At 45.4% G+C, this 57,671-nt stretch carries 57 protein-coding genes (2 of these 57 cut by a window edge); 46 read left to right on the top strand and 11 right to left on the bottom strand.

The window, feature by feature from the left end:
- Together efeB and bslm_RS18815 are read left to right on the top strand one after the other, a co-directional pair.
- On the top strand, window positions 1–677 hold the 3' portion of the coding sequence (gene efeB / locus bslm_RS18820) for an iron uptake transporter deferrochelatase/peroxidase subunit (RefSeq protein WP_029318658.1). Its footprint begins 574 nt before the window's first position; only the last 677 of its 1,251 coding nucleotides appear in the window; its start codon lies beyond the left edge, outside the window; it ends in the stop codon at window positions 675–677.
- Window positions 678–959: 282 nt separating this feature from the next.
- Window positions 960–1,580 (top strand): DsbA family oxidoreductase, encoded by a 621-nt coding sequence (locus bslm_RS18815; protein WP_046381419.1) that lies wholly within the window; start codon window positions 960–962, stop codon window positions 1,578–1,580.
- A gap of 12 nt (window positions 1,581–1,592) precedes the next feature.
- On the opposite strand, the gene bslm_RS18810 is transcribed toward bslm_RS18815, so the two are convergent.
- The 3 genes from bslm_RS18810 to slrA all read right to left on the bottom strand — a co-directional run bounded on the left by bslm_RS18810 (window position 1,593) and on the right by slrA (window position 4,000).
- Window positions 1,593–3,134 (bottom strand): solute symporter family protein, encoded by a 1,542-nt coding sequence (locus bslm_RS18810; RefSeq protein ID WP_038429827.1) that lies wholly within the window; start codon window positions 3,132–3,134, stop codon window positions 1,593–1,595.
- Window positions 3,131–3,439 (bottom strand): DUF485 domain-containing protein, encoded by a 309-nt coding sequence (locus bslm_RS18805; protein WP_003227392.1) that lies wholly within the window; start codon window positions 3,437–3,439, stop codon window positions 3,131–3,133. The genes bslm_RS18810 and bslm_RS18805 overlap by 4 nt, the downstream gene beginning before the upstream one ends.
- Before the next feature lie 402 nt (window positions 3,440–3,841).
- Entirely contained in the window at window positions 3,842–4,000 is a 159-nt protein-coding gene (slrA, locus tag bslm_RS18800) for a transcriptional regulator SlrA (protein WP_003243648.1), read from the bottom strand.
- A 354-nt stretch (window positions 4,001–4,354) separates the two neighbouring features.
- Here slrA and slrC point away from each other — a divergent pair, with 354 nt between their 5' ends.
- From slrC to galT, 4 genes are all read left to right on the top strand, one after another.
- The gene (slrC, locus tag bslm_RS18795) at window positions 4,355–5,026 is read left to right on the top strand and encodes a transcriptional regulator SlrC (RefSeq protein ID WP_014478350.1); all 672 of its coding nucleotides are present in this window, start codon (window positions 4,355–4,357) and stop codon (window positions 5,024–5,026) included.
- Between the two features lie 17 nt (window positions 5,027–5,043).
- Complete coding sequence (locus tag bslm_RS18790; RefSeq protein WP_003227398.1) at window positions 5,044–5,427, top strand: GtrA family protein; 384 nt, start codon at window positions 5,044–5,046, stop codon at window positions 5,425–5,427.
- Between the two features lie 80 nt (window positions 5,428–5,507).
- Window positions 5,508–6,680 carry a galactokinase gene (locus tag bslm_RS18785; protein WP_046381418.1) on the top strand — a complete coding sequence of 391 codons (1,173 nt, stop codon included), beginning with the start codon at window positions 5,508–5,510 and terminating at the stop codon, window positions 6,678–6,680.
- Window positions 6,681–6,683: 3 nt separating this feature from the next.
- Window positions 6,684–8,225, top strand: a complete 1,542-nt coding sequence (gene galT, locus bslm_RS18780; RefSeq protein WP_046381417.1) for a UDP-glucose--hexose-1-phosphate uridylyltransferase — start codon at window positions 6,684–6,686, stop codon at window positions 8,223–8,225.
- A gap of 70 nt (window positions 8,226–8,295) precedes the next feature.
- Here the strand turns inward: galT and bslm_RS18775 are convergent, their stop codons facing one another.
- A complete protein-coding gene (locus bslm_RS18775) occupies window positions 8,296–8,541 on the bottom strand; it encodes a GlsB/YeaQ/YmgE family stress response membrane protein (RefSeq protein WP_009968363.1) in 246 nt (81 codons plus the stop codon).
- 515 nt (window positions 8,542–9,056) lie between these two features.
- Between bslm_RS18775 and qoxA the strand changes: the two genes are divergently transcribed.
- The 4 genes from qoxA to qoxD are packed head-to-tail and all read left to right on the top strand — an operon-like array spanning window position 9,057 to window position 13,003.
- Window positions 9,057–10,022 carry a cytochrome aa3 quinol oxidase subunit II gene (gene qoxA / locus bslm_RS18770; RefSeq protein ID WP_010886637.1) on the top strand — a complete coding sequence of 322 codons (966 nt, stop codon included), beginning with the start codon at window positions 9,057–9,059 and terminating at the stop codon, window positions 10,020–10,022.
- 27 nt (window positions 10,023–10,049) lie between these two features.
- Window positions 10,050–11,999, top strand: a complete 1,950-nt coding sequence (gene qoxB / locus bslm_RS18765) for a cytochrome aa3 quinol oxidase subunit I (RefSeq protein ID WP_003227407.1) — start codon at window positions 10,050–10,052, stop codon at window positions 11,997–11,999.
- Between the two features lie 13 nt (window positions 12,000–12,012).
- Window positions 12,013–12,627 carry a cytochrome aa3 quinol oxidase subunit III gene (gene qoxC / locus bslm_RS18760; RefSeq protein ID WP_003227409.1) on the top strand — a complete coding sequence of 205 codons (615 nt, stop codon included), beginning with the start codon at window positions 12,013–12,015 and terminating at the stop codon, window positions 12,625–12,627.
- Between the two features lies 1 nt (window position 12,628).
- The gene (gene qoxD / locus bslm_RS18755) at window positions 12,629–13,003 is read left to right on the top strand and encodes a cytochrome aa3 quinol oxidase subunit IV (RefSeq protein ID WP_003227410.1); all 375 of its coding nucleotides are present in this window, start codon (window positions 12,629–12,631) and stop codon (window positions 13,001–13,003) included.
- Window positions 13,004–13,045: 42 nt separating this feature from the next.
- Here the strand turns inward: qoxD and ywcE are convergent, their stop codons facing one another.
- Complete coding sequence (gene ywcE, locus bslm_RS18750; protein ID WP_003227411.1) at window positions 13,046–13,309, bottom strand: spore morphogenesis/germination protein YwcE; 264 nt, start codon at window positions 13,307–13,309, stop codon at window positions 13,046–13,048.
- Window positions 13,310–13,804: 495 nt separating this feature from the next.
- Here ywcE and rodA point away from each other — a divergent pair, with 495 nt between their 5' ends.
- The 3 genes from rodA (at window position 13,805) to bslm_RS18735 (ending at window position 17,016) form a co-directional block, all read left to right on the top strand.
- Window positions 13,805–14,986, top strand: coding sequence for a cell shape-determining peptidoglycan glycosyltransferase RodA (gene rodA / locus bslm_RS18745; protein WP_015250943.1), 1,182 nt, complete (start codon window positions 13,805–13,807; stop codon window positions 14,984–14,986).
- Window positions 14,987–15,091: 105 nt separating this feature from the next.
- Window positions 15,092–15,841, top strand: a complete 750-nt coding sequence (nfsA, locus tag bslm_RS18740; RefSeq protein WP_017696211.1) for an oxygen-insensitive NADPH nitroreductase — start codon at window positions 15,092–15,094, stop codon at window positions 15,839–15,841.
- A 173-nt stretch (window positions 15,842–16,014) separates the two neighbouring features.
- Complete coding sequence (locus bslm_RS18735) at window positions 16,015–17,016, top strand: LLM class flavin-dependent oxidoreductase (protein WP_032722719.1); 1,002 nt, start codon at window positions 16,015–16,017, stop codon at window positions 17,014–17,016.
- A gap of 37 nt (window positions 17,017–17,053) precedes the next feature.
- Here bslm_RS18735 and vpr read toward each other — a convergent pair whose 3' ends face one another.
- Window positions 17,054–19,474 carry a serine protease Vpr gene (gene vpr, locus bslm_RS18730; protein ID WP_046381416.1) on the bottom strand — a complete coding sequence of 807 codons (2,421 nt, stop codon included), beginning with the start codon at window positions 19,472–19,474 and terminating at the stop codon, window positions 17,054–17,056.
- A 529-nt stretch (window positions 19,475–20,003) separates the two neighbouring features.
- Here vpr and bslm_RS18725 point away from each other — a divergent pair.
- Window positions 20,004–20,306, top strand: coding sequence for a hypothetical protein (locus bslm_RS18725; protein WP_003222155.1), 303 nt, complete (start codon window positions 20,004–20,006; stop codon window positions 20,304–20,306).
- A gap of 39 nt (window positions 20,307–20,345) precedes the next feature.
- Entirely contained in the window at window positions 20,346–21,176 is an 831-nt protein-coding gene (sacT, locus tag bslm_RS18720; RefSeq protein ID WP_003227423.1) for a sac operon transcriptional antiterminator SacT, read from the top strand.
- Window positions 21,177–21,214: 38 nt separating this feature from the next.
- On the opposite strand, the gene bslm_RS18715 is transcribed toward sacT, so the two are convergent.
- A complete protein-coding gene (locus bslm_RS18715) occupies window positions 21,215–21,985 on the bottom strand; it encodes a formate/nitrite transporter family protein (RefSeq protein ID WP_014481261.1) in 771 nt (256 codons plus the stop codon).
- A 301-nt stretch (window positions 21,986–22,286) separates the two neighbouring features.
- Here bslm_RS18715 and scrA point away from each other — a divergent pair, with 301 nt between their 5' ends.
- The 3 genes from scrA (at window position 22,287) to bslm_RS18700 (ending at window position 25,450) form a co-directional block, all read left to right on the top strand.
- The gene (gene scrA / locus bslm_RS18710) at window positions 22,287–23,672 is read left to right on the top strand and encodes a PTS system sucrose transporter subunit IIBC (RefSeq protein WP_029726208.1); all 1,386 of its coding nucleotides are present in this window, start codon (window positions 22,287–22,289) and stop codon (window positions 23,670–23,672) included.
- Window positions 23,669–25,108, top strand: coding sequence for a sucrose-6-phosphate hydrolase (gene sacA / locus bslm_RS18705; RefSeq protein ID WP_029726209.1), 1,440 nt, complete (start codon window positions 23,669–23,671; stop codon window positions 25,106–25,108). The genes scrA and sacA overlap by 4 nt, the downstream gene beginning before the upstream one ends.
- Before the next feature lie 93 nt (window positions 25,109–25,201).
- Complete coding sequence (locus bslm_RS18700) at window positions 25,202–25,450, top strand: hypothetical protein (RefSeq protein ID WP_003243437.1); 249 nt, start codon at window positions 25,202–25,204, stop codon at window positions 25,448–25,450.
- A gap of 90 nt (window positions 25,451–25,540) precedes the next feature.
- Here the strand turns inward: bslm_RS18700 and bslm_RS18695 are convergent, their stop codons facing one another.
- On the bottom strand, window positions 25,541–26,356 hold the full coding sequence (locus bslm_RS18695; RefSeq protein WP_014665830.1) for a bifunctional hydroxymethylpyrimidine kinase/phosphomethylpyrimidine kinase: 816 nt from the start codon (window positions 26,354–26,356) through the stop codon (window positions 25,541–25,543).
- A gap of 190 nt (window positions 26,357–26,546) precedes the next feature.
- Between bslm_RS18695 and bslm_RS18690 the strand changes: the two genes are divergently transcribed.
- A complete protein-coding gene (locus bslm_RS18690) occupies window positions 26,547–27,353 on the top strand; it encodes a glycosyltransferase family 2 protein (RefSeq protein ID WP_015250953.1) in 807 nt (268 codons plus the stop codon).
- Between the two features lie 13 nt (window positions 27,354–27,366).
- Entirely contained in the window at window positions 27,367–28,044 is a 678-nt protein-coding gene (locus bslm_RS18685; protein WP_014478341.1) for a uracil-DNA glycosylase, read from the top strand.
- Between the two features lie 24 nt (window positions 28,045–28,068).
- On the opposite strand, the gene bslm_RS18680 is transcribed toward bslm_RS18685, so the two are convergent.
- Window positions 28,069–29,439 (bottom strand): aldehyde dehydrogenase, encoded by a 1,371-nt coding sequence (locus bslm_RS18680; protein WP_046381414.1) that lies wholly within the window; start codon window positions 29,437–29,439, stop codon window positions 28,069–28,071.
- Between the two features lie 167 nt (window positions 29,440–29,606).
- Between bslm_RS18680 and bslm_RS18675 the strand changes: the two genes are divergently transcribed.
- The 3 genes from bslm_RS18675 to bslm_RS18665 all read left to right on the top strand — a co-directional run bounded on the left by bslm_RS18675 (window position 29,607) and on the right by bslm_RS18665 (window position 31,699).
- Window positions 29,607–29,924 carry a YwdI family protein gene (locus tag bslm_RS18675; RefSeq protein ID WP_046161096.1) on the top strand — a complete coding sequence of 106 codons (318 nt, stop codon included), beginning with the start codon at window positions 29,607–29,609 and terminating at the stop codon, window positions 29,922–29,924.
- A 19-nt stretch (window positions 29,925–29,943) separates the two neighbouring features.
- A complete protein-coding gene (locus tag bslm_RS18670) occupies window positions 29,944–31,266 on the top strand; it encodes a purine/pyrimidine permease (RefSeq protein ID WP_015384975.1) in 1,323 nt (440 codons plus the stop codon).
- Window positions 31,267–31,327: 61 nt separating this feature from the next.
- Window positions 31,328–31,699, top strand: a complete 372-nt coding sequence (locus tag bslm_RS18665; protein WP_003227446.1) for a DUF423 domain-containing protein — start codon at window positions 31,328–31,330, stop codon at window positions 31,697–31,699.
- A gap of 43 nt (window positions 31,700–31,742) precedes the next feature.
- Here the strand turns inward: bslm_RS18665 and gerQ are convergent, their stop codons facing one another.
- Window positions 31,743–32,288, bottom strand: a complete 546-nt coding sequence (gene gerQ / locus bslm_RS18660) for a spore coat protein GerQ (RefSeq protein ID WP_014481253.1) — start codon at window positions 32,286–32,288, stop codon at window positions 31,743–31,745.
- 319 nt (window positions 32,289–32,607) lie between these two features.
- On the opposite strand from gerQ, the gene spsA reads away from it, so the two are divergent.
- From spsA to bacF, 23 genes are all read left to right on the top strand, one after another.
- On the top strand, window positions 32,608–33,378 hold the full coding sequence (spsA, locus tag bslm_RS18650; RefSeq protein ID WP_021480921.1) for a spore coat dTDP-glycosyltransferase SpsA: 771 nt from the start codon (window positions 32,608–32,610) through the stop codon (window positions 33,376–33,378).
- 4 nt (window positions 33,379–33,382) lie between these two features.
- Complete coding sequence (locus bslm_RS18645; protein ID WP_046381413.1) at window positions 33,383–34,807, top strand: CDP-glycerol glycerophosphotransferase family protein; 1,425 nt, start codon at window positions 33,383–33,385, stop codon at window positions 34,805–34,807.
- Window positions 34,808–34,827: 20 nt separating this feature from the next.
- Window positions 34,828–35,997 (top strand): DegT/DnrJ/EryC1/StrS family aminotransferase, encoded by a 1,170-nt coding sequence (locus tag bslm_RS18640; protein WP_046381412.1) that lies wholly within the window; start codon window positions 34,828–34,830, stop codon window positions 35,995–35,997.
- Window positions 35,998–36,867, top strand: a complete 870-nt coding sequence (locus bslm_RS18635; protein ID WP_014481248.1) for a GNAT family N-acetyltransferase — start codon at window positions 35,998–36,000, stop codon at window positions 36,865–36,867.
- Window positions 36,867–37,988, top strand: coding sequence for an N-acetylneuraminate synthase family protein (locus bslm_RS18630; RefSeq protein WP_046381411.1), 1,122 nt, complete (start codon window positions 36,867–36,869; stop codon window positions 37,986–37,988). The genes bslm_RS18635 and bslm_RS18630 overlap by 1 nt, the downstream gene beginning before the upstream one ends.
- A complete protein-coding gene (locus tag bslm_RS18625; protein ID WP_046381410.1) occupies window positions 37,981–38,703 on the top strand; it encodes a glycosyltransferase family protein in 723 nt (240 codons plus the stop codon). Before bslm_RS18630 ends, bslm_RS18625 begins: the two co-directional genes overlap by 8 nt.
- 2 nt (window positions 38,704–38,705) lie before the next feature.
- Window positions 38,706–39,725, top strand: coding sequence for a PseG/SpsG family protein (locus bslm_RS18620; protein WP_046381409.1), 1,020 nt, complete (start codon window positions 38,706–38,708; stop codon window positions 39,723–39,725).
- Between the two features lie 24 nt (window positions 39,726–39,749).
- Window positions 39,750–40,490: a sugar phosphate nucleotidyltransferase gene (locus bslm_RS18615; RefSeq protein WP_014478328.1), complete on the top strand. Its 741-nt coding sequence runs from the start codon at window positions 39,750–39,752 to the stop codon at window positions 40,488–40,490.
- A complete protein-coding gene (rfbB, locus tag bslm_RS18610) occupies window positions 40,490–41,437 on the top strand; it encodes a dTDP-glucose 4,6-dehydratase (protein WP_003244201.1) in 948 nt (315 codons plus the stop codon). The genes bslm_RS18615 and rfbB overlap by 1 nt, the downstream gene beginning before the upstream one ends.
- 13 nt (window positions 41,438–41,450) lie before the next feature.
- Window positions 41,451–42,302 carry a dTDP-4-dehydrorhamnose reductase gene (gene rfbD, locus bslm_RS18605; protein ID WP_046381408.1) on the top strand — a complete coding sequence of 284 codons (852 nt, stop codon included), beginning with the start codon at window positions 41,451–41,453 and terminating at the stop codon, window positions 42,300–42,302.
- Window positions 42,295–42,750: a dTDP-4-dehydrorhamnose 3,5-epimerase family protein gene (locus bslm_RS18600; protein ID WP_014481242.1), complete on the top strand. Its 456-nt coding sequence runs from the start codon at window positions 42,295–42,297 to the stop codon at window positions 42,748–42,750. The genes rfbD and bslm_RS18600 overlap by 8 nt, the downstream gene beginning before the upstream one ends.
- 323 nt (window positions 42,751–43,073) lie before the next feature.
- On the top strand, window positions 43,074–43,538 hold the full coding sequence (gene bslB / locus bslm_RS18595) for a biofilm surface layer hydrophobin BslB (protein ID WP_003227472.1): 465 nt from the start codon (window positions 43,074–43,076) through the stop codon (window positions 43,536–43,538).
- Window positions 43,539–43,713: 175 nt separating this feature from the next.
- A complete protein-coding gene (gene rocG, locus bslm_RS18590; RefSeq protein WP_014665807.1) occupies window positions 43,714–44,988 on the top strand; it encodes a glutamate dehydrogenase in 1,275 nt (424 codons plus the stop codon).
- Between the two features lie 226 nt (window positions 44,989–45,214).
- Window positions 45,215–46,762, top strand: a complete 1,548-nt coding sequence (pruA, locus tag bslm_RS18585) for an L-glutamate gamma-semialdehyde dehydrogenase (RefSeq protein WP_014478322.1) — start codon at window positions 45,215–45,217, stop codon at window positions 46,760–46,762.
- A gap of 73 nt (window positions 46,763–46,835) precedes the next feature.
- Window positions 46,836–48,536 (top strand): M20 family metallopeptidase, encoded by a 1,701-nt coding sequence (locus tag bslm_RS18580; protein ID WP_046160966.1) that lies wholly within the window; start codon window positions 46,836–46,838, stop codon window positions 48,534–48,536.
- Entirely contained in the window at window positions 48,536–49,948 is a 1,413-nt protein-coding gene (locus tag bslm_RS18575) for an amino acid permease (RefSeq protein ID WP_046381407.1), read from the top strand. Before bslm_RS18580 ends, bslm_RS18575 begins: the two co-directional genes overlap by 1 nt.
- Before the next feature lie 209 nt (window positions 49,949–50,157).
- Window positions 50,158–51,396, top strand: coding sequence for an MFS transporter (locus bslm_RS18570; RefSeq protein WP_046381406.1), 1,239 nt, complete (start codon window positions 50,158–50,160; stop codon window positions 51,394–51,396).
- A 151-nt stretch (window positions 51,397–51,547) separates the two neighbouring features.
- Window positions 51,548–52,162, top strand: a complete 615-nt coding sequence (gene bacA, locus bslm_RS18565; protein WP_009968341.1) for a prephenate decarboxylase — start codon at window positions 51,548–51,550, stop codon at window positions 52,160–52,162.
- Complete coding sequence (gene bacB / locus bslm_RS18560; RefSeq protein WP_003244300.1) at window positions 52,152–52,859, top strand: 3-((4R)-4-hydroxycyclohexa-1,5-dien-1-yl)-2-oxopropanoate isomerase; 708 nt, start codon at window positions 52,152–52,154, stop codon at window positions 52,857–52,859. Before bacA ends, bacB begins: the two co-directional genes overlap by 11 nt.
- Window positions 52,860–52,861: 2 nt before the next feature.
- Window positions 52,862–53,623 (top strand): dihydroanticapsin 7-dehydrogenase, encoded by a 762-nt coding sequence (gene bacC / locus bslm_RS18555; protein ID WP_046381517.1) that lies wholly within the window; start codon window positions 52,862–52,864, stop codon window positions 53,621–53,623.
- Between the two features lie 18 nt (window positions 53,624–53,641).
- Window positions 53,642–55,060 (top strand): alanine--anticapsin ligase, encoded by a 1,419-nt coding sequence (gene bacD / locus bslm_RS18550; protein WP_003242921.1) that lies wholly within the window; start codon window positions 53,642–53,644, stop codon window positions 55,058–55,060.
- The gene (gene bacE, locus bslm_RS18545) at window positions 55,057–56,241 is read left to right on the top strand and encodes a bacilysin exporter BacE (protein WP_014481236.1); all 1,185 of its coding nucleotides are present in this window, start codon (window positions 55,057–55,059) and stop codon (window positions 56,239–56,241) included. The genes bacD and bacE overlap by 4 nt, the downstream gene beginning before the upstream one ends.
- Window positions 56,242–57,441, top strand: a complete 1,200-nt coding sequence (gene bacF / locus bslm_RS18540) for a transaminase BacF (protein ID WP_014481235.1) — start codon at window positions 56,242–56,244, stop codon at window positions 57,439–57,441.
- A 14-nt stretch (window positions 57,442–57,455) separates the two neighbouring features.
- On the opposite strand, the gene bacG is transcribed toward bacF, so the two are convergent.
- Window positions 57,456–57,671, bottom strand: the 3' portion of a protein-coding gene (bacG, locus tag bslm_RS18535; protein WP_042975433.1) for an NADPH-dependent reductase BacG. The gene runs 564 nt beyond the window's last position; the window shows 216 of its 780 coding nt (coding positions 565–780); the start codon falls outside the window, past its right edge; the stop codon is at window positions 57,456–57,458.

The raw sequence follows: 57,671 nt of genomic DNA, 5'->3' as shown, positions 1-57,671 counted from the left end.
CAGACGATGAGCAAGTGGCGTTTCACGCGCTGCGTAACCTGCTAAATCAAGCGGTCGGCACTTGTGAGGTCCGCTTTGTGAACAAAGGCTTTTTAAGCGGAGGAAAAAATGGCGAAACACCGCGCAACCTCTTCGGGTTCAAAGATGGAACAGGCAACCAGAGCACGGAGGATGACAGCTTGATGAACTCGATCGTGTGGGTTCAGTCCGGTGAGCCTGACTGGATGACGGGCGGCACCTATATGGCTTTCCGGAAAATCAAAATGTTCCTTGAGATATGGGACCGCTCTTCCCTCAAGGACCAAGAGGATACCTTCGGCCGCAGAAAAAGCTCAGGGGCGCCTTTTGGGCAGAAAAAGGAAACAGATCCCGTGAAGCTGAATCAAATTCCGTCTAATTCACACGTCAGTCTAGCGAAATCTACGGGAAAACAAATTTTGAGAAGAGCTTTCTCTTACACAGAAGGGCTTGATCCGAAAACCGGCTATATGGATGCAGGTCTTCTGTTTATCAGTTTTCAAAAAAATCCCGACAATCAGTTTATCCCGATGCTGAAGGCTCTTTCAGCAAAGGATGCGTTAAACGAATATACACAAACAATCGGTTCTGCTTTATACGCATGCCCAGGCGGCTGCAAAAAAGGAGAATATATTGCCCAGCGTTTGCTGGAATCATAAAAGAAGCCTTTACAGGCTTCTTTCAGCGTGTCGACAAACCCTCGCATTCGTTGTCAAGCCTGTGCGTTGGTGCTCACGAATTAGAGCATTCGCTCCGCTCCAATGCTCGGCTTTCCTAGACTTCAAGGGTTTTCAATCACGCTGAAAGGATGACAAAATCCTAAAACTTTTTAGGATTTTGTCAACAATCTGAAAGAAGCCTTAATCGGCTTCTTTATTTAAAAAACAGTTGTAACTTTAATTGTTACAGTTTAAAATCAATTTATACGAAAGGAGATTATCATGACAGTACACATTAAAGTTTATTCAGATTACGTCTGCCCATTTTGTTTCGTTGGAAAAGCCGCTTTTGAAGAAGCAATAAAAGAAAAGGATGTTGAAGTCGAGTGGATGCCGTTTGAACTGCGCCCAAGCCCATCTCCTCAGCTTGATCCGGTCAATGATCCTTCCAAACAGTACATGTGGCAGACATCAATTCAGCCAATGGCGGAGAAATTAGGAGTCGAGATCAATTTTCCAAACGTCTCGCCCCATCCGTATACAGACCTCGCGTTTGAAGGCTTCCATTTTGCGAAGGAATACAATAAAGGACATGAATACAACACCCGTGTCTTTCAGGCGTTTTTCCAGGAGGGCCAAAATATTGGCGATATTGACATCTTGACGAAGCTCGCCGAGGAAGTGGGATTAGACGGTGCATCATTTAAATCAGCACTGGAAACAAGAACATATCAGGACGTGCAACGCCAAGCCTTGAAGCACGCTTATGAAGAGGCTGACATCACAGCCGTTCCAACCTTTATTATCGGCGACACTGTAATTCCAGGTGCTGCCGGCAAGGATGTATTTGAAAAAGCGATTTCTGACGAACAGAAGAAAAGACAAGGAAAAAGCTCTCTATAAAGAGAGCTTTTTTTATTCCTGTTCCATATGGACGCCAGTATGCGCCTTCACCTGAATTTCTGCAAACGTATCTTCATCAATTGTTTTATCAGACGACAGCACCGTTCCGAGCCACGCGCCGAGAAAGCCGAGCGGGATGGAAATAATTCCTGGATTAGACAGCGGAATGAGCGGATCACCGGTAAAAATAGCACCTCCGGCCGGGTCCCACACACTAGGGCTCATCGATACCAGCACAAGCGCGCTGATCAGGCCTGTCAGGCTGCCCCATAAAGCGCCTGAGGCATTGAATCGTTTCCAGAAGACTGTAAACACAATCAGCGGAAGGTTTGCGCTGGCGGCTACCGCAAACGCGAGTGCAACAAGGAACGCCACATTTAAGGATTGTGCAAAAATCGCAAGGAGAATCGAGAGTACTGACACGGCGACAGAAGCCCATCTGGCCGCTTTCATTTGTTCTTTTTCAGTTGCTTCTCCCTTTCTGATGATCTGGCTGTAAATATCATGGGCAAATGCTGAGGCGGCAGACAGCACCAACCCTGTCACGACAGCCAAAATGGTGGCAAAGGCGATGGCTGATACAAACGCGAACAGAAAGTCTCCTCCGAGCGCTTTTGCTAAAAGCGGAGCCGCCATATTTCCCGCTTGATCAGCCGCTGTAATCGCGTCAAAACCGACAAATGCCGCGGCACCAAAGCCGAGAAACACCGTCATAATGTAAAACACACCGATAATCCATGTCGCTGACACAACGGATGTACGGGCCGTCTTGGCATCCTTAACTGTATAAAACCGGATCAATATATGCGGAAGCCCGGCGGTTCCCAGCACGAGTGCCAAGTTTAACGACAAGGTCTCAAGCGGCACCTTGTATTTATTTCCGGGATTCAAAAAATCAGCGCCAAGCGGAGTAGCCGTTTTCATCTGCTCAAACATGGTATTGAGGCTAAAGCCGAATTTCGAAAACACGATAATCGAAATCACGAGTGTGCCGGCCATCAGCAAAACGGCTTTAATAATTTGAACCCAGCTTGTCGCGATCATGCCGCCAAACACGACATAAATGGTCATCAGCACTCCGACGATGAGGACAGCCATAGTATAATCCAGCCCTAGAAGCAGTTTGATCAGCGCGCCCGCCCCCACGAGCTGGGCGATCATATAAAAAGTAGAGATGGCAATGGTATTGAGAGCCGCGACACCGCGGATTTTCTTTTCTTTAAAGCGAGCGGCAATCATGTCTGCCATCGTGTACTTTCCAAGATTCCGAAGCGGCTCCGCCACGATGTACAAGACAACGAGATAAGCCACCAGAAAACCGATGCTGTAAAAGAAGCCATCAAATCCATATAACGCAATCATTCCGGCAATCCCGAGAAACGAGGCGGCAGACATGTAGTCACCGGCAATTGCCAGTCCATTCTGAACGCCGGTGAGCCCGCCGCCCGCCGTATAAAACTCACTCGTCGTTTTCGTCCGCTTCGCGGCAAAATACGTGATAATAAGCGTCAGGCCAACAATCGCCAAAAATAATAAAAAAGCAGTCATATTCATGTCTGTTCACCCTTCAGATCCTCTTTTAAAGCGCTTACATACTTATCGAAATGGGCGGCTCTCCGGGAATACACAGTACTCAGTATCCAGGTCATAGCGAATTGGGCGATGGCGAACAGCCAAGCCCATGAAACAGCTCCAATGGCCGGTGCATTCAAAAAGGTGAAATAAGATGTCAAAACAGGGAGTGAAAAATAAAAAACAAAAAAGAAAATCGCAGAAGGAACAATAAAAGCGCGTTTCTGCTTTAAAAAAGCTTGAAAAGACGGCGTTGCAGCAATCTGTTTATAATCAGCTTTGTACATGGCTTTCCCTCCTTTTATTCGCTAAACGTAAGCAAAAAGGTACACCAATAGGTATGTACTGAAAGTCCGATTTATGCGTTGAACAATATCTGGAGGATGAAAAAAGAAGGAAGTCGTGAAGAGGTGAACACAGTGGTCTAAAGACAGGCGAAGGTTTTCAAGCTCGGCCGTGTATAAACGAGTTTGCTTTCAAAACCTCACCGAATGCAGCTTGTTCTCAGCAAAGCTGCTGTTTACCAGAGCACGGTTATCATGTTCGCATCACCGGCTGTCTGTCGTAGTTAGCTGACACACCGTTTGTCCTCAAGCTCAGCGCAGCGATTTGCTTTTGAATAGAGGATATGGTGAAAACTCAGATCAGGTGATAGAAAAGCCAGAGGTAAATAGATCCGCCTGTTCGGACTAGTCTTGCCGGACGGTTTTTTTGTGGTTTTTCTTTCTCGATGCTGTCTCAGATTCTAAAAACTGCCTCACATCATGAATGCCTAATCCAATGGATCTAGCTTCTTGAATTAACATATGCCAACCTTTGTCCAAATCTTTTTTAACATGAGTTTTCATAGTAACCTCCAATTGTATAAAATGTTTTCCTGCAACATGCGGGCAATAAAAGACAAGCCAGCGCGATGATGAGGCGAGTACAACAAATTTCACACATAGTTGCTCGGTGTTCACAAACTGAAGGAAAAACCACCTACCTATTCCCTAAAAAAATGACTAATATAACCAATGGACCTTATTTATAATAATAAACAATTAAATACTGACTGGATAGTATGTAAATGAAAATAAATCATTTAGCCTATTAAAAATGACCCCTGGGAAACCGAATAGCATAACCGTTCAAAGAAATAAATACCGCTAAAGATTGATCCGGTGTAAGATAAGGGTAATCATTACCGCCAGGAGAAAAATATGAAAAAAAACAAATTTCAAATTAAAAGAGAAGCAACATTTGAAAGTTTTATAGACGCTGGCGTGAATTTGTTGATTGACCGAGCGTATGATCCGGTTTCTGTAGAAGATATCAGCAGAGCCGCCGGGTACAGCAAAGGAGCATTTTATGTTCATTTTGTCAGCAAGGACGATTTTCTGCTGTACCTTCTCGAAAAACGTCAGATGAAAAAAAAGATCATTATAGGGTATCTTGATCAAATGGAGCGGGAGTCAGTGAAATCGCTGACATTGGACGAGGCTGCAAAACACGCTGCAGAACTGCTTTATTCCTATTACATAAATAAGCCGTCGTGGGACATCACCTCGTTTGCCATGAACATGCCGACATATAAAGTCTTAAAGAAATGCAAGGCCTATGTCCGGCTGTACGAATTGTGGGTGGAAGAAAATGTGTTATATATTAAGTGGCTGAAGGAGAGAAAGCTGATTGACGCCTGTATTGATCCTGAATATACGGCTAAAATAATATGTGCAGTCCTCGACGGAATCATCAAACAATCATATGTATTGGGCCAGCCAGCCACCTTCCGCAGCTTTTTAGACGCACTCTCGGTATTTTTTACTTTAGACAGAGAGCACGAGACGCCAAGAATTTTGAAAAGTTTTTCAGAAAGCGAGGAACATCAGTGAAGTATAGAGAAATAATTATGTATATCATTATGGGGGTTTTCACAACCATTGTGAATATCGCCAGCTTTTATATATTGGTAGAGATCATGAATGTGGATTACAAAGCCGCCACTGTTGCCGCTTGGATTTTGTCCGTGCTGTTTGCTTACATAACAAATAAATTATATGTGTTTCAGCAAAAAACACATGATCTGCAGAGCCTGCTGAAAGAGCTCACTGCTTTTTTCAGCGTTCGGGTCCTGTCTCTCGGCATAGATTTAGGCATGATGATCATTCTTGTCGGCCAGTTCAATACAAATGAAACCTTGGCCAAAATACTCGACAACGCGGTCATTGTTGTCGTCAACTATGTTGCGAGCAAATGGCTCGTCTTTAAAAAAACAAAAGAAGAAGGGGTATGAGAGGACAGCAGCATATGATCTGCCGTTTTCTATAAAGAAATAAGGGGAATAAAAAATAAAAACCAGAAAGGTGATTGCACATGCGGGAAGAGCTGAAGGGGATATTTGCAAGTGTATTCGGAGAAAAAGAGGGGTTACGGTTTTTTTTCGCACCTGGAAGAGTGAATCTGATTGGAGAACATACAGACTATAACGGCGGGCATGTCTTTCCGTGCGCGCTGACAATGGGTACATATGCTGCTGTTGCAGAAAGAAAAGACGGGGTTGTCCGGATGTATTCAGACAACTTTAAAGACGAAGGGATCAAGGAATGCAGCCTTGACGACATTCGCTATCAAAAAGAAGACGACTGGGCGAACTACCCAAAAGGCGTGATTTATGAATTTCAACAGAGGGGATATGCAGTTCCCCATGGCTTTGACATTGTTTTTTCAGGGAATATTCCAAACGGGGCGGGACTGTCGTCTTCCGCTTCTATTGAACTGCTGATGGGGGTCGTGCTCCAAAGCTATTTTCATCCTGAAGTAGATGCGCTAGAGCTTGTGAAAATGGCGCAGCATGCGGAAAACCATTTTATCGGCGTCAATTGCGGAATTATGGACCAATTTGCAATTGGAATGGGGAAAAAACATCATGCGATGCTGCTGAACTGTGACACGCTTGACTATGAATATAGCAAACTCAATGTCTCAGGCCTCGCGCTGGTCATCGCGAACACGAACAAAAAAAGGACATTGGCTGACTCGAGCTATAATACGAGACGCCAAGAATGCAATGATGCATTGCTTGATCTGAAAAAAGGCCTCGATATTGCAGCACTGGGCGACATCAAGCCTTCTGATTTCGATGCGCATTCCAGCCTGATCCAAAGTGAAACGAACAGACGCCGGGCAAAGCACGCTGTATACGAAAATCATCGTGCTATTAAGACGGCCCATATGTTCAAAGAGAACAATATAGATGAAATCGGGCAGTTAATGAAGGAATCCCACCTTTCATTGAAGGATGACTATGAAGTAACATGCCCTGAACTTGATGAGCTTGTGTTTGCGGCATGGGATCACGAAGGTGTAATTGGATCAAGAATGACGGGAGCAGGCTTTGGCGGATGCACTATCAGCATTGTAAAAGATGAATTCGTTGATGATTTTATTCAGAAGGTTGGAGACAGATATCAAGAAAAAACAGGGCTCCGAGCGGATTTTTATGTCGCGGATATCGGAGAGGGAGCGAGAGAACTAAAGGGGGAGTGACATATGAGTATTATTGAACATCTGGAACAGCTGCTTGAGTATGGCCTGGAACGAAAATTGATTTCGATCTGGGATCGGGAATATACGAGAAACCGCCTTTATGAAGCGCTGGGCATCACACATCCCGAGCCGGTCTCCGGCATCTGCATCAAGCAGTCACAAAGCCTGCCGGACTTGCTCGCTCCCATCTATAAATGGGCTGCCGAAACCGGCCGAATGGAAGCGGATACAGATACGTACCGTGACCTGCTCAGCGCAAAGCTGATGGGCTGTTTTGTACCTGCTCCGTCAGAGGTCATTCGCAAATTTGAAGAGACAAAAGCATTATACGGCCCAAAACAGGCGACAAAGGAATTCTATCAATATTCAGAGGATGTCTATTATATACGGACTGACAGAATCGCCAAAAATGTTCATTGGACGGTGCCGACCGAATATGGCGAACTGGAAATGACCATTAACCTATCAAAGCCTGAAAAGGACCCGAAAGCGATTGCGGCTGCAAAAGAGCAGGAACAGACAAATTATCCGATGTGTTTGCTGTGTAAAGAAAATGTCGGGTTCGAGGGAAGCGTGAATCATCCAGCCCGGCAAAATCACAGAATCATTCCGGTCACCCTTGAGGACGAACAATGGTTCCTGCAATTCTCGCCATATGTCTATTATCCGGAGCACTGCATTGTCTTAAAAGGTGAACATGAACCGATGGAGATCAGCAAAAAAACATTTGAAAGGCTGCTGTCATTTCTCGGGCAGTATCCGCATTATTTTATCGGTTCAAACGCGGATCTGCCGATTGTCGGCGGCAGCATCCTAAGCCATGATCATTTCCAAGGCGGCGCGCATGATTTTCCAATGGCACGTGCAGAAGCGGAAGACGTTTATGAATTAAAAGATTATCCCGGCGTGTCGCTGGGCTTAGTGAAGTGGCCGATGTCTGTGCTCAGGCTCCAAGGAGACGAACCGGGTCATGTCGCCGAAGCTGCTGACCATATCTTCCGCACGTGGCAGACGTATTCCGATGAAAAAGCCGGCATTGCCGCCTATACAGGCGATACGCCCCATAATACGGTCACACCGATTGCGCGGCGCAGGGGAGGCTTGTACGAACTCGATATCGTACTGAGGAACAACCGGACGGATGAGGAGCATCCATTAGGGATATTTCATCCCCATAAGGAAGTTCACCATATTAAAAAAGAAAATATCGGCCTGATTGAGGTCATGGGATTGGCGATATTGCCGGGCCGCTTACAGGAGGAAATGAAAGAAACGGCAGCGGCGCTATGCTCTGCTGATCCGAAAACAGCTTTAGAACAAAATCCGCTCACGGCAAAACATAGTGAGTGGGCTATTCGGATGATGGAAAAAAGAACCATAACAAAAGAGAATGCAGATCTAGTCATAAAAGAAGAGCTGGGACATGTATTCGCTCGCATTCTTGAACACGCCGGTGTGTTTAAACAGACAACAGAAGGAAAACAGGCCTTCAGAAGGTTTATCGACCAGTTGGGCGTCAAACCAGTCAAAAGCCTCAACCGCTAGGGTTGAGGCTTTTTCGATTTTTATGGCAAAACAAACACCCAAAGCGCTGACGCTTCGGGTGCTGCTGCTTTTATCCTCTTTTTCTGGTTAACAGGCTTACTAGAAAGACAACAATGGCTGCACCGATTACCGCTGGAATAATGGCAAATCCGGCTAGGTGCGGCCCCCATGTTCCAAGCAGCCCGTGTCCGATCCAGGCGCCAATAAGACCTGCGATCATAGACCCGATAATTCCTCCGGGCATATCTCCTTTTACAAACAGGCTTCCAAGCCATCCGATAATAATAGCGACGATAAGTGAAATAAGAAAACTCATCATGCAACACATCCTATTTTTTATTTATTTGCTTATATCATTCCTCTTTTTTGTATAAGATAAACAACTGGATGCTCTCATTAAAAAATACGGACAATTCAGAGCATATTGGCTCTTCATTGCGCCTTTTCTTTCAATATTTGATGCGTTAAAATGGTAACCGTGTGAAAAGATGCTAGACAAGGAAAAAATAATTCCTATCTAGAAAGTTTAACAAAATGAAATTTTTGATTGACCTAAGTTTTTTATTGTGGTAAACCTTTATTTGTCAGAATTAGTTCTTCATCATCTTTTCTTTACTTATATGCGGAAATAACTAGAAACTTTTCATCTTAAGCGATAGATGTGAATAAAGTTGGAGCAATTTTTGTCGATTTTATGACATTTAAGCGAAAATGGGATGAAGTTTATAAAAAAATAAAGCTAATAAGTGAAGTTTTTGATAGCATAACAAAGTAGAGAAAAGATTTTGAGGAAGTATGCACTTCAGATTTATTACATCAATAGGAAGGATGGTGATCTTCTTGTTCAGAGCATTAAAACCGTTGCTTGTATTAGCGCTGTTAACTGTGGTTTTCGTCCTTGGGGGATGCAGCAATGCTTCAGTACTAGATCCGAAAGGACCTGTAGCTGAACAGCAAAGTGATTTAATCCTGTTATCTATCGGATTTATGCTGTTTATCGTCGGGGTCGTCTTTGTTCTATTTACCATTATTTTAGTAAAATACCGCGACCGTAAAGGCAAAGATAATGGATCTTATAACCCAGAAATTCACGGTAACACGTTTTTAGAAGTAGTCTGGACAGTGATCCCAATTTTAATCGTCATTGCACTTTCTGTGCCAACAGTACAGACGATATATTCGTTAGAAAAAGCTCCTGAAGCAACAAAAGATAAAGAGCCTCTTGTTGTTTATGCTACTTCGGTAGACTGGAAATGGGTATTCAGCTACCCTGAACAGGATATTGAAACGGTCAACTACTTAAACATTCCTGTCGATCGCCCGATCTTGTTCAAAATCTCATCTGCAGATTCAATGGCTTCGCTATGGATTCCTCAGCTTGGAGGGCAAAAATATGCGATGGCAGGAATGCTGATGGATCAATACTTACAGGCTGACAAAGTGGGTACTTACGAAGGCCGCAACGCGAACTTCACAGGTGAACATTTTGCAGACCAAGAGTTTGATGTGAATGCAGTCACAGAAAAAGACTTTAACAGCTGGGTGAAAAAGACTCAGAACGAGGCTCCTAAGCTGACAAAAGAGAAGTATGATGAATTGATGCTTCCTGAAAATGTGGACGAATTAACGTTCTCTTCTACTCACTTGAAATACGTTGATCACGGACAAGACGCTGAGTACGCGATGGAGGCGCGCAAACGCCTTGGCTATCAAGCCGTTTCACCGCACTCTAAAACAGATCCGTTTGAAAACGTAAAGAAAAACGAATTTAAGAAGTCTGATGATACAGAAGAATGATATTGATCAGGAAAGGAGGAAGCCTGCATGAAATTCAAATGGGACGAATTTTTCGTAACTGGTGACCCATTAATTCTGGGCGCACAAGTTTCCATTGCGCTTTCAACCATTGCCATTATTTTTGTACTGACTTACTTCAAAAAGTGGAAATGGCTGTGGTCTGAATGGATAACTACTGTTGACCATAAAAAACTCGGAATCATGTACATTATATCTGCTGTAATAATGTTATTCCGCGGCGGTGTCGACGGTCTGATGATGCGTGCCCAGCTAGCGCTTCCGAATAACAGTTTTTTAGACTCAAACCACTATAATGAAATTTTTACAACTCACGGTACAATCATGATCATCTTCATGGCGATGCCGTTCTTAATCGGTCTTATTAACGTTGTTGTGCCTCTTCAAATCGGTGCCCGCGACGTTGCGTTCCCTTACTTGAACAACCTGAGCTTCTGGACGTTCTTTGTAGGGGCGATGCTTTTCAATATTTCTTTCGTTATCGGAGGTTCTCCGAACGCAGGCTGGACGAGTTATATGCCGCTTGCAAGTAACGACATGAGCCCTGGGCCGGGTGAGAACTACTACCTCCTCGGACTTCAGATTGCCGGTATCGGTACCCTGATGACAGGGATCAACTTTATGGTAACAATCTTAAAAATGAGAACAAAAGGCATGACATTAATGCGTATGCCAATGTTCACATGGACAACACTGATCACAATGGTTATTATCGTGTTTGCGTTCCCTGTACTTACAGTAGCATTAGCACTTTTATCATTTGATCGTTTGTTCGGCGCTCACTTTTTCACATTGGAAGCAGGCGGTATGCCGATGCTTTGGGCTAACTTGTTCTGGATTTGGGGACATCCTGAAGTATATATCGTTATACTTCCGGCGTTTGGTATTTTCTCAGAAATCATCTCAAGCTTTGCAAGAAAACAATTGTTTGGTTACAAAGCAATGGTTGGTTCTATTATCGCCATCTCTGTATTGAGTTTCTTAGTTTGGACTCACCACTTCTTCACAATGGGGAACAGTGCGTCCGTTAACTCATTCTTCTCAATTACGACAATGGCAATCTCAATCCCAACCGGGGTTAAAATCTTTAACTGGCTCTTTACAATGTATAAAGGCCGAATCAGCTTTACAACACCTATGCTGTGGGCGCTTGCGTTCATTCCTAACTTCGTTATCGGCGGGGTTACAGGGGTTATGCTTGCGATGGCAGCAGCGGATTATCAATACCATAATACGTACTTCCTTGTATCTCACTTCCACTATGTGCTGATCGCGGGTACTGTATTTGCTTGTTTCGCCGGATTTATTTTCTGGTATCCAAAAATGTTCGGCCACAAGCTGAACGAAAGAATCGGAAAATGGTTCTTCTGGATCTTTATGATCGGGTTCAATATTTGTTTCTTCCCGCAATATTTCTTGGGGCTTCAAGGCATGCCTCGCCGTATTTACACATACGGACCGAACGACGGCTGGACAACATTGAACTTTATCTCAACTGTCGGAGCTTTCATGATGGGTGTAGGATTCTTAATCCTTTGCTATAACATCTACTACAGCTTCCGTTACTCTACTCGTGAAATCAGCGGAGATTCATGGGGTGTGGGACGTACGCTTGATTGGGCGACTTCTTCTGCGATTCCGCCGCATTACAACTTTGCGGTGCTTCCTGAAGTCAAATCTCAAGATGCATTCCTGCATATGAAAGAAGAAAAAACTGAATTATACCCTGAAAGCAAATTCAAGAAAATCCATATGCCAAGCAACTCAGGCAGACCGTTCTTTATGTCTGTTGCCTTCGGTCTCGCTGGCTTTGGACTGGTATTTGAATGGTACTGGATGGGCGTAGTCGGATTGATCGGAGTCCTGCTCTGCATGGTTCTGCGTTCATTCGAATACGACAACGGCTACTACATTAGTGTTGATGAAATAAAAGAGACGGAAAGAAAGATTTCCGAATAAGGAGGCGTGAGTTATGGAACATGCAGAACACGGCAATTCTAACGCGCCTATGGAATATCAATCTGAAACCGGCAGACTTAATATTCTCGGGTTTTGGATCTTTTTAGGGGCAGAAATTGTGTTGTTCTCAACACTATTTGCAACCTTCTTCGTTCTTAAAAACAGAACAGCTGGAGGTGTCTTGCCAGACGAACTATTTGAAGTCAATCTGGTAATGATTATGACGTTCTTGCTGCTGATCAGCAGCTTTACCTGCGGGATCGCTGTTCATGAAATGCGCCGCGGAAGTTTAAAAGGCGTAGTCATTTGGACAATTATCACTCTTCTTCTCGGGGCCGGCTTCGTCGGATGCGAGATCAACGAGTTTGTTCACTATGTACATGAAGGAGCGGCTCTCAGTACAAGTGCGTTCTGGTCTGGATTCTTTGTTTTACTTGGAACTCACGGAACTCACGTAACAATCGGGATTTTCTGGATCACAGGAATTCTGATTCAGTTGAAGAAACGCGGCTTAACCCCGCAAACTTCATCTAAAATCTTTATCTCAAGCTTGTACTGGCACTTCTTAGATGTTGTATGGATTTTCATCTTTACAGGTGTCTATCTCATGGGATTGGGGGGTCTGTAAAATGGCAAACAAATCTGCTGAACACAGTCACTTTCCATGGAAACACATTGTAGGTTTTATCCTGTCTATAGTTTTGACCCTGCTGGCTCTATGGGTTGCAGTGTATACTGACCTGAGCTCATCAGCAAAACTTTGGATAATCTTCGGCTTCGCCTTCATTCAGGCGGCGCTGCAGCTTCTCATGTTCATGCATATGACAGAGAGCGAAAACGGCACGATCCAAGTCGGAAACACGCTGTTCGGATTCTTTGGCGCGATCGTTATCGTACTTGGATCCATCTGGATTTTCGCGGCTCACTATCACCATGGTGACCATATGGACGGAAATCCTCCTGGAGGCGCTGAACACTCAGAGCATTCAGGCCATAACGAATAATACAAAAAACCCTCTTCATTGGAAGAGGGTTTTTTGCTGTCTTCAGCTGCTTCGCTTTCTGCGAAGATACGGAAGGCCGTAAATGATAAATGCGGCGATATGAGCGACTATGACGTTGACGGCAAACAAGATAATCATGAGAGTGTGTCCAAGTGGAGAAAGGCTTTCTGTTGCGTAAAAGAAGAAGAATACCCACATTAAAATGATTGGCGGAATAGCTGAGAGTGCGACTTTTTTGTTATCAAGCCAAATAAAGAGAGGCGTTGCGCTGGCAACCAGTAAGTAAGCAAAAAACATGTCCATCATACCCGTCTCCTTTCATTTTGTGATAACGTTTACAAAAATGAAATAGAGGAACTGAGTTGTGTCTGTTTTGTGATTGTTTTTTGAACATTCTGTTACAATTATTATACCATGTTTTCCAGAAATTGATACGTGTTTTTGCAGAAATGGACTGGATCTATCGTCTTATTTTTTTCGTTTAATGTGCTAGGAGAATGTATGGGCATGGGGCTCTGAATTTTTAGCTGTTTCTTATGAGGTATCACATTATTTGGGAACATAACACATTATCGCATTCGTTTTTTAACAAATTCTTTTGGTATGGCGTTTTTTTCATTTGAAAAGTTTTGTGTCAATCGAAACATTTCGGTTTATGATACGTCATATTTCGTGTAGCTGAAAAAGCACCGCAAATGCTGAAAAAACATAAAAGGAAGCGAGCTTCACGTGTCATCTTGAACATGGTTCATGTATAATAAACATTAGTGATTTTCCGATGAAAATGTAAGGCGGGATAGAATGAGTCGATATAAGAAACAGCAAAGCCCCTTTTACCAGGGGGATTTGATTTTTATATTTGGTGTGTTTTTTATTATAAGCGTAGTATCAATTTATGCTGCCGGTCAGTTTGGGCAGTATGGGAACACGGATTGGATTCAGCAAATTGTGTTTTATTTTTTGGGGGCTGTTGCCATTACAGTTCTTTTGTACTTTGATTTAGAACAGCTTGAAAAGTTAAGTTTATATATTTTTATCATTGGTATTTTATCTTTGATTATTCTTAAAATCAGTCCCGAGTCTATTGCACCTGTTATTAAAGGGGCAAAAAGTTGGTTTAGGATCGGTAGAATAACAATACAGCCGTCAGAGTTTATGAAGGTTGGTTTGATTATGATGCTTGCTTCAGTTATTGGAAAAGCTAATCCTAAAGGAGTTCGGACGCTTAGGGATGATATCCACTTGTTATTAAAGATTGCGGGTGTCGCAGTTATTCCTGTAGGTCTTATCTTGATGCAGGATGCTGGGACTGCGGGAATATGTATGTTTATCGTTCTTGTAATGGTTTTTATGTCAGGGATAAACTGGAAATTGATTGCGATCATAGCTGGTTCAGGTATTTTACTCATTTCATTAATTTTATTAGTAATGATAAACTTTCCTGACGTTGCTAAATCAGTTGGAATACAGGATTATCAAATTAAGCGGGTCACTTCTTGGGTGTCTGCTTCAAATGAGACACAGGAAGATTCAAATGACAGCTGGCAAGTTGACCAGGCCATCATGGCAATAGGATCTGGTGGTATTTTAGGTAATGGTATTTCTAATTTGAAGGTTTATGTTCCAGAGAGTACGACTGACTTTATCTTTTCTATAATAGGTGAGTCATTTGGCTTTATAGGCTGTGCAATTGTTGTCATCATGTTCTTCTTTTTAATCTACAGGCTTGTCGTTCTGATAGACAAAATACATCCGTTTAACCGTTTCGCTTCTTTCTTTTGCGTTGGCTATACGGCGTTAATTGTGATCCACACATTCCAGAATATCGGAATGAACATCGGCATTATGCCTGTTACCGGGATTCCGCTGCTGTTTGTCAGCTATGGGGGAAGTTCGACACTTTCCACGTTAATCGGATTTGGGATTGTATATAATGCAAGTGTGCAGCTGACGAAATACAGAAGTTATCTTTTTAATTCTTAATATGCAGACAGCCTTTACAGAGGCTGTCTTTTTTTGGGCAGAGCATTTCGCTTTTGAGATCACTTTTTTTCGGATATGATAAAAAGTGATAAGGAGGTTTTTGTGATGAATAACACAATCGAAACCATTTTGAATCATCGGTCAATCCGGTCTTTTACTGATCAGCTTTTGACAGCTGAAGAAATTGATACATTAGTGAAAAGTGCGCAGGCTGCGTCTACATCCAGCTATGTGCAGGCATATTCGATTATCGGGGTTTCTGATCCTGAGAAAAAACGTGAGCTGTCCGTGCTTGCTGGGAATCAGCCTTACGTTGAGAAGAACGGACACTTTTTTGTATTTTGTGCGGATTTGTACCGCCATCAAAAACTGGCTGAGGAAAAAGGTGAACATATTTCTGAGCTGCTCGAGAATACAGAAATGTTTATGGTTAGCTTGATTGATGCGGCGCTGGCAGCGCAAAATATGAGCATTGCCGCTGAATCCATGGGGCTTGGCATTTGCTATATCGGCGGCATTCGGAATGAACTGGACAAGGTGACAGAGGTGCTGCAAACGCCTGACCATGTGCTCCCGCTTTTCGGACTGGCAGTAGGCCATCCTGCGAACCTTTCCGGCAAAAAACCGAGATTGCCAAAGCAGGCCGTTTATCATGAGAATACGTATAATGTGAACACAGACGATTTCCGTCATACTATGAATACGTATGACAAAACCATTTCTGATTACTATAGAGAAAGAACAAACGGGCAGCGGGAAGAAACGTGGTCCGATCAAATACTGAACTTTATGAAGCAAAAGCCGCGTACGTATTTAAATGACTACGTGAAAGAAAAGGGCTTTAATAAAAACTAAAGCAAACCTCTCCGTCTGGAGGGGTTTTTATGTTTCACGTGTAACATATTCCGACAAATAGGGACAGGCTTTCACAAATAAATGGCGAATGATAGGGGACACTGATAAGCAGTGTGAGCGGCTTTGGAGAAAAAATAGAAGATCAGTGATACGATGAGGATGAGGTGGTAGGGATGGTTTCATTAAGTATATTAGATCAATCTCCAGTATCAGAGGGCAGCAATGCTGAAACGGCCTTACAGCAAACCGTTGCGCTTGCTCAAGCTGCTGAGGACCTTGGATATAAGAGATTTTGGGTTTCTGAGCATCACTTTTCAAAACGGCTGGCAGGGTCCAGTCCTGAGGTGCTAATCAGTCATATAGCGGCGAAAACAAAGCGAATCCGTGTTGGATCAGGAGGAGTCATGCTGCCGCATTATAGTGCTTATAAAGTAGCTGAAAACTTTCGTGTTCTGGAGGGGCTGACACCAGGAAGAATTGACCTGGGGCTTGGCAGAGCACCGGGGGGAATGCCGATTGCATCATGGGCGCTGAATGACGGCGGTAAGCGCAATGCTGATCAGTATCCGCAGCAAATCAAGGAGCTGACCATGTATTTGCATGATTTGGCGGATGATAAACACCGTTTTCCGAATCTGACGGCTGCGCCGCATATTTCAACGGCTCCGGATGTGTGGCTGCTCGGCTCATCTGGAGAAAGCGCGCTGCTCGCAGCTGAATCTGGCGCTGGCTATATGTTTGCCCATTTTATCAATGGAGAGGGCGGAGAGGGTACTGTCAGACAGTATAAGAGGCGATTCAAACCATCTGTGTTAGGAGATACGCCTCGAGCGGCAGTTGCTGTTTTTGTTCTTTGTGCTGACACGGAGGAGAAGGCAGAGGAGCTTGGGGCTGTGCTTGATTTTACACTTTTGGCGGGAGAGCAGGGTATTCCTTTAGAGGGAGTTCCTTCGTATGAAGCTGTTCGGAAAAATACGTATTCTCCTTATGAACAGAGACGAATTGCTGATAATCGAAATCGAATGATTGTCGGTACGAAAGAACAGGTTAAGGAGCGGCTGCTAGCTTTGAGTAAAGCGTATGAAACAGAGGAAATCATGGTGGTGACCATCACACATCATTTTGAAGATAAGCTCCGATCGTATCGATTATTGCAGGAGGCGTTTGCTGACTGATCTTTAAAAAGCCCTGCCGATTCGGCAGGGCTTTTTCTTATTCAACAGTGAAAGGTTCTTCGGTCAAAACCTGGCTTGACTTGCCTTTGTTCGCGGCATATGCGAGCAAGTAATACTCTCCGGCCGGAAGTTTGGTTCCGCCATTAATCGTGCCGTCCCAGTCAAAGTACTGGTAACCTTTATCTTGGTTTTTATAAATGCCGGCTTGGCCTGCGAAATCAAGGTTGCTGTCATAGACGAGGAACGCCAGCTCTTCCGCTCCCGCAGGAAGGTAGGTTTCAATTTGATAGGTACCTTGTACAGACCCTTCGCTGACAGAGACAGATGTGACTCTCGGATAATCGGGCTCTTTCACAATCAGCAATGTAGGTACCTTAGCGACCGTTTTTCCGCCTTCTCTGACGATAACCGTTCCTTCATAGGTGCCAGCTTTTGTTTTCTTCGTATTGACCTTTACTTTTGCAGTGGCTTTCCCGGTTTGATGTGCCGGAATCACAACACGGCTTGTGCCGGATGTGGAGATGCCGCTGCCATTAAATGAGTATTCCAGTGTGTATGATTTTCTAATGGAAGATTGATTTTCAATCGTAAACGTTTCTTTTTTCGTTTCGTTTCCGTTTTCCTTCAAGAACGTGCCGTATGAATAGCTTCCAGGTGAGACGAGCGAATCGGCTTTGATTGCGTTCATGATTCTTGCGCTGCCTGCGCCTTGAGCGTTATGCGGATATACTTCCCCATCGCTATCCTTTAAAGTGACAGCGGTATTCATGATGGCGGCTTTAATCTGTTCAATGCTCCACTTTGGTTTGGCTTGTTTAATAACGGCAACCGCTCCGGCAATATGAGGCGATGCCATGCTTGTTCCTTGTTTTGATCCGTAGCCGTATGGATGGTCAGGATCGTGTGTTGGGATCGTGCTCACGATATTGACCCCTGGCGCGGAAATATCAGGCTTAATCATCCACGTATCCATAACAGGGCCGCGTGATGAGAAATCAGCCACTTGTTCACCGAGCGCTTTTGAGACCGTCAACTTGAATGTTGTTTTTGTCTCACCAGCTTTCAGGGCGCTGACGAGTTTTTCGCCGTCTTCTAATGAAAGCTTAATCGTTGGGACAGACATGCCTGGCACATTGGCTTCAATTTCTCCAGAGAGGTTGTTATACACAACCATGCCGACTGCACCGGCTTTTTTAGCGTTATCCGCTTTATCCACAAATGCAATGCTGCCTCGTTTGACAACGGCGACTTTGCCTGTCAGGTCTTTCCCTTCAAAATCCTTTGCTTCGCCGATTCCCGCTTCGACAAGCTCAACTTCTTTGTTATTGAGCGCTTTGACGTCGTCCTCCTTGTTATAGCCCATCACTTTTGCTGAAGAGTAGGAGCCGAATGTGACGGCGTATTCATTGAGCGGCAGCTGAGTCGCACCGACAGAAATCGCTTCTCTTGATGTGCCCGGCGATCCGACTGTCCAGCCGTTCGGTCCGCTGTTGCCGTTTGAGGTAACAGCGACAACGCCTTCTGACATGGCCCAGTCAAGCGCTGTGCTTGTCGCCCAGTCCGGGTTGTTTAAAGAGTTTCCGAGAGACAGGTTCATCACATCTGCTCCGTCCTGCACTGCACGTTCCACACCGGCGATGACGTTTTCCGTTGTGCCGCTTCCGCCAGGCCCTAACACACGATAAGCAAGAAGTGTTGCATCAGGCGCTACGCCTTTAATTGTTCCGTTTGCAGCCACAGTTCCGGCTACGTGTGTGCCGTGGTCAGTCGCTCCGCCCCTCGGATCGCCTGTTGGTGTTTCTTTTGGATCGTAATCATTGTCCACAAAATCGTATCCTTTATATTGTCCAAAGTTTTTCTTCAGATCTGGGTGATTGTATTCAACCCCAGTGTCAATAATCGCCACCTTGATGCCTTTTCCTGTGTAGCCTAAATCCCATGCATCGTTTGCTCCGATATAAGGCGCACTGTCATCCATTTGCGGAGATACGGCGTCTTCGGAGATTGTGACGTCTTTATCCTTCATATTGTCTGTTTTATATGTGACGTTCGGGTACACTGCCTTAACGTCTTTTACCGCGAGAAGTTTTGGAATCTCATTAGCTGGAAGCTTCATAGAGAAGCCTGAGAATACCTGCTCATATTCCCGGTTTACTTTTCCGTTTTTCACCGCTTTGATTGCTTTGTTTTTTGCTTTTGTGCGAGCGGTTTTCAGCTTGCTTTTCGATTGGCTTTCTCCCGCTTCCTTCGCTTCTGCCAAGGATTTTTCTTTTAATTCCACTATAACGGTTGTTTTTTTGCTTGTCGTCATGTCGATATCACCGAATACCTCGGCTTTTTCCAGATCAGCCGACGTTTTTGAAGAAGCCGGAGCTGCCTGGACGCCCGTAATACCTGTGGATAACGCAAAAAATAAGACAAAACTTACAAGCAGAAAGCGAATGATCCCCTTTTTCAATGTGTTTCCCCCTTTGTATTTAGAAAAAATGTGAAAGATCTAGTATATATTTCTTGAAAATTCAAAAAAATCCTTGTGTCATTTGGACCATTTATTGGATTTTGTTTGTGTATAACGAAGGAGTTATACACAGAACCCTGTGTATAAGTGAATAAACCTGTGTATATATATAGTTAGGAATATACGTTCGTATACAAAATATAGATATAGTTTGTGGACATGTGGATATCTCTTGTGATTAAGTTGTTCTTATCTTTGGGATAACTTGTGTATAAAGTTTTCAAAGCGGTTCTCCAATTTTCATTTCAATTCTTTCAGCTTTCAACAAAACTTCTAAAAACTAGTTGGTTTTTTCACTCATATTGTGACAAAGAATTCTCTTTCCACGGTCTATCATAGAGTCATGAGTTTTGCTAGAGCCGCTAGTTTGCGAGAAAAGAAATCGGCCGTCTTTTCTTGCGGGCTGTGGCTGAGAAAACGGGCTGCTAAAAAGGCTGCCTGCCAAAAAGAAGCGGAGGGATGTTTTTCTATGAAACGTTTGCTTGTATCTTTACGGGTGTGGATGGTCTTTTTGATGAACTGGGTGACGCCGGACAGAAAAACTGCGGCTGCCGCGGTCTATTCGGCTCAGCGTACATACCAAAGAAAGGCGGCTGTGCAGGCCGCAGGACTCGTTTCGTTTTATGAGTGGCGGATGGCTGTGAATGAGGAAGAAAAGCAGAAAGCGAAAGCCGCCGCGCTTTATAAAAGAAGATGTTTGCAAGCCTTCAAGGAATCGCCAAAGCAGGAGAGAGCGGGCCCGCATCTTTACATGGCGGTCAAAAGGAGGTAAAATCCCAGTCAAAAGCAAATTGGCGGGAGAGATAACCTCTTGAAAATCTATAAAGTATTAAACAACAATGCGGCTTTAATAAAAGAGGATGATCAGGAAAAAATCGTGATGGGGCCGGGAATCGCTTTTCAAAAAAAGAAAAATGATCTCATCCCTATGAATAAAGTGGAAAAGATCTTTGTCGTGCGCGACGAGAATGAAAAGTTCAAACAAATCCTGCAAACACTGCCGGAGGAGCATATAGAAATAGCTGAGGATATCATCAGCTATGCGGAAGGAGAGCTCGCGGCGCCGCTGAGCGATCACATTCATATCGCGCTTTCCGACCATTTGTCCTTTGCGATCGAAAGGATTCAAAATGGGCTGCTTGTGCAGAATAAATTGCTGCATGAGATAAAGGCGCTCTATAAAAAAGAATATGAGATCGGCCTGTGGGCGATCGGACATGTAAAAGAGACATTGGGCGTGTCTCTGCCTGAAGATGAAGCGGGTTATATTGCCCTTCACATCCATACGGCCAAGATGGATGCGGAGAGCATGTATTCGGCGCTGAAGCATACGACCATGATCAAAGAAATGATAGAGAAAATAGAACAATACTTTAATCGAAAGGTGGATGAAAACAGCATTTCCTATCAACGCCTTGTCACGCATTTGCGATACGCGGTCAGCCGGTTGGAATCAAATGAAGCGCTCCATCGTATGGACGAGGAGATGCTTTATTTCATCCAAAAAAAGTATTCATTCGCCTATCAATGTGCGCTGGAGCTGGCGGAGTTTTTGAAAAATGAATATCAATTACATTTGCCGGAATCCGAGGCCGGCTATATCACGCTGCATGTCCAGCGTCTTCAAGATCTCTCGGAATAACCGCTTTGACTTGCAGGGAGTGATCTCTGGAAGTTTTTTTATTGATCAGGATTCAGTGTGTAGTACATCCAGCCCATCATAACTATTCCCGCGGTCAGATTGCCGAGCGTAACGGGGATTAAGTTTCTGACTGCTCCCATCAGTGTCACTGTATCAGGGTGCTCGATCAAAAGCGAGATGGCGAATGTGCACATATTGGCAATGCTGTGTTCAAAGCCGGAAATAAAGAAGCAGAAAACGAAAAGCATCATGGTAAAAAGCTTTGCTCCTTCCCCTTTGAGAGACATTGGAATGAAAAAGGCGAGGCACACAAGCCAATTGCACAGCATTCCTCTGAAAAACAATTCGGAAGCCGGCGGCTCCATTTTGTGCTCTGCCAAATGAATCAAAAAGGAATGAACAGAAGGCTCCTCAAAAAGTCCCGTCGCGCTGATCAGGATGGCAAACAGAATGGCGCCGATTAAATTGCCGGCATAGCTTGACATCCACAAGTACAGGGTGTTGCGCCAGCTGAGTTTTTTCCGGAGCGCGGTATAGGTGAAATAAAAGGTGTTGCCGGTAAATAAATCTCCGCCTCCGTAAGCAATCAGCAGAATAGCGGCCCCGAAAGTGACAGCGGCTGCCGGAAAGGCAAACGGAGAATCAGCCATAAAGAAATAGCTGCCTGTTTTGCTTGCGGCTGTAATGCCAAAACCAATAAACATACTGGCCAAAATGGACCGAAGCACATAACGGATTTTGCTTGAAGCGAATATGTTTTGTTTTTTCAAAGCATACTGTTCAACCTTTTGCAATGCTTGAGTTTCCATTGTCTTTTCCTGCTTTCTTTCATGATTGAGCATAGTATAGCACGATATTGTGAAGTATTTCACAATTAATTTTTACGAATTTTTGTCTACATGTTTTATCAAACTATTTAACTAAAAAAATAGTTGACGAAAACGCTGTCATGATTTATGATGAAAGCGTATTCTTAATCTGAATAAGCGGGATTGTGACTGGTAAAGCAGGCAAGACCTAAAATTTGCGTAAATGAAAAAGGATCGCTGTGTCCTTTATTCGTTGGCGAATTTTAGGTCTTTTTTGTTTAAATAAAAGGGGGAGAAATAGATGGATTACAAAGAGACTGCAAAACGCCTCATTGAGCTTCTCGGAGGGAAAGAAAATATTATCAGCGCGGCTCATTGTGCAACAAGACTGCGTTTAGTGATGAAAGATGAATCAAAGATAGATCAAGCACAAGTAGAAGAGCTTGATGGCGTCAAAGGGGCTTTCAGCAGCTCTGGCCAGTACCAGATCATTTTCGGAACAGGCCTTGTGAATAAAGTATTCGATGCCTTTGCTAAAGAAGCTGATATCGAGCGTGAAGAACACGTAAATCATCAGGATGCGGCAAAAGAAAAGCTGAATCCCGCTGCGAGATTTGCGAAAACGCTTTCTAATATTTTTGTTCCAATCATCCCGGCTATTGTAGCCAGCGGCCTATTAATGGGATTGCTGGGTATGATCAATGCGTTTCATTGGATGAGCAAGGATTCTGCGCTTTTGCAGCTGCTTGATATGTTTTCAAGTGCAGCATTCATTTTCTTGCCGATTCTAATCGGAGTAAGCGCTTCAAAAGAGTTTGGCAGCAATCCATACTTGGGAGCGGTCATCGGGGGAATCATGATTCATCCGAATCTTTTAAATCCATGGGGATTGGCGGAAGCGACACCTGATTACATGCATCTTTTCGGATTTGATATCGCTCTTCTCGGCTACCAGGGAACTGTTATCCCTGTCCTGCTTGCGGTGTATGTGATGAGCAAGGTAGAGAAATGGACGAGAAAAGTGGTTCCACATGCGGTGGATTTGCTTGTTACACCATTTGTTACTGTGATTGTCACCGGGTTTGTTGCTTTTATCGCGATTGGCCCTCTAGGCAGAGCGCTTGGCTCCGGCATTACGGTTGCTTTAACTTATGTGTATGACCATGCCGGTTTTGTTGCGGGCCTGATTTTCGGGGGCACGTATTCACTCATCGTGCTGACAGGCGTTCATCATAGCTTCCATGCGATTGAGGCTGGGCTTATTGCAGATATAGGCAAAAACTACTTGCTGCCGATCTGGTCAATGGCGAATGTCGCACAGGGCGGGGCAGGTCTTGCCGTCTTCTTTATGGCGAAAAAGGCAAAGACAAAAGAAATCGCGCTTCCGGCAGCATTTTCCGCTTTTCTCGGCATTACTGAGCCCGTCATATTCGGAGTCAATCTTCGCTACCGAAAACCGTTTATCGCCGCGATGATCGGAGGCGCATTGGGTGGAGCATATGTCGTCTTTACACATGTAGCTGCAAACGCTTACGGGTTAACGGGAATTCCGATGATCGCCATTGCGGCTCCGTTTGGCGTCAGCAACTTGATTCACTATCTGATTGGCATGGCGATTGCAGCAGTGTCAGCGTTCATTGCAGCATTTGTCATGAAGATTAATGAGGATGAGGAGAGGAAAAAATGACAGCACATGACCAGGAGCTTCGTCGCCGGGCTTATGAAGAAGTGGAGAAAAAAGAGCCCATCGCTAACAGCGATCCGTACCGCCAGCATTTTCACATCATGCCGCCGGTTGGGCTGCTGAATGACCCGAATGGCGTGATTTATTGGAAGGGCAGCTATCATGTATTCTTTCAGTGGCAGCCGTTTCAGACAGGGCACGGCGCAAAATTTTGGGGGCATTATACGACACAGGATGTTGTGAATTGGAAGCGGGAAGAGATTGCGCTGGCTCCGAGTGATTGGTTTGATAAAAACGGCTGCTACTCGGGCAGCGCTGTCACGAAAGACGATCGGCTCTATCTGTTTTACACAGGAAATGTCAGGGATCAGGATGGAAATCGGGAAACGTATCAATGCCTTGCTGTTTCTGACGACGGGCTGTCCTTTGAGAAAAAGGGTGTTGTCGCCCGCCTTCCGGAAGGATATACGGCGCATTTTCGCGATCCGAAGGTATGGGAGCATGAAGGCACATGGTATATGGTGATTGGTGCGCAAACAGAGAATTTGAAAGGGCAGGCTGTATTGTTTGCTTCTGATAACCTGAGTGAGTGGAGATTTCTTGGCCCGATAACCGGCGCGGGCTTCAACGGGCTGGACGATTTTGGATACATGTGGGAATGCCCTGATTTGTTTTCCCTTCAAGGATCGGACGTGCTGATTGTTTCGCCTCAAGGGCTTGAGGCTGACGGTTTCCGTTATCAGAACGTATATCAATCAGGTTATTTTGTCGGCCGTCTCGATTATAACAAGCCTGAACTGAAGCATGGTGAATTTACGGAGCTTGATCAAGGTTTTGATTTTTACGCGCCGCAAACACTTGAAGACGATCAGGGAAGGCGGATTTTGTTTGCATGGATGGCGGTGCCTGATCAGGATGAAGGGTCCCATCCGACCATTGACTGCCACTGGATTCACTGCATGACGCTGCCGAGACAGCTGACGCTTTCAGGCCAGAAGCTGATTCAGCAGCCGCTGCCTGAGCTAAAAGCCATGCGCAGAAATGAGAAAAAAATACACATCAATATGCATGGATCATCTGGTACGCTTCCAGTGGAAAAACCTGAAAGAGCTGAGATTCTGCTGGAAGACATTCATACGGAGTCTGGCTTTTCAATCAGTATCCGCGGAACGGCTACGTTTTCCTTCCATAAAGACGAGGGGATTGTTACGCTGGAACGAAAGAGCTTTGACGGAAAAAGAACAGAAGCGAGACATTGCCGAATCAAGGATTTGCATACCGTACACATGTTTCTGGACGCGTCATCTGTGGAAATCTTTATGAATAACGGAGAAGAGGTCTTTAGTGCGAGATATTTTCCTTTCCCGGGAAATCATGAAGTAACAGCCAGTTCGACCGGGAAATCTGAAATGAATGTCGGAATTTGGACACTTATGTAGAAAATCCTTCTATTTTCTTATGTGAAATCTGAGCCATCTGTGCTATTCTTCAACGATAACCTACTATTTTTTTCTGTAAAAGGAGTTGTTTTCTTGAATATACATGAACAGAAGATAACACCGGAATGTTTGGAAAAGGCTGCTAACCAAGTTGAAGATAAGCGAGAAGAATATAAGGATGTGCTGCTTCAGCTGAAAAAAATGCTTGGCGGAACAACGCCGCACAGTGAAACGGCGGAAATTCTCACGCGGGCATATGAACAAATGAAGGAATATGCACTTTTTGTTCAGTCGATAGAAACATTTTTGAGGAAATCTGCAAACAATTTAAAAATCAAATAAACAGGCTGCCGATGGGATCGGCAGTTTTTTCTGTGAAAAGTCTTCGGTGATTTAAAAAGGGCTGCCTCTCTGTAAGGCAGCCCCTTTTGTTTATGATTGTTGATTCAGGCGCAGTGCAGAATGCTTCGTAGGACCAACATACTGGTTTAGCGGGAAGGATTCTTTAATAGCCGCTGTGATGAATTCTTTCGCTGCGTAAATGGCTTCTTTGACTTCCGCACCTTTGGCGAGCTCCGCTGTCACGGCTGCTGAGAATGTACAGCCTGCGCCATGTGTATAAGGCGTATCGATCATTTCGCTTTCAAGGACTTCTGCTGTTTCTCCGTCATAGAGAACATCAACGGCTTTCTCATGTTTGAGTTTGCCTCCGCCTGTAATGACGACATATTGAGCGCCGAGTGCGTGAATTTTTTTCGCGGCTTCGATCATATCGTCAACTGTTTTTAGTTCATCCATGCCGCTGAGCTGGCTGGCTTCAAACAAGTTGGGCGTAATGACAGTGGCTAGCGGAGCCAATTGCTCACGCAGGGCTTGGGCGTGCTCCGGATAAAGGACTTCATTAGCACCTTTGCAAACCATAACCGGGTCAATTACCACATTTTTTAATTGTTTTTCTTTGATCGTTTTTGCCGCAAGCTCGATAATGTCAACGGTTGGCAGCATTCCTGTTTTCATGGCGTCCACGCCGATGCCGTCCGTAATTGTTGCAAGCTGGGCGCGGATTGTATCAGTATCGATCGGGAATACCTGATGGTCCCAGCTGTTGTTTGGGTCCATCGCAACGATCACCGTTAAGGCGGTCATCCCGTATACGTTTTTTTCTTGAAATGTTTTTAAATCAGCTTGAATCCCAGCACCGCCGCTGGAATCTGAGCCGGCAATGGTGAGTGCTTTATGCATAGACATGTCTTGAACCTCCATCATGTTTTGTCTTTCATTATAGTTAGATTTTCTCTGTATCACAATATAGAAGGCTTAGCAAATCATCTGGTATTCTCAAGGTCTCCTTTCCTGTTTCAGTAGGATATTCCCACTGATCTCCCGTCCAATATATGTTTTAATAGTACATGACTATGAAAATGAGAAGGAGAGCATCATGAAGATTTCTATCGTAATTGTGACCTATAATCGGATTCCGGCTCTGTGTGAGCTTTTGGAGTCGATTTCCCGCCAGACCTTGAAGCCGTATGAAATTATTATTGTGAATGATGCCGGTGAATCGGTCGTGCCGGTCAAAGCACTGTATCCGGAGCTGCCGATTGCTGTCATCAATTTAGAAAAGAACTCGGGGCATGTGGCTGCGAGAAATGCCGGTGTAAAAGAGGCGTCTGGCGATTGCATTATGCTGTGTGATGACGATGATTTCTTTACGCCAGGGCATATCGAAAAAATGGCAAAGGAAATAGAAACGGCAGACTTCGTTCATTCTGATGCGGAAATAGTTTCGTTTGAAGAGAAAAACGGAACAAGGTATCCAGTGTCAAGGAAATTGTTTGCTTATACCGCTGACTATGAGGATATGAGAGTGTTTTCTACATACGTGCCGTCGGGCAGCATGTACAGACGTTTTCTGCATGATGAAATCGGGTATTTCGATGCTGATGTGCACAATTACTGGGATTGGGATTTTTATCTGCGCGCGGCCAAGGATTACCGGGTGAAGCGTGTCCCTTGCGCCAGCGTGATTTATGCCTTCAGTGACGCGGGAGACAATCAGTCTGCTGACCTTGGCGCCAAGCGGAAGCAATATTTGGATCGTTTAAGTGAAAAGCACGGACTCGGGGAGCTGCCGACGAAAAACTTTGCCGTCCTGCTTGAAGAGCCTGAGATGAAGAGGCGGGAAGCAAAAAGTGAAATGGTTTGGGATGGCGAGCCTGTCTATTCCAGACTTCATCGTTCGTAAGGGGGCCTAAATCTTGAAACAGCTTTTACAAGACAGCTGGTGGAATCAGCTAAAGGAAGAGTTTGAGAAACCGTATTATCAAGAGCTCAGAGAAATGCTGAAGCGGGAATACGCGGAGCAAACGATTTATCCGGACAGCCGGGATATTTTCAATGCGCTGCATTATACATCATATGATGATGTCAAGGTCGTCATTCTGGGACAAGATCCGTATCACGGGCCGGGACAGGCTCAAGGTTTAAGCTTCTCTGTCAAGCCCGGTGTAAAGCAGCCGCCTTCGTTAAAAAATATTTTTCTTGAACTGCAGCAGGACATCGGGTGCAGCATCCCGAATCACGGGTCGCTTGTGAGCTGGGCAAAGCAAGGCGTTCTTTTGCTGAATACTGTGCTGACAGTAAGGCGCGGACAGGCGAATTCCCATAAGGGAAAAGGCTGGGAGCGACTGACGGACCGAATTATTGACGTGCTGAATGAAAGGGAGCGGCCGGTTATCTTTATTTTGTGGGGACGGCATGCTCAAATGAAAAAAGAACGGATCGACACGTCCAAGCATTTTATCATTGAATCGACGCATCCCAGCCCGTTTTCTGCGAGAAACGGATTTTTCGGGAGCAGACCGTTTTCCCGGGCGAATGCCTATTTGGAGAAAATGGGAGAGGCGCCGATTGATTGGTGTATTAAGGATTTGTAAAAAGCGCAGGTGATCTGCGCTTTTTTATTTGAGTATTTTTCGAATCATCCGCAGCCCGTTTTTGGAGGAAGGATAACGAAATGCGAAGTCGAAGCGGTTCGTTTGTTTGACGACGCTTTTTTTGTGCGTGAATGTGTTAAAACTGTCAAAGCCGTGATAGCTGCCGATGCCGCTTTCCCCGACGCCGCCGAATGGCAAATACGGCGTCGCCACATGCATTAACGTATCATTGACACAGCCCCCGCCAAACGACAGATTTCCTAAAACAGCGCGCTCAGTTTCTTTGTTTGTGGTGAAGAGATACAGGGCGAGTGGCTTAGGGCGCGATTGGATTTTTTCAATGACTTCCCCGATATTGCGGTATGTAAAGAGCGGAAGAATCGGCCCGAAAATCTCCTCCTGCATCACTGGAGAGTCATCCCTCACTTGTTCGAGAATGGTCGGCGCAATTTTGTGATGATTGGGATCAGATTGTCCGCCTGTGAGTGGGATGCCGTCATTCAGAAAGCTGAGCAGCCGCTGATAGTGCCGTTCACTGACGATTTTGCCGTACTGCGGATTCCGTTCCGGCTGAGGGCCGTAAAATTCTCTGATCGCACGCTTCATTTCTTCTGCCAGCTTCGTTTTGATGTCCTCGTGGACAAATAAATAATCCGGTGCGATGCAGGTTTGTCCCGCATTTGTAAATTTCCCGAAGACGATGCGTTTGGCGGCAAGCTGAATGTCAGCATCTTTATGGACGATGCAGGGGCTTTTGCCGCCGAGCTCCAAGGTTACGGGAATTAATTGTTTGGCGGCGGCCTCCATGACGACTTTTCCCACGGCTACGCTGCCTGTAAAGAAAATGTAGTCAAAGGGCTGCTGTAATAATGCTGTGCTGACGTCGGGCCCGCCTTCTGCCATAGCGACATAATCGGTCGGAAAAACGCTGCTGATGAGTTCCGAAAGTGCAGCAGAAACAGCCGGCGTATATTCCGATGGCTTGAGAACGACCGTGTTCCCCGCCGCAATGGCTCCAATCAACGGAGAAAGCGCCAGCTGCAAGGGATAGTTCCAAGGTGCAATCACCAAAACGGTTCCATACGGCTCAGGAATGATGATGCTTTTGGAGCCTAGATGAGTCAGCGGCGTTTTGACTCGTTTCGGCTTGGACCATTTTTTCAGCCGTTTCATGACAAAGCTGATTTCCTCCAAGACGATTCCGATTTCTGTTGAGTATGCTTCTTGCTCGGATTTGTGGAGATCCTGGTAGAGAGCGGCTATAAGATCGGCTTCATGAGTTCTGACGGCTTGTTTCAGCTTTCGCAAAATGTTCAGTCTCGATTCAAGCGGTCTCGTATGTCCCGCCGCAAAATAGGCTTTATGCTTGCTGATGATAGAGGGGATGCTGTTCATTCCGTTTCTCCTTTTTGTAAAGTATGGTGATTTATTATGTGGAAAATCTCTTCTGCTTGTCAATCGCGCAAGGTTTGTCAGAAAAAATAACAAACTCATATCTGCGTTTACAGCAGGAATTTGATAAAATGCAGGAAGACAACATTTATTTTTTTGGAGGGTGCTTCATGAACATTCATATATCTGCTTTGATTCAAAAGATGGAAGAAGATCTAAAAAAAGCAAAAACGGCTGAACGGGATGAGGAGCTGAAGCGTTATGTAGCGGTTGTCCGTTCTCTGTGTGATGTCGTGCTTGATCAGCCGGAGAACGTGAGCGCGCCCCGCATACAGCCGAGCGTTACGCCAAGTCCTGCCGCGCCGCCATCGACAGACCAGCTGATGATGGAAAAAATGATGGGGAGCGCGGGATTAAACAAATTTCGAAAGCAAGAAAAAGAGAAGCAGGAAGAGGATGGAAACGGAGAGTCTTTATTTGATTTTTAAAGAGAGAGGTTGAGCTTACGTGAAATTGGTTCTTGGCGCGCTGCAATGGACAGCGTTTATTATTGCTGCGGCGATTGTTGTTCCGGTGGCGGTTGCCCAGTCGTTTCATCTGGATCACTCAGATTCTGCAAGATTGATTCAAAGCACTTTTTTTGTACTGGGAATTGCCGCCGTCATTCAGTGTTTGAAAGGCCACAGACTGCCGATCAATGAAAGCCCAGCCGGCTTGTGGTGGGGAGTGTATACGATCTACGCAGGGCTGACGGGAACTGTGTTTGCGACATATGGAGACACACTGCGGGGGTTGCAGGGAGCTCTTCTTGTAAGCGCTGTATGTTTCTTTTTGTTAAGTGTTTTCAAGGTCATTGACAGACTTGCAAAATTGTTTACTCCGGTTGTAACGGGCGTCTATTTATTGCTTCTTGTCATGCAGCTGAGTCAGCCCATTATAAAAGGAATTCTCGGAATCGGTTATCGACAGGACGGGGTGGACGGTCTTGTATTTGGTCTGGCGCTTGTTGTGATCGCTGCCGCCTTTATAATGACAAATTCGAACATCATGTTTTTTAAGCAATATTCTATTTTATTAGCCTTGTTCGGCGGATGGGTGCTGTTTGCGGCTGCCGGAGCGGCAAAGCCGATTGAAATGCCGGACAGGTTGTTTCAGCTGCCTTCCCTGTTTCCTTTTGGGACCCCGTTATTTAACAGCGGCCTGATCATCACTTCTATTTTTATTACTATCTTGCTGATCGTGAATATGCTGGCGAGCATGAAGGTCGTGGACATCGCCGTGAAAAAATTCAGCAAACAGCCTGATGGAAAGCATCATGAACGCCATGCCGGTTTTGCCGCTTCATTCAGCCATCTGCTTAGCGGTTTGACGGGAGCCATTGCACCTGTTCCGATTTCGGGAGCCGCAGGTTTTATTGAAACGACCAAAATGCCTTCTAAAAAACCGTTTATGCTCGGCAGTATTCTGGTTATCGTGATCAGCGTGATCCCGTTTTTTATGAATACGTTTGCGAGCCTGCCGTCACCCGTTGGATTTGCGGTGAATTTTGTTGTGTTCTCCGCAATGGGCGGTCTGGCCTTTGCCGAATTTGATTCATATGAGAAAGAAGAATCAAAAAGGGTGAGGTCTATCATCGGCATCTCGCTGCTGACAGGGGTCGGTATCATGTTTGTTCCTGAAACTGCGTTAAAGGGATTGCATCCGGTATTTATTTCTCTATTAAGCAACGGGCTCGTATTAGGGACGCTTGCTGCAATAGCTGCTGACCAGTTCCAGCTTTGGCGCAGGAGAAAATCCGACAATCTCGTGTCAACGGAGAACAAACATTGAATTTTGGTGCAGGTGCGATAAGATAAATGATATGAGTTTAACGAAAAGGCGGGAGAGATAGATGAAAGTTTTTATCATATTAGGGGCCATTAACGCCCTGCTTGCCGTGGGACTCGGAGCATTCGGCGCTCACGGATTAGAAGGGAAAATACCTGATAAGTATCTTCAGGTTTGGCACACAGGCGTGCAGTATCATATGTATCACGCCCTTGGGTTATTCGTTGTCGCGTTTCTGGCTGATAAATTATCCGGCATAGGCAGTGTCACGACAGCCGGCTGGCTGATGTTTGCGGGAATTGTGCTGTTTTCCGGAAGCTTATATATTCTAAGTGTGACGCAAATCTCCATTCTTGGAGCGATCACCCCGCTCGGCGGTGTGGCGTTTATTATTTCTTGGATTATGATCGTTGTCGCAGCCGTCAAATATCTATAAACAAAAAAGCCAATCCTCATCATATGAGTGATTGGCTTTTTTCTTATCTTGGCGAATAGGACGCCATGGAATATGGATACGTATAAGCAATTTCTTCATCAAATGTAATGTAATCGAGGTAGATTGTCAGGAGCAGGTAGCGTGTTCCTGATTTCGGGTCGCTGATAATAATGTGATCCCGGCCCGCAGCTTCGATGACGCCGCGAAAAATCTTCGAGCCCCATTCCTTGCTGTTTTCAAATGTCATATAAATGGTGGCCGTTTTTCCCCGATTCAGGCGCAAAATATTCTCGATGTAAGATTCCTCAACAGGCAGCATGCCGGGAACGCTTTGGCCCGGTCCTGACGGTGTAGGCCCCGATGGAATTTGAAAACCGCCGCCCTGCTGCTGGCCCGGGAATCCAAATCCCTGCTGTCCTTGTTGTCCTTGCTGTCCCTGCTGCATTGGCATCATTGGCTGCATCCCCATTGGCTGCATTTGTGAGCCTTGGCCTTGCTGCGGGTACGGGTTGGCGCCAAACTGAGGCTGATACCCCTGCATATTATCAAATGCCTGCATTTGCTGATATTGATTTTTTTTCGGTTTCATATCGTTCCTCCTTTTTATGAAAACCATTCAAAACATGTTCTGGATGTATAGGTGAACGCTCCGCGATGACTCACCTCCGATGGAAAACGATCTTAGTCGCTGGTGCGATTTTTATCTCTTTCACCTTATGAGGCTGATGCTTGGATTATGCTGAAAAAGAACAGCGGACCGATCAGATTTCGCTCTGGGCAGCCGCTGTTTTTCAGAGACATACACAAACTTTTCGCATATTGGTTTGTATCCCTAGCGCAACTTGAGCATAAGCAACATAAGATAACGATAGTTTCAGGTGTGAAGTTCCAAGAAGGAGGTGTAGGATTTGCCTAAAGTATCAGTCATTATGACGAGCTATAACAAAAGCGATTATGTGGCAAAGTCCATTTCTAGCATACTCTCACAAACGTTTTCAGATTTTGAATTGTTTATTATGGATGACAACTCCAATGAAGAGACGCTGAATGTAATCCGTCCTTTTTTGAATGATAACCGAGTGCGTTTTTATCAAAGTGATGTATCTGGAGTGATGGAAAGAACAGAAAAAACGAGATACGCGGCACTGATCAATCAGGCGATTGAGATGGCGGAGGGTGAATATATCACCTATGCGACGGATGACAACATCTATATGCCGGACCGCCTCCTGAAAATGGTGCGGGAGCTCGATACCCATCCTGAAAAGGCTGTGATTTACTCAGCCTCCAAAACCTATCATTTAAACGAGCATCGCGACATTGTAAAAGAAACTGTCAGGCCTGCCGCTCAAGTGACATGGAACGCACCGTGCGCAATCGATCATTGCTCGGTGATGCACAGGTATTCGGTGCTTGAGAAGGTAAAGGAGAAGTTTGGCTCCTATTGGGATGAAAGCCCGGCGTTTTACCGTATAGGAGATGCCCGGTTCTTTTGGAGAGTCAATCATTTTTATCCGTTTTACCCACTGGATGAGGAGCTGGACCTGAATTATATTACCGACCAATCGATTCATTTTCAGCTGTTTGAATCAGAAAAAAATGAATTTGTCAGGAACCTTCCTCCGCAGCGAAATTGCCGAGAACTGCGTGAATCATTAAAAAAGCTTGGAATGGGGTGAGAGCTTGTCGGCCTATTTAAACAATTATTGGGTGCTGTACCGGAAGTACGTGGAGCTTTTTGACAAACTTCGCTACAAAGGGATTCCGCTTGGGCTTATCAGTAATTTTTATCAATACATCAGCCCTGAACTGAGGGTGATGATGGAAGAAGAACCGGAATTATTCGGATCGGTGGATCAGCATATCGATGAGGGACAGATTCAGCCGTTTTTTGAAGAAAGAATCCAAAACATCGTTAAAACAAATGATGAACCTGTTAAAGGGAAAGTCATTTTGCACTTTGATTACCTGCGTTTTTCAAACGAAAATTACTATCAATTTGATCCTGAAAAAACGGCTGTTTTGGCCAGATGGAGTTTGCCGCATTATTGTGATCTGCCTGTAATTAGCAAGCGGGAGATTGCGGATTCATGCCAAAAAGGCGATTCGAAGCAGTATCTCGAAACAGCCTGTTCGCTTCTCGCCCCTTATGATGATCACCCGGCATTTGGTGATCAAGCGTTTCGCGACCGGCTTTTCAAAGATATTCCTTTATTTATAGAGGCCATTGATACAGTTGATGCGCTGTTTGAACAGGAAAAGATTTCAGCTGTTATTGTCGGAACGGCAGAAGACATTTACAGCAGGGTGCTCGCTCTCATGTGTCAAAGAAAAGGGGCCGTCAGCATTTGTCTTCAGCATGGCGCATTGATGGGAGATGAAGCCTTCATTCCTGTTTTTACCAGCCATCAAGCTGTTTTTGGTGCGTATGAAGCAGAGTGGTTCATACGAAAAGGCTGTAAACCCGAGCAGATTCTCGTAACGGGACATCCCCGCTTCGATCAGATTTTTAACAGAACGCCTATGGATATGTCCATATTCTATCGAAAACTTGCTTTTCAGCCGACTAAAAAAATTGTGCTCATTGCCACTCAGCCCTTTTCAGAAGACTTTTATTCCGGTGTGCTGCAGGGGCTTTCTGATCAGAAGCAGCTGCAGATTATTATCAAACCCCACCCGTGGGAAATCGGAAAAAACAAGCTTGATCTGTATCACGAGGCGGCGAAAAAACATAAAGCATGCAGAGTCATCAAAAAGGAGCTGGAGCTTTATGATTTGCTGCCGTATGCTGATGCCGCAGTGACGCAAACCTCGACAGTCGGTCTTGAAGCCATGCTGTTTCAAAAGCCTGTGCTGATCGGAAAATCGTCCGGAAATCGCTCGTATCCGTATTATGAGTCTCTTGGCGATTTTATGTTTGACCAGCCGGATGAACTGGCGCACACCTTGGTTGAGGTTCTTCGAAGTCCCGACGTGCATCAAAAAGCAGAAGAGGCGCGCCTGGCATTCATAGCGGCTAATTATCCGGTGGCAGAATCAACAAATGCTTTATTTGCGGAACTGAAAGCCAAAACAGGGGTTGATTACAGGCGGGAAGATACTGAATAAAATGATAGGAGCGCAAAGAAATGGTGCAAAAGAGAAATCATTTTCTCCCTTACTCATTGCCGTTAATCGGTAAGGAAGAAATTCAGGAGGTTACAGAAACGCTTGAATCGGGATGGCTCTCTAAAGGCCCGAAGGTTCAGCAGTTTGAAAAAGAGTTTGCCGCGTTTGTCGGGGCGAAGCACGCCGTGGCGGTGAATTCATGTACCGCAGCTTTATTTTTGGCTTTGAAAGCAAAAGAGATCGGGCCAGGGGACGAGGTCATTACCACTCCGCTTACGTTCAGCTCGACCGCCAATACGATTATTCATACGGGAGCGACGCCTGTGTTTGCGGATATTGACGAAAACACGCTAAATATTGACCCGGTAAAGCTTGAGGCGGCCGTCACACCGCGAACGAAAGCAGTTGTGCCCGTCCACTTTGGCGGGCAGTCCTGCGATATGGATGCAATATTGGCTATTGCCCAAAATCATGGTTTATTCGTGCTGGAGGATGCGGCACATGCGGTATATACGACTTATAAGCAAAGAATGATCGGTTCTATCGGGGATGCAACGGCATTCAGCTTTTACGCCACCAAAAACCTCGCGACAGGGGAAGGCGGCATGCTGACGACTGATGATGAGGAGCTTGCCGATAAGATCCGGGTGCTAAGCCTTCACGGCATGAGTAAAGCCGCATGGAACCGTTATTCTTCAAATGGCAGCTGGTACTATGAAGTCGAATCGCCCGGCTATAAGATGAATATGTTTGATTTGCAGGCGGCCCTCGGACTTCATCAGCTGAAACGGCTGGATGATATGCAGAAACGGAGAGAAGAGATTGCCGGCCGCTATCAAACCGCTTTTCAGCAGATTCCGGGACTGATCACGCCGTTTGTCCATGATGACGGCAGGCACGCCTGGCATCTATATGTTCTGCAAGTTGATGAAAAAAAGGCCGGGGTTACGCGCAGCGAAATGATTACGGCTTTAAAGGATAAATACAATATCGGCACTAGCGTTCATTTTATTCCAGTACACATTCATCCGTATTATCAAAAGCAATTTGGATATAAGGAAGCGGACTTTCCGAATGCCATGAATTACTATAAACGAACCCTTTCTCTCCCGCTCTATCCATCAATGTCTGACGACGATGTAGATGATGTCATTGAAGCTGTGCGGGATATCGTAAAAGGGGCTGATTAAGTGTATACGGTAAAAGAAAATGTCTCCAAAGAGTTGATTGAGGAATTTCTCCAAAGCCGACAGCTTACACTGGATGTTCCGTATCAATTTTCCCTCGGCCTTTTTGAAAACAGCAGGCTCCAAGGCGTATTGCTTTACGAAGATTCTTTGTGGGAAAGCAAGGTGCTTCAGAAGAAAGTCATGAACGTCAAACTTCTTGCGGCAAATAGTACCGGGCAGCTAAAGAGGCTGTTTGAAGCTTTTTATACTGTACGCCAAATGGATGAAACGGATTTTATCTTTGTCCGCGTTCCGGCTGAAGATATCGGAGCCGCGCATGTGATACAGCAGCAGCCATCCTCTTACTTTGTCGGGAGTTTGCTGAAGCTGGCGATGCCTCCGTCTTTTTATGACAAAACACCGCCATTTTTTGAACTGGGCCCGCCTGAGCCCGGAGACACAGAAGCGATATGTGAGCTGGCCCGAGACTCGTTTACAAAAAGCAGATATTTTCAGGATCCTCATCTCAGCCGCGATGCAGCAAACAAAATATTTCAGGAGTGGACACGAAACAATCTGAATGGAAGGGCGGCGGTCAATATTGTCGCTAAACACAATGGCGAGGTCATCGGCTATCTTCAGGGCTTATCAAGAGATGATGAATGCATTCTCGATTTGATGGCTGTAAAGCCGGGATTTGAAGGAAAACGTATTGCGTTTCATTTATTGGCGAATCTCATAGAACAACCGGAGACCCAGAAGCATAGAACGGTAACAGCGGGGACGCAGCTTCACAATGTAAGGGCGATCCGCCTTTATGAACGAATGGGCTTTACCGCTGAACAATCGTATTACTATTATCATATTTGGCCGGGCAAGGAGGCGAAATAATGGCAGCGTTTCAGATCGCGAATAAAACTGTAGGCAAAGACGCTCCTGTTTTTATTATTGCTGAGGCGGGGATTAATCATGACGGGAAGCTTGATCAGGCTTTTGCGCTGATAGACGCCGCGGCGGAAGCGGGAGCGGATGCCGTGAAATTTCAAATGTTCCAAGCTGATAGGATGTACCAGAAAGATCCTGGTTTGTACAAGACGGCAGCGGGCAAGGACGTCTCTATTTTTTCTTTGGTTCAATCTATGGAAATGCCCGCTGAGTGGATTTCACCGCTATTGGATTACTGCCGCGAAAAGCAGGTGATCTTTTTAAGTACTGTATGTGACGAGGGGTCAGCTGATCTGCTTCAGTCTACCTCGCCGAGCGCTTTTAAAATCGCATCCTATGAAATTAACCATCTCCCGCTGCTCAAATATGTCGCCCGGCTGAACAGGCCGATGATTTTCTCGACAGCCGGAGCTGAAATCTCTGATGTTCACGAAGCTTGGCGCACCATCAGGGCAGAGGGAAACAATCAAATTGCCATAATGCATTGTGTGGCGAAATACCCTGCACCGCCGGAGTACAGCAACCTCAGCGTCATTCCGATGCTTGCCGCCGCTTTTCCTGAGGCGGTAATCGGCTTCTCCGATCATAGCGAGCATCCGACAGAAGCGCCGTGTGCCGCGGTTCGGCTCGGAGCAAAACTGATAGAAAAGCATTTTACGATCGATAAAAATCTGCCGGGTGCCGACCACTCGTTTGCATTAAATCCGGATCAATTGAAAGAAATGGTCGATGGCATCAGGAAAACGGAAGCTGAGCTGAAACAGGGGATCACAAAGCCGGTCTCTGAAAAACTGCTTGGCAGTTCATACAAAACAACAACCTCCATCGAAGGAGAAATCAGAAATTTTGCATACAGAGGCATTTTTACAACAGCTCCGATTCAAAAAGGTGAAGCCTTTAGTGAAGACAATATCGCAGTGCTTCGGCCCGGACAAAAGCCGCAGGGGCTGCACCCGAGATTCTTTGAACTGCTGACCAGCGGTGTTCGGGCTGTAAGAGACATTCCGGCCGACACAGGCATTGTCTGGGATGACATTTTACTGAAGGACAGCCCGTTTCATGAATGATATTCTCTTTATTATTCAAGCAAGAATGGGTTCAACAAGGCTTCCGGGAAAAGTGCTTCGGCCGCTCGGATCGAATCGTTTACTTGACATTCTCGTTCACCGTGTCCGGAAAAGCGCGTTTTACCAAAAGGATCGGGATAATCTTGTCATCGCCACGTCTGACAAAGAAACTGACGACATATTAGAGGCGCACTGTATCAAACAAGGCTTTCGTGTTTTCCGCGGGAGCGAAGAACGTGTCCTCGATAGGTTTGTGAAGGTCATAGAAGCTGTTAAACCGTCAGTCATCATCCGGTTAACGGGTGATAATCCGTTTGTCGATCCGGAGCTGCTCGATGTAATGATTAAGGCGCATTTTGATCAAGGGTCGGATTATACGTATATCCTGAATGCCCCATTAGGGATTTGCGGCGAAGTGGTCAACGCCAACCTGTTAATTGACATCAGCCGTATTCAGAATATGGAGGATCAATATCAGGAGCATGTCACGTTATATATAAGGAATCATCCAGCTCTTTATCGTGTGCAGTTTTTAGAGGCGCCGGAACGATTTCGCGCCCCTCAATATCGGCTGACCATTGATACAAAGGAAGACTATGAATCGATAAAGGCTCTCTATCAAAAAGCAGGCGAGCGCCCCGATGTATCCGCCTCAGAGCTTATCACCCTTCTGAACCGGAATCCCGATGCGGCAATCGAACGAGAGGCTGAATAGCCATGCATGTTGGGATCTTCGCAGACGGCGGCTATGAAAAGGGAATGGGCCATGTTGTCCGGATGAAGAGACTTGCGGAAGAACTCAAACAGAGCTGCTTGATTACGTTTTACACGAATCAGGAGTCTGAAGCGTTTCTTCATGAAGAGCATTGGCGTGTCATCGTAAAGCCGGAGCTGCAGCAGCACGAATTTATTCTCCGGGAAATAAAAAGCAAGAAGCTTGATTTGCTTTTGTTTGATATTCTAGGCGCGCCTACAGAGCTGTTAAAGAAAATAAAGACGGAGACAGATGCGAAAATTGTTCTTTTTGAAGAGAAAAACGGTAAATCGATTCAATATAGTGACGCAGTCATTAACGGAATTTACGGTGACATCAGAGGGAGGGTGTACATTCAGGGAAACACACGCATCTATGAAGGCCCGGACTATCTTATTCTTCACCCCGCCTTTCAGGCCGCAAGAGAGGATTACACACTTAAGAAAGACTGCCGCAATATCCTTGTTGCATTAGGAGGAAGTGATCCGAAGCAGCTTATTTTTAAAGTGCTGGCTGCCGCTGATCAAGTCCCCGACATAAAAAACAAAAACATAATGTTTGTGATGGGGAGCGCTTCACCGCATCAAGAGGCAGTCCGAAGGCGGATCGAAAAGAAGCCGCAGTACAAGATGACCGAACAGACAAATGATATGGCAGGTTTGATGAAACAAGCGGACGCAGCCATTGTCGCCGGCGGCATCTCTCTATATGAAGCCATTTGCATCGGCGTGCCGTGCCTTGTTCTTTCTCAGGTTGAGCATCAAACGGCAACAGCAAAAACAATTGCTGGCCAAGGCGCCGCTCTTGATCTTGGTTTGGGTGAGCTTGTACCGGATGAAACACTCATCTATCAGATGTCACGCATTATGAGCAGCTATCCTCTTCGCCTTTCTTTGCACAAGGGAGGAAGGCCGCTCGTGGATGGCAAAGGCATTATACGGGTAACAGCTATTCTTCAAGATTTATATGAACAAGAGATATAAAAATGCATGTAAGGAAGTGTTAATGTGAAAGGTGTTATTTTAGCCGGAGGAAACGGCTCACGCCTTATGCCCTTAACGAAAGCCGTCAACAAGCATTTGCTTCCTGTAGGCCCGTATCCGATGATATACTGGTCGATTATGAAGCTGGAGGAAGCCGGAATAAAAGACATTTTACTCATCAGCCAAAAGGAGCATATGCCGCAATTTTACAAACTGCTTGGGAACGGGGAAGAGCTTGGCGTTACTATCACTTATCAAGTACAGCCGGCAGCATCGGGCATTTCGGATGGGCTGTCTTATGCAAAGCGCTTTACGAAAAAAGAGTCTTTCATTTTATTATTAGGTGATAATATATTTGAAGATTCATTAAAGCCTTATACAGAACGCTTTGAACAGCAGGGGAAAGGAGCAAAAGTGCTTCTGAAAGAAGTTGATGACCCGGAACGTTTCGGGATTGCTGAGATTGATGAGAAAAACAAGCGGATTCGTTCCATCATCGAAAAGCCCGAACAGCCACCGACCAACCTTTGTGTTACCGGCATTTATATGTATGATGCAGAGGTGTTTTCGTATATTGAACAAATATCACCATCAAAGCGCGGCGAGCTGGAAATCACCGATGTGAATAATCTATACATCGAAAACAGCCAGCTTACGTATGATGTGTTATCAGGCTGGTGGGTAGATGCCGGAACTCACGAATCGCTTTATCTCGCTTCCCAGCTTGTACACCAGGCTTTACGGAAAGGACAGGACGAAAAGTGATGGCAAAATCATATTTAATTACAGGCGGGGCCGGCTTCATCGGGCTCACGTTTACAAAGCTCATGCTGAGGGAAACGGATGCGCGCATTACCGTTTTAGATAAACTGACGTACGCCAGCCACCCGGAGGAAATGGAAAAATTAAAGCAAAACAGCCGTTTTCGCTTTGTAAAAGGGGACATCAGCGTTCAGGAGGATATCGACCGCGCGTTTGATGAGACCTACGATGGCGTCATTCACTTCGCAGCAGAATCGCATGTGGACAGAAGCATTTCCCAAGCAGAGCCGTTTATCACCACAAATGTCATGGGGACATACCGATTGGCGGAAGCGGTCTTGAAAGGAAAAGCCAAGAAGCTGATTCATATTTCAACAGATGAGGTATACGGGGATTTAAAAGCGGATGATCCCGCGTTTACAGAAACGACGCCGCTTTCTCCTAATAACCCATACTCAGCCAGCAAAGCAAGCTCTGATTTGCTCGTGTTGTCTTATGTGAAAACCCACAAGCTTCCGGCCATCATTACACGATGCAGCAACAATTACGGACCTTATCAGCACAGCGAAAAAATGATTCCGACGATTATCCGTCATGCGAAGCAGGGCCTGCCTGTTCCGCTGTATGGCGATGGACTCCAGATCCGAGACTGGCTGTTTGCGGAGGATCATTGCCGCGCGATCAAGCTGATTTTAGAAAAAGGGACCGACGGCGAGGTGTATAACATCGGCGGCGGAAATGAACGCACGAATAAAGAGCTGGCGAGTGTCATTTTGAAGCATCTGGGCTGTGAGGAATTGTTCGCCCACGTGGAAGACCGAAAAGGGCATGACCGGCGCTATGCGATCAATGCATCAAAGCTGAAAAACGAACTGGGCTGGCGGCAGGAAGTGACGTTTGAAGAAGGCATTGCGCGTACGATTCAGTGGTATACAGACAATGACCGATGAGAAGGTGATCTGATTGACAAAGGTATTGGTGACTGGGGCGGGAGGACAGCTTGGCTTGGAACTATGCCGCCAGCTGAAGCAAGCCGGATATGAGGTCATTGCGTTAACAAAGAAGATGATGAACATTGCTGACCAGCGCTCAGTACGGCATTCGTTTGGCCATTATCAGCCGGATATCGTGGTCAATAGCGCCGCGTTTACGTCTGTTGATCAATGCGAGAAAGAGCTTGATAAAGCGTACTTGATTAACGGAATCGGCGCTTATTATACAGCGCTTGAGTCAACCCGCATCGGAGCTCAATATGTTCATATCAGCACGGACTATGTATTCGATGGGAAAGGAACCCAGCCATATAGGGAAGACGATCCCCTCGATCCGAAAACCATTTATGGCAAAAGCAAAAGGCTCGGAGAAGAACTGATACGATTAACGACAAAAGACAGCACGATCATCAGAACATCGTGGGTGTACGGACATGGCGGCAGTAATTTCGTTGAAACCATGCTGAAGCTTGCTGAAACGAAACAAGAGCTTCGGGTTGTCAGCGATCAAATTGGTTCGCCGACTTATACGAAGGATTTAGCAGAAGCGGTCATCAAACTGTTCAGCCATCCGCCGGGCATCTATCATGTCAGCAATTCAGGCATATGCAGCTGGTATGAGTTTGCGACGGCAATTATGGAAGAAAGCGGGCTGGAAACAGCCATTTTGCCTGTAACGACAGAGGAATACGGGAACAAAACGCCCCGTCCGGCATACTCTGTGCTGAGCCATCGGGCCATTGAAGAAGCCGGCATCCGCCCCCGCCACTGGCGGGAAGCGTTACATGAGTATTTGCAGGAAAGGAGCAGTGCGTGTGATTGATGGAGTCAAGGTGAAAAAATTGATGAAGCATAGCGATGACAGAGGCTTTTTTGCTGAGCTGGTCCGGGACGATGAGAACCTCCTTGAGCATTTTGGGCAGGCCTCTTGGTCGAAAAGCTATCCGGGTGTGATTAAGGCATTTCATTATCATGAGAAGCAGGATGATCTCTGGTTCTTCCCAACCGGCCACGCTCAGGTTGTCCTATACGATCTTCGAGAGGATTCAAAGACAAAAGGAGAAACGGACGTCTATTATATGGGCGAAGACAACCCGATGCTGTTATTAATCCCAAAAGGGGTGGCTCACGGATATAGAGTGCTGGGAGAGACGCCGCTGACAATTATCTACTTTACCACCATGTCGTATAACCCGGATCAGCCTGATGAAAAAAGAATTCCGTGGAATGATGAGACGATCGGTTTTAACTGGAACACTGAATTCAGATAAAAATAGGAACGTGATCAATCGAAGAGCAGAGGCATCTTCGACTTTTTTTGCCCTTTTTTAAAATAGGATAAAAGATATAAAATGTCAGGCAGATGTTACTAGAAAAAGAGAGGGAAATCGTCCATTTGAACCTTGTATAAACAGGAAGGAATTCTCATTTAATTCCAAGCGTTAATATTCCTTAAAAAACATTTACTTCCATGGAAAATGATGATAGATTAATTTTTAAGAAAAAGAACTGGTAATTCGCGAATTATGAAAAAGCGCTTTTTCTGCAGAGGACGCTCTGGCCAAATTTCAACAATCAATTAGGGGGAAATGTCGTGCTAAAAAGAACTTCATTCGTATCTTCATTATTCATCAGTTCAGCTGTTTTACTATCAATCTTACTTCCTTCGGGCCAAGCTCATGCACAGTCTGCATCAATCGAGGCAAAAACAATTAACAGCACGAAAGAGTGGACCACTTCTGATATTGAAGTGACATATAAACCAAATGCGGTGCTTTCTCTCGGAGCGGTAGAATTTCAATTTCCTGACGGGTTTCATGCTACGACAAGAGATTCAGTAAATGGAAGAACACTGAAAGAAACACAGATTTTAAACGATGGAAAAACAGTCAGACTCCCGCTTACGCTTGATTTGTTAGGCGCATCCGAATTTGACCTCGTCATGGTGCGTAAAACTCTTCCTCGCGCAGGCACTTACACGATTAAAGGCGATGTAGTAAACGGTTTGGGAATCGGCAGTTTTTATGCTGAAACGCAGCTGGTGATTGATCCCCGTTAATCGATAGATTTGTAGTCAGAGACTGAGATGTTTTCAGTCTCTTTTTTTGTGGATTCAAAAGCTGGTACGGATCTTGCATGATCATATGGTGAATCCAATGAAGAAAGGAATTGGCGGGCTGATTTTTTAAAGCGCTTACATTACAGCCGGCCAAAAAAACAATGAGGTGAAAAAGATGTCAGCAAAGCAAGTCTCAAAAGATGAAGAAAAAGAAGCTCTTAACTTATTTCTGTCTACCCAAACGATCATTAAGGAAGCCATTCGGAAGCTGGGTTATCCGGGCGATATGTATGAACTCATGAAAGAGCCGCAGAGAATGCTCACTGTCCGCATTCCGGTCAAAATGGACAATGGGAGCGTCAAAGTGTTCACAGGCTACCGGTCACAGCACAATGATGCTGTCGGTCCGACAAAGGGGGGCGTTCGCTTCCATCCAGAAGTCAATGAAGAGGAAGTAAAGGCATTATCCATTTGGATGACGCTCAAATGCGGGATTGCCAATCTTCCCTACGGCGGCGGGAAGGGCGGTATCATTTGTGATCCGCGGACAATGTCATTTGGAGAACTGGAAAGGCTGAGCAGGGGGTATGTCCGTGCTATCAGCCAGATCGTCGGTCCGACAAAGGATATTCCAGCTCCAGATGTATACACCAATTCGCAGATTATGGCGTGGATGATGGATGAGTACAGCCGGCTGCGAGAATTCGATTCTCCGGGCTTTATTACAGGCAAGCCGCTCGTTTTAGGCGGATCGCAAGGACGGGAAACGGCGACGGCACAGGGCGTCACGATTTGTATTGAAGAGGCGGTGAAGAAAAAAGGGATCAAGCTTCAAAACGCACGCATCATCATACAGGGCTTTGGAAACGCGGGTAGCTTTCTCGCCAAATTCATGCACGACGCGGGCGCGAAGGTGATCGGGATTTCTGATGCCCATGGCGGGCTCTACAACCCGGACGGCCTTGATATCCCTTATTTGCTCGATAAACGTGACAGCTTCGGCATGGTCACCAACTTATTTACTGACGTCATCACAAATGAGGAGCTGCTTGAAAAGGAATGCGATATTTTAGTGCCTGCCGCGATCTCCAATCAAATCACAGCCAAAAACGCACATAACATTCAGGCGTCAATCGTCGTCGAAGCAGCGAATGGACCGACAACCATTGATGCCACTAAGATCCTGAATGAAAGAGGCGTGCTGCTTGTGCCGGATATCCTGGCGAGTGCCGGCGGCGTCACGGTTTCTTATTTTGAATGGGTGCAGAATAACCAAGGATATTATTGGTCGGAAGAAGAGGTTGCAGAAAAATTGAGAAGCGTCATGGTCAGTTCGTTCGAAACGATTTATCAGACAGCGGCAACGCATAAAGTGGATATGCGCTTGGCGGCTTACATGACGGGCATCAGAAAATCGGCAGAAGCATCGCGATTCCGCGGATGGGTGTAATTTGAGAAGCCTCCGCAAAATAATTTTGCATTTGTTTTTTGCCTAAAGAGCAAAAATCGCAAAATAAATTTGCGTTCAAGATCGGAAAAAGAGAAAGGTGATCACCTGTTAGACAAATTTCTGTTCGATTCAACAAGTTTTTTCAGCAAAAGACAAGAAAATGGCATGATTCTTGCATTTTTATTCATATGCGAAGATATATTTCATAACACGAGGGGGACTACATATGACAGTCACATACGCGCACGAACCATTTACCGATTTTACGGAAGCAAAGAATAAAACTGCATTTGGGGAGTCATTGGCCTTTGTAAACACTCAGCTCGGCAAGCATTATCCGCTTGTCATAAATGGAGAAAAAATTGAAACGGACCGCAAAATCATTTCTATTAACCCGGCAAATAAAGAAGAGATCATTGGGTACGCGTCTACAGCGGATCAAGAGCTTGCTGAAAAAGCGATGCAAGCCGCATTGCAGGCATTTGATTCCTGGAAAAAACAAAGACCGGAGCACCGCGCAAATATTCTCTTTAAGGCAGCGGCTATTTTGCGCAGAAGAAAGCATGAATTTTCAAGCTATCTTGTGAAGGAAGCAGGAAAACCGTGGAAGGAAGCAGATGCGGACACGGCTGAAGCGATAGACTTTTTAGAGTTCTACGCGCGCCAAATGTTAAAGCTCAAGGAAGGGGCTCCGGTGAAGAGCCGTGCTGGCGAGTTCAATCAATATCATTACGAAGCGCTTGGCGTCGGCATCGTCATTTCTCCATTTAACTTCCCGCTCGCGATTATGGCGGGAACAGCGGCGGCAGCGATTGTGACAGGAAATACGATTCTCTTAAAACCGGCTGACGCAGCCCCGGTAGTGGCAGCAAAATTTGTCGAGGTCATGGAGGAAGCGGGTCTGCCAAACGGCGTTCTGAATTACATTCCGGGAGATGGAGCGGAGATCGGTGATTTCTTAGTTGAGCATCCGAAGACACGGTTTGTCTCATTTACAGGTTCCCGTGCAGTCGGCTGCCGGATTTATGAGCGAGCCGCCAAAGTGCAGCCGGGCCAAAAATGGCTCAAACGGGTAATTGCAGAAATGGGCGGAAAAGACACAGTGCTTGTCGACAAGGACGCTGATCTTGACCTTGCTGCATCCTCTATCGTGTATTCAGCATTTGGATATTCAGGACAGAAGTGTTCTGCGGGCTCCCGCGCGGTCATTCATCAGGATGTGTATGATGAAGTGGTGGAAAAAGCTGTGGCGCTGACCAAAACGCTGACTGTCGGCAATCCAGAAGATCCTGATACGTATATGGGTCCCGTGATTCATGAAGCATCCTACAACAAAGTGATGAAATACATTGAAATCGGCAAATCTGAAGGCAAGCTATTGGCCGGCGGAGAAGGCGATGATTCAAAAGGCTACTTTATTCAGCCGACGATCTTTGCAGATGTTGATGAAAACGCCCGCTTGATGCAGGAAGAAATTTTCGGCCCGGTTGTTGCGATTTGCAAAGCGCGTGATTTCGATCATATGCTGGAGATTGCCAATAACACGGAATACGGATTAACAGGTGCGCTTCTGACGAAAAACCGTGCGCACATTGAACGGGCGCGCGAGGATTTCCATGTCGGAAACCTATATTTTAACAGAGGATGTACCGGAGCAATTGTCGGCTATCAGCCGTTCGGCGGTTTTAATATGTCAGGAACAGACTCAAAAGCAGGCGGTCCCGATTACTTAATTCTTCATATGCAAGCCAAAACAACGTCCGAAGCTTTTTGATTTGAGAGAAATAAAATCGTGCGATTCTTTAGCGGATCGCACGATTTCAACTTTTTGATCAGGAGGACAATTTATGCAGTATACAAAAATCAGTCACATGAATCCGGCTGAAAGAGTGGAGGCGCTGACAGCATCTCTGGTCAGCCTCAGCAGCGTGAACGGCACCGTTGGAGAAGGGACAAAAGCAGATTTCATCAAAGAAGTGATCACGAGCTATCCTTATTTTCAGGAAAACCCCAGTCATGTGTGGGAACAGGCCATTCCCAATGACCCATACAATCGCAAAAATATTTTTGCGTTTATTAAAGGACATGGAGAAAGCCGTAATACAGTCATTTACCATGCCCATCTGGATACAGTTGGAATCGAAGATTTCGGCCCTTTAAAGGATATCGCTTTTGATTGTGAGAAATTGGCCGAGTATTTCAGCCGCTATGAGTTCGATCAGGATGTTCAGCGGGATGCCAAATCAGGCGAGTGGATGTTCGGAAGAGGATCTGTCGATATGCAAAGCGGCATCGCCGTGCATTTAGCCAATCTCCTGCATTTTTCGGAGAACCTTGAGACGTTGCCGGGAAATGTATTGTTTATGGCCAATCCCGATGAGGAGAGCCAGCATTCGGGCATTCTCGCCAGCATTTCAGAGCTGAACCGGCTAAAAAAAGAAAAACAGCTTCACTATTTGGCCGCTATTAATACGGATTTTATTACCCCGCTTTACGATGGTGATCAGACAAGATATATCTATACCGGAGCCGCGGGAAAACTGCTGCCTTGCTTTTACATTTACGGGCGTGAAGTCCATGTTGGCGATACACTGGCAGGAATTGACCCAAATTTCATTTCATCTGAAATCACAAGCCGTCTCCACAATAACATCCATCTGGCAGAAAAGGTTGAAGGGGAGTTGGTTCTGCCCCCATCCTGTTTGTATCAGCGTGATAACAAGGAATCCTATAATGTGCAAACGGCTGTCAGCACCAGCTTGTACTTCAATTGTTTTATTTATGAAAGAACAGCAAAAGAAATGATGGATTTGCTTATTGAAGTCACTGAGGAAGCATGCCGAGAGACAGAACAAAAATTATCAGATTATTATGAAGAATATGCAAAAAGAGCCAACCTGCCAAAGAAACATTTATCATGGGACATTCAAGTGTATAGCCTGGAGCAATACTTAGAAAAGCTGAGAAACCGGGGGATAGATCCCGAGCAGTGTATCGAGCAGACATTCAAAGCCAACGAGCACCTTGAACTTCGCATGAGATGCTTTCAGGCAATCGAAGAGCTTCAAAAGCTTGACCCCGATCAAGGCGCAAAAGTCATTCTATTTTACGCACCTCCTTACCTGCCGCATAACTATTTGAAAGAAGATAGCGCAAGAGATCAGCTTTTGCAGCATGTGATAAAAGAAGCGGCTGACAAAACCGCTGAATCGACAGGCGAAACATTTGTCTTCAAAAAGTTTTTCCCCTACTTGGCAGATGGCAGTTTTTTATCACTGCACGAAACCGATGGCGAAATTGATTCTTTTATCAGGAACTTCCCTGGGTGGAATATGATTGGGACCATTCCGTTCAAAGACATACGCAAGCTGAATATTCCATCCATTAATATGGGCGTGTACGGAAAAGACGGCCATAAATGGACAGAACGAGTCTATAAACCGTACACATTTCATGTATTGCCTCTCCTCATACAGCAAACCACCGTTCATCTTTTGCAAAGCTACCGGATGACCATCACGGCAAAAGAACCAAAGGGGGAAGGATGATGCAGAATCATAAAAATGAATTGCAGCGCAGCATGAAAAGCAGGCATTTGTTTATGATTGCTTTGGGAGGGGTGATTGGCACTGGGCTGTTTCTAGGCTCTGGCTTTACCATTAGCCAGGCGGGACCGCTCGGCGCCATTGCCGCGTATATCATCGGCGGATTTTTAATGTATCTCGTCATGCTTTGTTTAGGAGAATTGGCTGTTGCCATGCCGGTGGCCGGATCGTTTCAGGCCTACGCCACTAAATTTCTGGGACCGTCGACAGGCTTTATGATTGGCTGGCTGTATTGGTTCAGCTGGGCGAATACAGTGGGGTTAGAGCTGACGTCAGCAGGCATTTTGATGCAAAGGTGGCTGCCCTCCGTTCCGATCTGGATATGGTGCCTCGTGTTCGGCATCGTCATCTTTTTGATTAATGCGCTCTCTGTCAGAAGCTTTGCAGAAATGGAATTTTGGTTTTCAAGCATCAAAGTGGCGGCGATCATATTATTTATTGTGATTGGCGGATCCGCTGTGTTTGGCTTGATTGACTTTAAAGGCGGACAGGAGACACCCTTTTTGTCTAACTTTATGACTGATAGGGGACTTTTCCCTAATGGGGTGCTGGCCGTTATGTTTACGCTGGTCATGGTGAACTTCTCCTTTCAGGGAACGGAGCTTGTCGGCATTGCCGCAGGGGAAAGTGAAAGCCCGGAAAAAACACTGCCAAAGTCCATTCGAAATGTCATTTGGCGCACGCTGTTTTTCTTTGTGCTCGCTATGTTCGTCTTGGTTGCCATCCTTCCGTACAAAACGGCGGGGGTGATTGAAAGCCCATTTGTAGCGGTACTCGATCAAATCGGCATCCCATTTTCGGCAGATATCATGAACTTTGTCATCTTAACGGCCATTTTATCTGTTGCTAATTCGGGATTGTATGCGGCGTCGCGTATGATGTGGTCACTTTCATCAAATCAAATGGGTCCATCCTTTCTCACCAGACTGACAAAAAAAGGCGTGCCGATGAATGCCCTGCTGATTACGCTAGGCATTTCAGGCTGTTCGCTGCTGACGAGTGTCATGGCCGCAGAAACAGTGTATTTATGGTGTATCTCAATCTCGGGCATGGTGACAGTTGTCGCGTGGATGTCCATTTGTGCGTCGCAATTTTTCTTTCGCAGACGTTTCCTTGCTGAAGGCGGAAATGTGAATGATCTAGAGTTCAGAACGCCGTTTTATCCGCTAGTCCCGATTCTCGGATTTTGTTTATATGGCTGCGTGTTGATCAGCCTTATTTTCATTCCGGATCAAAGAATCGGCTTGTACTGCGGTGTGCCGATCATTATTTTCTGCTATGCATACTATCATCTGAGCATCAAAAAGCGTATAAATCATGAACCGATTGAAAAAAAGCAGACAGAGGCGCAATAGAAAAAGCTCTCCGGGAGGCCGGAGAGCTTTTTTTACGCATTACATCCTCATGTGTTTTTAGAATGAAATATAGAAATATATAATGGGATTTAAATGAAAATAATAAAACTTATAAATATTTCGTTCGAATTGTAAATAGTGAAAAAACAATGCTAAACTATAATACAACTTTATGATAAGAAGATTATGGAAGAGGTGTTTGAGAAAGAATGAACAGCAATCAAAACAATGACATCAAAACAAAACATCATTTTCCGTTATTGTTGGCACTGGCTTTAACGATGGGGGTATTTGCAGCCGGATCTGAAGAGCTTGTGATCTCACCGCTGCTGCCGGATTTAGCAAAAGCCTTCAACTCAGATGTCAGCGTCCTTGCGTTATCTATCAGTATTTACGGCGTTATGATTTTTATCGGTGCGCCGCTTTTGGTTCCATTAGGCGATAAATACTCCAGAGAACTGAGCTTATTGGCCGGGCTTATGATTTTTATCATAGGAACGGTGATATGCGCTTTAGCTCAAAATATTTTTTTCTTCTTTTTAGGCCGGGCGCTTTCGGGATTGGCTGCGGGAGCGTTTGTTCCGACCGCTTACGCAGTTGTCGGTGATCGTGTCCCTTATACATACCGGGGCAAGGTGATGGGACTGATCGTTTCAAGCTGGTCGCTGGCGCTGATTTTCGGAGTGCCGCTCGGATCATTTATCGGCGGCGTCCTGCATTGGAGATGGACGTTTTGGATTTTCGCCTTGATGGGCGTTTTAGTTGTCCTGCTGATTCTCCTTGAAATGCGCCGCCATGCCCAACATAAAAACAGCGGCAAGGAAGAAATAGAAGAGCCGGCAGGAACATTCCGGGATGCGCTGAAAGTCCCTCGTGTACCTGTTTATATCACGATAACCTTTTGTAATATGATTGGTTTTTACGGTATGTATTCCTTTCTAGGCACCTATCTTCAGGACGTTTTTACCGGAGGAAACACGGCTGCGGGCTTATTTATCATGATTTACGGAATCGGGTTTTCCATGAGTGTGATTACAGGAAAGATAGCCGACCGCATCGGAAAAATGCGCTCCCTTTTGATTGCGCTGGGGGTCATCAGTGTTCTGCTGGCGTGTTTACCATATGCGCCGGCGTCTATGTTTCTGTTAATCGCCAGCCTATTTATTTGGGGATTAATGCAAAGTTTGACGGTGACGCTGCTCAGCACCATTTTGAGTGACTGCTCAGAGCGTCATCGCGGAAAAGTCATGGTGTTTTACAGCCTCGCCTCGAATCTGGCCGTGACATTAGGTTCTGCTTTAATGGGACCCGTCTATGTGGCATACGGCTATGCAGCTGTCGGATTGATTTGCGCAGCCATCACAGTCCTCGGATTTGTGCTCAGTATATTCGCATATAAAAAGTACGGCAAACTTGAGCAGAAGGCCGATCAATCCTTATCTCAATAAACAAAGTTTCTAAATTCCTATAATTAAAAACCCTTTTTAAAGGGTTTTTTTGTTTGTATGGGAATAATTATCAATATTTTCAAAAAACATTGACAGTTCAATTTCCGCTGGATAAAATTTACTTAAAATTTTAAAAGATTGGTTGGTGCTCATGATTATATTGGATAATAGCATTCAGACAAAAAAAAGAACTGATTCACTATCCAAACTCATTACAGTCAACACGCTCGGCCCTGAGGGGACAAGCAGTGAGTACGCAGCAAAGCATTTCATTTCCAATTTTACTCTTCTACAAGGGCTGAACAGTAAATTGTCCTTGCATGATACTTTTGAATCATGCATCGAAAGGACGCTCCAAAGCCCGCTGGAATATACCATCGTCCCACATGCTTACGATGGCATTAAGCATTTCTACATGAGGCCGGATTTGCAGCTATTGCAGATCTTCAGGTGCGATACACCGATGTACGGCCTGGCTGTTCGTCCTGATTTTGAATTCAGGGACGATATGCTTGATACATCTGTTATTGTTTCACATCCTTCACCTATTAATTTAATAAAATATTTTACCCGCAAAGATGTTCGTTTCAAACTAGTCAATTCAACCAGTCAAGCCGCAAGAAAAGTAAAAGAAGGTTTGTATGACATTGCCTTAACCAATGAGCTTGCACGGCAAAAGTACGGGCTAACCTTTGTAAAAACATTCAAAAGCATTCCAATGAGCTGGTCATTATTTGGAAAAGGAGACGTTGATGATGAAAACTAAAGAAGATATGCAGGAGCTTTATTTCCCGACACCGAAATTAATTGAATGGGAAAACGGAGTGAGGCAGTATTCAACCGTACGAGGGGATACTGAAGTATTAATGTCTTACGTCCCGCCGCATACCAATGTTGAACCCCATCAGCATAAGGAGGTCCAAATCGGCATGGTCGTTTCTGGCGAGCTGATGATGACTGTCGGAGATGTGACAAGAAAAATGACAGCCTTGGAATCTGCCTATATCGCGCCGCCGCATGTGCCTCACGGGGCAAGAAACGACACAGACCAAGAAGTGATTGCTATTGATATCAAGCGGCTGAAAGCTGATGAAACATATACAAGTCCTGAGGACTACTTTTTGGATATTTTCAAAACAAGAGACCTGTTGCCGGGCATGGAAGTCACGTTCTTTGTTGAGGATTGGGTAGAAATTATGCTTGCCAAAATCCCTGGAAATGGCGGAGAAATGCCTTTCCATAAACATCGGAATGAACAAATCGGCATCTGCATCGGCGGCGGCTATGACATGACGGTCGAAGGCTGCACAGTCGAGATGAAATTCGGCACAGCCTATTTCTGTGAGCCTCGTGAAGATCACGGTGCCATCAACCGTTCGGAAAAAGAATCAAAATCGATTAATATCTTCTTCCCGCCGCGCTACAACAGAGCAAAAGCAAAAAAAATGAAGGCGGATGAATGATCATGAACCTCACCGATAAAACCGTCCTCATAACAGGAGGCGCATCAGGCATTGGTTATGCTGCGGTTCAGGCTTTTTTGGGCCAGCAGGCCAATGTGGTTGTGGCGGATATTGACGAAGCGCAGGGAGAAGCAATGGTACGAAAAGAAAATAATGACAGGCTGCACTTTGTGCAAACGGACATCACAGACGAAGATGCCTGCCAGCACGCAGTTGAATCGGCGGTTCATACATTTGGCGGGCTCGATGTCTTGATTAATAATGCAGGCATCGAAATCGTGGCGCCTATTCACGAGATGGAGCTCAGCGATTGGAACAAGGTGCTGCAAGTCAATTTGACCGGCACGTTTTTAATGAGCAAACATGCACTCAAGCATATGCTGGCCGCCGGCAAGGGCAACATCATTAATACGTGCTCTGTCGGCGGACTCGTGGCATGGCCTGATATTCCTGCCTATAACGCCAGCAAAGGCGGGGTTTTGCAGCTGACTAAATCAATGGCTGTTGATTATGCGAAGCATCAAATTCGCGTGAACTGCGTATGCCCAGGGATCATCGACACACCGCTGAATGAAAAATCATTCCTTGAAAATAATGAAGGCACACTTGAAGAGATCAAAAAAGAAAAGGCGAAGGTAAATCCGCTGCTGAGGCTTGGGAAACCTGAAGAAATCGCAAACGTGATGCTGTTTTTAGCCTCGGATTTATCAAGCTATATGACCGGAAGCGCCATCACCGCAGACGGAGGATACACCGCACAATAGAGAAGGAGTGTTTTACATATGGAGAGAAAAACAGTATTGGTCATCGCTGATCTTGGAGGCTGCCCGCCGCACATGTTTTATAAAAGCGCTGCTGAAAAATATAACCTGGTCAGCTTTATTCCAAGACCTTTTGCAATTACAGCCTCCCATGCAGCATTGATTGAAAAATACTCGGTCGCGGTCATAAAAGATAAAGACTATTTTAAGAGTTTAGCTGATTTTGAGCATCCTGATTCCATTTATTGGGCGCATGAGGATCATAACAAGCCTGAGGAAGAGGTCGTCGAGCAAATCGTCAAGGTTGCCGAAATGTTTGGGGCGGATGCCATCACAACAAACAATGAATTATTCATTGCTCCGATGGCGAAAGCCTGTGAACGTCTGGGCCTGAGAGGTGCCGGCGTGCAGGCAGCCGAAAATGCCAGAGATAAAAATAAAATGAGGGACGCTTTTAATAAGGCCGGAGTCAAATCGATCAAAAACAAACGAGTCACAACTCTTGAAGATTTCCGTGCTGCTCTTGAAGAGATCGGCACACCTCTTATCTTAAAGCCTACATACTTAGCGAGTTCAATCGGTGTAACGCTGATTACGGACACTGAGACGGCAGAAGATGAATTTAACAGAGTCAATGACTATCTGAAATCAATTAACGTGCCAAAGGCGGTTACGTTTGAAGCGCCGTTTATCGCTGAAGAATTTTTACAGGGTGAGTACGGAGACTGGTATCAAACAGAAGGGTACTCCGACTATATCAGTATAGAAGGCATCATGGCTGACGGTGAGTATTTCCCGATCGCCATTCATGATAAAACGCCGCAAATCGGGTTTACAGAGACATCCCACATTACGCCGTCCATTCTGGATGAAGAGGCAAAAAAGAAAATTGTCGAAGCTGCCAAAAAGGCAAATGAAGGGCTTGGCCTGCAAAATTGCGCAACACATACAGAGATCAAGCTAATGAAAAACAGAGAACCGGGTTTAATAGAATCAGCGGCCAGATTTGCCGGCTGGAATATGATTCCTAACATTAAAAAGGTTTTCGGCCTTGATATGGCGCAATTATTATTAGATGTCCTTTGTTTCGGAAAAGACGCCGATCTGCCGGACGGATTATTGGATCAAGAGCCTTATTATGTTGCCGACTGCCATTTGTACCCACAGCATTTCAAACAAAATGGCCAGATTCCAGAAACTGCTGAGGATTTGGTCATTGAAGCGATCGATATTCCGGACGGGCTTTTAAAAGGGGATACTGAAATCGTTTCTTTTTCGGCCGCAGCACCAGGCACTTCAGTTGATTTGACATTGTTTGAAGCTTTCAATTCCATTGCTGCATTTGAACTGAAAGGCAGTAATTCACAGGATGTGGCTGAATCAATCAGACAAATTCAGCAGCATGCGAAGCTGACGGCAAAGTATGTGCTGCCAGTATGAAACAGCTGAAACCCAACTCTAAATACTTGCTTTACGGGCAGGCGCTATCGTTCATGGGAGACTATTGTGTTCTCCCTGCCCTGCTCATTTTGTCTACATATTATCACGATTATTGGGTGACGTCCGGGGTCATCGTGGTCAGAAGCATTCCGATGGTGTTTCAGCCGTTTTTGGGGGTTCTGGTCGACCGGTTAGACAGAATTAAGATCATGCTGTGGACGGATATCATCAGAGGCATCATCTTTTTGGGGCTCACATTTCTTCCAAAAGGCGAGTATCCGCTGATTTTTCTGGCCCTGCTGTTTATTTCTTATGGAAGCGGCGTGTTTTTTAATCCCGCCCGTCTCGCTGTCATGTCGTCCTTGGAATCAGATATTAAAAGCATCAACACGTTATTTGCAAAAGCGACAACCATTTCCATTATCGTCGGGGCGGCTGCCGGAGGGCTCTTTCTGTTAGGCGGATCTGTAGAGCTGGCTGTTGCCTTTAACGGTGTGACATACCTGGTTTCGGCATTTTTTATCAGCCGTATCAAGCTGCAATTTGTGCCGATTCAATCTGAAAACATAAAAGAGGCCTTTCAGTCTTTTAAGGAAGGGCTCAAGGAAATCAAAACCAATGCATTCGTATTAAACGCCATGTTTACGATGATTACGATGGCTTTGCTGTGGGGAGTTGTGTACAGCTATTTTCCGATTGTCAGCCGCTTTCTGGGTGACGGGGAAATCGGCAACTTTATTCTCACGTTCTGCATCGGCTTCGGCGGCTTTATCGGAGCGGCGCTTGTCAGCAAATGGGGCTTTAACAACAATAGAGGCCTGACGTACTTTACCGTTTTATCCATTGTCTCGCTGGCGCTGTTTTTATTCACACCGATATTCGCTGTTTCTGTCATCGCGGCGATCCTCTTTTTCATCGCGATGGAATACGGGGAAGTGCTTGCAAAAGTGAAGGTTCAGGAAAATGCGGCAAACCAGATTCAAGGGCGCATTTTTTCAGTGGCCGAAGCGTCTATCGGATTATGCATTTCTATTGGTTCAATGTTCATTAACATCCTAAGCGCTCCGGTCATTATGGGGCTGATTGTCGTGATCGTATGCGGTTTGTTTTTGCATACGAAGCTCGTCAACAAATCGTTTTTGGAACGGGATAACAAAACGGAGCAAAAAGGAGTCTTTTAGATGGAAATAACACCGTCCGATGTCATCAAGACACTTCCAAGGCAGGAGTTTTCTCTCGTTTTTCAAAAGGTAAAGGAAATGGAAAAAACGGGAGCCCATATCATTAATCTCGGACAGGGGAACCCTGACCTTCCCACTCCGCCGCATATTGTCGAGGCTTTGCGGGAGGCGTCTCTGAATCCTTCGTTTCATGGATACGGCCCATTCAGAGGTTATCCTTTTTTGAAGGAAGCAATCGCTGCTTTCTATAAAAGAGAATACGGCGTGACAATCAATCCTGAAACGGAGGTCGCGCTTTTCGGAGGCGGGAAAGCCGGTTTGTATGTGCTGACACAATGCCTGCTCAATCCGGGAGACATCGCTTTAGTCCCGAATCCGGGCTACCCTGAATATTTATCAGGGATTACGATGGCGCGAGCTGAGCTTTACGAAATGCCGCTGTATGAAGAAAATGGCTATCTGCCGGATTTTGAAAAGATTGATCCAGCCGTGCTGGAAAAAGCGAAGCTTATGTTTTTAAACTACCCGAACAACCCCACTGGAGCTGTGGCTGATGCGGCTTTTTATGCAAGAGCTGCTGCTTTTGCGAAAGAGCATAACATCCATTTGATTCATGATTTTGCATACGGAGCGTTTGAATTCGATCAAAAACCGGCCAGTTTTCTTGAGGCAGAGGATGCCAAAATTGTCGGAGCAGAGCTTTATTCATTTTCAAAAACATTTAACATGGCCGGCTGGAGAATGGCGTTTGCGGTTGGGAACGAAAGGATCATTCAGGCCGTCAATGAATTTCAGGATCATGTATTTGTCGGCATGTTCGGCGGGCTGCAGCAGGCAGCGAGTGCGGCGCTTTCTGGAGATCCGGAGCATACGGAATCGTTGAAACGAATTTATAAGGAACGAATTGACTTTTTTACGGCGCTTTGTGAAAAGGAACTGGGCTGGAAGATGGAAAAGCCAAAAGGAACCTTTTACGTATGGGCTGAAATTCCGAATACGTTTGAGACATCTCACCAATTTTCCGATTACTTGCTGGAGCATGCCCATGTCGTAGTCACACCGGGCGAAATTTTTGGAAGCAACGGAAAAAGGCATGTCAGAATCTCAATGGTGTCGAAGCAGGAGGATCTGCGGGAATTTGTCACGCGGATTCAAAAGCTGAACCTGCCGTTCGGGTCATTACAAGAAACATCCCGCTAAAAAGCGGGATGTTTTTATATGCTTTTCATGCTGCCGCCATCAGCGGAAATTTGCTGTCCCGTGATGTAGGAGGCTTCCTCAGAGGCAAGAAACGCGGCGAGCGCTGCGGTTTCTTCGGCTGATCCGACCCGTTTCATCGGAATCCCGGAAGCAATCTGTTCCTCTGCTTTCTGTTTGGATATGCTGTTCTTTTTCATCACATTTTCCACAAATTGATGATAACGGTCTGT

It is taken from the genome of Bacillus sp. LM 4-2 (assembly GCF_000978495.1).
GTDB classification, from domain to species: domain Bacteria; phylum Bacillota; class Bacilli; order Bacillales; family Bacillaceae; genus Bacillus; species Bacillus subtilis.
This window is presented reverse-complemented; position numbering and strand designations above follow the sequence as displayed.

Excerpts from the sequence above, each read along its gene's own strand:
- sacA (WP_029726209.1), top strand. The coding sequence starts at position 23,669 with ATGACAGCACATGACCAGGAGCTTCGTCGCCGGGCTTATGAAGAAGTG.
- rocG (WP_014665807.1), top strand. The coding sequence starts at position 43,714 with ATGTCAGCAAAGCAAGTCTCAAAAGATGAAGAAAAAGAAGCTCTTAAC.
- bslm_RS18775 (WP_009968363.1), bottom strand. The coding sequence starts at position 8,541 with ATGAGTTTTCTTATTTCACTTATCGTCGCTATTATTATCGGATGGCTT.
- bslm_RS18725 (WP_003222155.1), top strand. The coding sequence starts at position 20,004 with ATGAAACGTTTGCTTGTATCTTTACGGGTGTGGATGGTCTTTTTGATG.
- scrA (WP_029726208.1), top strand. The coding sequence starts at position 22,287 with ATGGATTACAAAGAGACTGCAAAACGCCTCATTGAGCTTCTCGGAGGG.
- bslm_RS18805 (WP_003227392.1), bottom strand. The coding sequence starts at position 3,439 with ATGTACAAAGCTGATTATAAACAGATTGCTGCAACGCCGTCTTTTCAA.
- slrA (WP_003243648.1), bottom strand. The coding sequence starts at position 4,000 with ATGAAAACTCATGTTAAAAAAGATTTGGACAAAGGTTGGCATATGTTA.
- bacD (WP_003242921.1), top strand. The coding sequence starts at position 53,642 with ATGGAGAGAAAAACAGTATTGGTCATCGCTGATCTTGGAGGCTGCCCG.
- gerQ (WP_014481253.1), bottom strand. The coding sequence starts at position 32,288 with ATGAAACCGAAAAAAAATCAATATCAGCAAATGCAGGCATTTGATAAT.
- nfsA (WP_017696211.1), top strand. The coding sequence starts at position 15,092 with ATGAATAACACAATCGAAACCATTTTGAATCATCGGTCAATCCGGTCT.
- bslm_RS18675 (WP_046161096.1), top strand. The coding sequence starts at position 29,607 with ATGAACATTCATATATCTGCTTTGATTCAAAAGATGGAAGAAGATCTA.
- bslm_RS18690 (WP_015250953.1), top strand. The coding sequence starts at position 26,547 with ATGAAGATTTCTATCGTAATTGTGACCTATAATCGGATTCCGGCTCTG.
- bacE (WP_014481236.1), top strand. The coding sequence starts at position 55,057 with ATGAAACAGCTGAAACCCAACTCTAAATACTTGCTTTACGGGCAGGCG.
- bslm_RS18620 (WP_046381409.1), top strand. The coding sequence starts at position 38,706 with ATGCATGTTGGGATCTTCGCAGACGGCGGCTATGAAAAGGGAATGGGC.
- bslm_RS18680 (WP_046381414.1), bottom strand. The coding sequence starts at position 29,439 with ATGAACAGCATCCCCTCTATCATCAGCAAGCATAAAGCCTATTTTGCG.
- bslm_RS18735 (WP_032722719.1), top strand. The coding sequence starts at position 16,015 with ATGGTTTCATTAAGTATATTAGATCAATCTCCAGTATCAGAGGGCAGC.
- bslm_RS18815 (WP_046381419.1), top strand. The coding sequence starts at position 960 with ATGACAGTACACATTAAAGTTTATTCAGATTACGTCTGCCCATTTTGT.
- bslm_RS18785 (WP_046381418.1), top strand. The coding sequence starts at position 5,508 with ATGCGGGAAGAGCTGAAGGGGATATTTGCAAGTGTATTCGGAGAAAAA.
- bslm_RS18640 (WP_046381412.1), top strand. The coding sequence starts at position 34,828 with ATGGTGCAAAAGAGAAATCATTTTCTCCCTTACTCATTGCCGTTAATC.
- qoxB (WP_003227407.1), top strand. The coding sequence starts at position 10,050 with ATGAAATTCAAATGGGACGAATTTTTCGTAACTGGTGACCCATTAATT.
- rodA (WP_015250943.1), top strand. The coding sequence starts at position 13,805 with ATGAGTCGATATAAGAAACAGCAAAGCCCCTTTTACCAGGGGGATTTG.
- bacA (WP_009968341.1), top strand. The coding sequence starts at position 51,548 with ATGATTATATTGGATAATAGCATTCAGACAAAAAAAAGAACTGATTCA.
- bslm_RS18810 (WP_038429827.1), bottom strand. The coding sequence starts at position 3,134 with ATGAATATGACTGCTTTTTTATTATTTTTGGCGATTGTTGGCCTGACG.
- pruA (WP_014478322.1), top strand. The coding sequence starts at position 45,215 with ATGACAGTCACATACGCGCACGAACCATTTACCGATTTTACGGAAGCA.
- galT (WP_046381417.1), top strand. The coding sequence starts at position 6,684 with ATGAGTATTATTGAACATCTGGAACAGCTGCTTGAGTATGGCCTGGAA.
- bslm_RS18790 (WP_003227398.1), top strand. The coding sequence starts at position 5,044 with ATGTATATCATTATGGGGGTTTTCACAACCATTGTGAATATCGCCAGC.
- qoxD (WP_003227410.1), top strand. The coding sequence starts at position 12,629 with ATGGCAAACAAATCTGCTGAACACAGTCACTTTCCATGGAAACACATT.
- bslm_RS18630 (WP_046381411.1), top strand. The coding sequence starts at position 36,867 with ATGGCAGCGTTTCAGATCGCGAATAAAACTGTAGGCAAAGACGCTCCT.
- bacB (WP_003244300.1), top strand. The coding sequence starts at position 52,152 with ATGAAAACTAAAGAAGATATGCAGGAGCTTTATTTCCCGACACCGAAA.
- rfbB (WP_003244201.1), top strand. The coding sequence starts at position 40,490 with ATGGCAAAATCATATTTAATTACAGGCGGGGCCGGCTTCATCGGGCTC.
- ywcE (WP_003227411.1), bottom strand. The coding sequence starts at position 13,309 with ATGATGGACATGTTTTTTGCTTACTTACTGGTTGCCAGCGCAACGCCT.
- qoxC (WP_003227409.1), top strand. The coding sequence starts at position 12,013 with ATGGAACATGCAGAACACGGCAATTCTAACGCGCCTATGGAATATCAA.
- bslm_RS18695 (WP_014665830.1), bottom strand. The coding sequence starts at position 26,356 with ATGTCTATGCATAAAGCACTCACCATTGCCGGCTCAGATTCCAGCGGC.
- bacC (WP_046381517.1), top strand. The coding sequence starts at position 52,862 with ATGAACCTCACCGATAAAACCGTCCTCATAACAGGAGGCGCATCAGGC.
- bslm_RS18665 (WP_003227446.1), top strand. The coding sequence starts at position 31,328 with ATGAAAGTTTTTATCATATTAGGGGCCATTAACGCCCTGCTTGCCGTG.
- bslm_RS18570 (WP_046381406.1), top strand. The coding sequence starts at position 50,158 with ATGAACAGCAATCAAAACAATGACATCAAAACAAAACATCATTTTCCG.
- bslm_RS18625 (WP_046381410.1), top strand. The coding sequence starts at position 37,981 with ATGAATGATATTCTCTTTATTATTCAAGCAAGAATGGGTTCAACAAGG.
- bslm_RS18715 (WP_014481261.1), bottom strand. The coding sequence starts at position 21,985 with ATGGAAACTCAAGCATTGCAAAAGGTTGAACAGTATGCTTTGAAAAAA.
- bslm_RS18575 (WP_046381407.1), top strand. The coding sequence starts at position 48,536 with ATGCAGAATCATAAAAATGAATTGCAGCGCAGCATGAAAAGCAGGCAT.
- bslm_RS18580 (WP_046160966.1), top strand. The coding sequence starts at position 46,836 with ATGCAGTATACAAAAATCAGTCACATGAATCCGGCTGAAAGAGTGGAG.
- bacF (WP_014481235.1), top strand. The coding sequence starts at position 56,242 with ATGGAAATAACACCGTCCGATGTCATCAAGACACTTCCAAGGCAGGAG.
- slrC (WP_014478350.1), top strand. The coding sequence starts at position 4,355 with ATGAAAAAAAACAAATTTCAAATTAAAAGAGAAGCAACATTTGAAAGT.